A 55,791-nucleotide genomic window follows, 5' to 3' on the forward strand; every position below is an offset into this window, starting at 1 on the left:
GTGCCCTGGGTGAGCGCCGGGTTGGTGTTGGCCGGGGAGACCTCGACCAGCTTGGCGTCGTCGAAGACCTTCTGCATCGACTCGGCGACGGAGGAGTTCAGCGGGCCGACCACGCCGACGACGCTCTTGTCGGCGACGAGGGCGGTGGCGTTCTGCTGGCCGGCGGAGGGCTGGGCCTGGTCGTCCTTGGCGACGACCTTGAAGGTGACGCCGTCGACCGTCTTCTCCTTGTTGGCCGTTTTGGCCGCGAGGTCGACGGAGTTCTTGATGCCGAGGCCCAGCGCGGACAGGTCGCCGGTGAGCGGGGCGTCGACGCCGATGGTGACGGTGGTGCCGCCGCTGTCGGAGCCCTTGTCGCCGCCGCTGTCGCGCGAACCGCAGGCGGTGAGGGTGAGTGCACCGGCGGACAGCGCGGCGGTGATGGCGATGAGCGAACGTTGACGCACGTTCCAGTCCTTTCCCTGGGCGGCCCTCCCCCCTGGAAGAGGCCGAGTCGAGCGCTGGGGCCTAAGGGGTATTCAGGCGGCGCGGTGACTGGGCGTGACTCTAAGCGGGTGAAGGTAACGGGGAGGAGGGTCTGCAGCATGCTGTGACGCTCTTGTTATGACACGAGGTAATGCAGAGCGGTACTTGGCGGGTGGAACAGCGAATTTCAGGCCGATTCGCCCTGTCCGCATGTTGAGAACGCGCAGGATGCACCCTGGTGCGTTCAGGTGTCTCAGGCGTTTTGGTGATTACGGTGATTCGTTGCTACAGGCGACTTCCAGGGCTCGGGAGAGGTCGTGCGCATAACGGGGTCCCAGGATGAAACTCTGCTGTTGTATTGCACGCGTATTACGCAGAGTTACGTCGATGAAAGGAAGCCCGGCATTCTCCGGTACGGTCCCGCATTCCGCCACATGCATGGTGATCACGATCGTGCGGGCGGAGCCGGCTTCGGTCCGGAACGGGGCCCGGGGCACAGAGGTCAGGGAGGCGCCGGCGTACGGCTGGGAGACCCGGGTCACCGTGACCGGCGGGCCGGAGTCCACGCTGAGGAGGACCTCGAAGGCGAACGTGTGCGGCCGGGTGCCGGGTGGCACGCTGTGCTCGCCGAGATAGGTGACGTCGACGACCTGGGCGGGGAACGGCGGTCGGGAGACGGCCGGTTCACGCTCCTGGGGCCGGGTCGCGTAGAGCAGGGCGCAGAGGGTGAGCAGGCCGACGACGAGGAGGGCGGCCAGGGCGGCCCTGCGGCGGTCCGCGAGGAGGCGGCGCAGGCGGGGCGGGGGAGTGCCCGGGGCGGCCGGGGTGACGGCCGGGGGCTCCGCCGGGTGCGTGTCCCACGCGTGCGTGCCCTCGCCGGGCTCGATCGGGCCGATGCCGCTCACTGCCAGGGGCCTTCGCCCGGGCCGCCGGAGCGGTAGTAGTCGGTGCAGCCCGCGCGGGTCTCGCGGTCGATCAACGCGTCGGCGGCGTCGGCCCCGTGGCGCTTCTTCTCGGCCCGTGCCGCGTCCACGACCCTGCGCAGGATGTCGTACTGGCCGTTGGAGAGCCCCATCGACTGGTAGTCGCCGTAGGTGTGGCTGTCGAGGACCTCGCGGGACCAGTGGGCCACCACGCGCGTGCACAGGTCCTCGGGCGAGGTGGTGGACGGGGAGGCGGAGGGTGAGGCGGCGGGGGAAGAGGCGGCGGGCGCCGCGCTCGGGGTCGTGCCGCCGCAGGCGGTCGCCGGGAGGCAGGCGAGCAGCACCCATCCCGCCAGCCGTGCCGCCGCCCGCGCTCCGTGCGCGCCTCCCGTGGTCATGCCCCGACGCTAGGGCGCCGGGGCAGCGCGTGCAACGGGCCCTGCCGCACGGCGTGTTGGAAGCCGTCGGCCCGCCGGGGGAGGGTCGGCCACGCGGTGTGGTCGTCAGCCCGCCGTGGGGGCGTCCCGCAGCAGACAGGTGAGCCGGGCGGTGCACACCCGGCGCCCCTCCTCGTCGCTGATCACGATCTCGTACGTCGCCGTGGACCGCCCCTGGTGCACGGGCGTGGCCACGCCGGTGACCAGGCCGGAGCGGACGCCCCGGTGATGGGTGCAGTTCAGGTCGACCCCGACGGCGATCTTGGAGCTGCCGCCGTGCAGCATCGACCCGACCGAGCCGAGGGTCTCGGCCAGCACCGCGGAGGCACCGCCGTGCAGCAGGCCGTACGGCTGGGTGTTGCCCTCCACCGGCATGGTGCCGACGACCCGGTCCGCGGAGGCCTCGACGATCTCCACGCCCATGCGGGAGCCGAGGTGTCCGGCCGAGAACAGGGCCACGATGTCGATGCCGAGCGCGGCGTATTCCGCGATGACCTCCGGTGGGAACTTCACGTGCTGCTGCTCGCCCATGGGGCCGGGCTCCGTTCGTCGATCCGGGTCCAGTCACTGAGCAAACGCTCAGTCGGTCGACGATTGTTCCAGACGCACCACGACGGACTTGCTGGCCGGGGTGTTGCTCGTGTCGGCGGTGGCGTCCAGCGGCACCAGCACGTTCGTCTCCGGGTAATAGGCCGCCGCGCAGCCTCGGGTGGTCGGGTACAGCACGACGCGGAAACCCGGGGCCCGCCGCTCCACACCGTCGTCCCACTCGCCGACCAGGTCCACGTACGAGCCGTCCGCGATTCCCAACCCGCGCGCGTCCTCGGCGTTGACCAGGACGACCCGGCGGCCGTTCCTGATCCCCCGGTAGCGGTCGTCGAGGCCGTAGATCGTGGTGTTGTACTGGTCGTGCGAGCGCAGCGTCTGCAACAGCAGCCGGCCCTCGGGCAGCTTCGGGTACTCGACCGGCGCGGCGGTGAAGTTGGCCTTGCCGGTGGCGGTCGGGAAGCGGCGCTCGTCGCGCGGCGCGTGCGGGAGGGTGAAGCCGCCGGGGTGGGCCACGCGCGCGTTGAAGTCCTCGAAGCCGGGGATCACCCGGGCTATCCGGTCACGGATCGTCGCGTAGTCCCTCTCGAACTCCTCCCAGGGCACCTTGCTGTCCGCGCCGAGCACCCGGCGGGCCAGCCGGCTGACGATGGCCGGTTCGGACAGCAGGTGGTCGCTCGCGGGGGCCAGCCGCCCGCGCGAGGCGTGCACCATGCCCATGGAGTCCTCGACGGTGACGAACTGCTCGCCGCCGCCCTGGAGGTCGCGTTCGGTGCGTCCGAGCGTCGGCAGGATCAGCGCACGCGCGCCCGTGACGACGTGGGAGCGGTTCAGCTTGGTCGACACGTGCACCGTCAGCCGGGCGCGTCGCATGGCCGCCTCGGTGACGTCGGTGTCGGGGGAGGCAGCGACGAAGTTGCCGCCCATGGCGAAGAACAGCTTCGCCTCGCCGTCGCGCAGGGCGCGGATGGCGCGCACCACGTCGAAGCCGTGCCCGCGCGGGGGCGCGAAGCCGAACTCCTTCTCCAGGGCGTCCAGGAAGGCCGGGGCGGGCCGTTCGAAGATGCCCATGGTGCGGTCGCCCTGGACGTTGGAGTGGCCGCGCACCGGGCACACGCCCGCGCCGGGGCGGCCGATGTTGCCGCGCAGCAGGAGGAAGTTGACCACCTCGCGGATGGTCGGCACGGAGTGCTTGTGCTGGGTGAGGCCCATCGCCCAGCAGACGATGGTGCGCCGCGAGGCGAGCACCATGCCGAGGGTCTCCTCGATCTGCGCGCGCGTGAGGCCGGTCGCGGCGAGCGTCTCGTCCCAGTCGGCGGCGCGGGCGGCCTCGGCGAACTCCTCGAAGCCGTGGGTGTGCTCGGCGATGAACGCCTCGTCGAGGGCGCCCTCCGTCTCCAGGACCAGCTTGTTGAGGAGCCGGAAGAGGGCCTGGTCGCCGCCGATGCGGATCTGGAGGAACAGGTCGGTGAGGGCGGCGCCCTTGAGCATGCCCTGCGGGGTCTGCGGGTTCTTGAACCGCTCCAGGCCCGCCTCGGGCAGCGGGTTGACGCTGATGATCCGTGCGCCGCCGGCCTTCGCCTTCTCCAGGGCGGAGAGCATCCGGGGGTGGTTGGTGCCCGGGTTCTGGCCGGCGACGATGATCAGATCGGCCTGGTACAGGTCCTCCAGCAGGACGCTGCCCTTGCCGATGCCGATGGTCTCCGACAGGGCCGAGCCGGAGGACTCGTGGCACATGTTGGAGCAGTCCGGCAGGTTGTTCGTGCCGAGTTCGCGCGCGAAGAGCTGGTAGAGGAACGCGGCCTCGTTGCTGGTGCGGCCCGAGGTGTAGAAGACGGCCTCGTCGGGGGAGGCGAGCGCGGCCGTCTCCTCGGCGATGATGTCGAAGGCGCGCTCCCAGGTGACCGGCTCGTAGTGTGTGCCGCCCTCGGGGAGGTACATGGGGTGGGTGAGCCGTCCCTGCTGGCCGAGCCAGTAGCCGCTGCGCGTGGCGAGGTCGGCGACGGGGTGGGCGGCGAAGAACTCCGGGGTGACCCGGCGCAGGGTCGCCTCCTCCGCGACCGCCTTCGCGCCGTTCTCGCAGAACTCGGCGGCGTGCCGGTGCTCCGGCTCGGGCCAGGCACAGCCGGGGCAGTCGAAGCCGTTCTTCTGGTTGACGCGCAGCAGCGTCAACGCGGTGCGCCTGACCCCCATCTGCTGCTGGGCGATCCGCAGGGAGTGTCCGACGGCCGGCAGACCCGCCGCCGCGTGCTTCGGCTCGGCGACCTCCGGCACGTCCTGGACCGGATCCGCCTCGGGCGGCTTGGTGGCCATCGCACCCTCCCCTTCGTGTGCTGCTGTGTGCGCCGGTGCCGTGGGCGACACGCGTGCGCATCCTCGCACGGGGCCCCGGCGGTCACGGCGGCCGGGCGGGCGAGGACCGCCTTCATGGTTGCGCATAGGGCAATGGTTGCGGAAGGGGCAACACGGTCGGGAGGGTGTGACGGCGCGGTCACGGCGCGTCGGTGCGCGCGGACCGCGGGCGGATCCGAGTGTCAGTGGGGCGTGGCAGGATCGGGGGCGTGGCAGAGACAGCATCGAAGAAGACCGAGACCCCCGACGCCGGCGGCCGCCCGCGCCTGATGCTCATGGACGGGCACTCGCTGGCCTACCGCGCGTTCTTCGCGCTGCCCGCGGAGAACTTCACCACCGCGACCGGCCAGCCGACGAACGCGATCTACGGCTTCGCGTCGATGCTGGCCAACACCCTGCGTGACGAGGCGCCCACGCACTTCGCGGTCGCCTTCGACGTCTCCCGCAAGACCTGGCGCTCGGAGGAGTTCACCGAGTACAAGGCGAACCGCTCGAAGACCCCGGACGAGTTCAAGGGCCAGGTCGAGCTGATCGGCGAGCTGCTCGACGCGATGCACGTCGCGCGGTTCGCCGTCGACGGCTTCGAGGCCGACGACGTCATCGCCACCCTCGCCACCCAGGCCGAGGCCGAGGGCTTCGAGGTGCTGATCGTCACCGGCGACCGCGACTCCTTCCAGCTGGTCACCGAGCACACCACCGTGCTGTACCCGACGAAGGGCGTCTCCGAGCTGACCCGGTTCACCCCGGAGAAGGTCGTCGAGAAGTACGGGCTGACGCCCGCCCAGTACCCCGACTTCGCGGCGCTGCGCGGCGACCCGTCCGACAACCTCCCGGGCATCCCCGGCGTCGGCGAGAAGACCGCCGCGAAGTGGATCAACCAGTTCGGCTCGTTCGCGGATCTCGTCGAGCGCGTCGAGGAGGTCAAGGGCAAGGCCGGGCAGAACCTCCGCGACCACCTGGAGGCGGTCAAGCTCAACCGCCGCCTCACCGAGATGGTCCGCACGGTCGAGCTGCCGAAGGCGGTCACCGACCTGGAGCGCGCCCCGTACGACCGCACGGCCGTCGCCATGGTCCTGGACACCCTGGAGATCAGGAACCCCTCCCTGCGCGAGCGGCTCCTCGCCGTCGACCCGGGGAGCGCCGAGGCCGAGGCGACCCCCGTCGTCACCGCCGGCGTGGAACTCGACGGCACCGTGCTGGACACCGGCGAACTGGCCGGCTGGCTGGCCGGCCACACCGGGCAGCCCCTCGGCGTCGCCACCGTCGACACCTGGGCCCTGGGCGCCGGCTCGGTCGCCGAGATCGCGCTGGCCGCCGCCGACGGCCCCGCCGCCTGGTTCGACCCCTCCCGGCTCGACGAGGCCGACGAACGGGCCTGGGCGGCCTGGCTGGCCGACGCGGACCACCCCAAGGTCCTGCACAACGCCAAGGGCGCCATCCGGGTGTTCGCCGAGCACGGCTGGTCCGTCGACGGCGTCCGCATGGACACCGCCCTCGCCGCCTACCTGGTCAAGCCGGGCCGCCGCTCCTTCGACCTGGACGCGCTCTCCCTGGAATACCTCGGCCGTGAACTGGCCCCCGCCGCCGCGGCCGACGGCCAGCTCGCCTTCGGCGCGGACGACGGCGCCGAGGCCGAGGCCCTCATGGTGCAGGCCCGCGCGATCCTCGACCTCGGCGAGGCCTTCCGCGACAAGCTGGCGGAGGTCGGCGCGGCCGACCTGCTCCAGGACATGGAGCTGCCCACCTCCACCCTCCTCGCCCGCATGGAGCGGCACGGCATCGCCGCCGACCGCGCCCATCTCGAGGCCATGGAGCAGATGTTCGCCGGCGCCGTCCAGCAGGCCGTGAAGGAGGCACACGCGGCCGCGGGCCACGAGTTCAACCTGGGCTCGCCCAAGCAGCTCCAGGAGGTCCTCTTCGGCGAACTGGCGCTGCCCAAGACCAAGAAGACCAAGACCGGCTACACCACGGACGCCGACGCCCTGGCCTGGCTCGCCGGCCAGACGGACAACGAACTGCCGGTCATCATGCTCCGCCACCGTGAGCAGGCGAAGCTCCGCGTCACCGTCGAGGGCCTGATCAAGACGATCGCCGCCGACGGCCGCATCCACACCACGTTCAACCAGACGGTCGCCGCGACCGGCCGGCTGTCCTCCACGGACCCCAACCTCCAGAACATCCCGGTCCGCACCGACGAGGGCCGCGCGATCCGCCGCGGCTTCGTCGTCGGCGAGGGCTTCGAGTCCCTGATGACCGCCGACTACAGCCAGATCGAACTGCGTGTGATGGCCCACCTCTCCGAGGACGAGGGCCTCATCCGGGCGTTCACCTCCGGCGAGGACCTGCACACCACGGCCGCCTCCCAGGTCTTCGCCGTCGAACCGGGCGCGGTCGACGCGGAGATGCGCCGCAAGATCAAGGCGATGTCGTACGGCCTCGCCTACGGCCTGTCCGCGTTCGGCCTGTCCCAGCAGCTCAACATCGAGGCGGGCGAGGCCCGCGCCCTGATGGACGCCTACTTCGAGCGCTTCGGCGGCGTCCGCGACTATCTGCGCCGCGCCGTCGACGAGGCCCGGGCGACCGGCTACACGGCGACCCTCTTCGGCCGCCGCCGCTACCTCCCCGACCTCAACAGCGACAACCGCCAGCGTCGCGAGGCGGCCGAGCGGATGGCCCTCAACGCGCCCATCCAGGGCACCGCGGCCGACATCGTCAAGATCGCCATGCTCAAGGTGGACGGCGCCCTGCGCGCCGCGGACCTCACCTCCCGCATGCTGCTCCAGGTCCACGACGAAATCGTCCTGGAGATCGCCCCGGGCGAGCGCGCGGCCGTGGAGGAGATCGTCCGCCGCGAGATGACGGGCGCGGTCCGGCTCAGGGCCCCGCTGGACGTCTCGGTGGGCGCGGGCTCCGACTGGGAGTCGGCGGCGCACTAGGGGGTCCGAACAGGTTCGAAACACCCTCCTGGCCCCCGGCGGGGGAGCGGGCCCTTGCCTGTCGGTCTTCCGTGGTGCGGGTCGGGGGGCCGTGCCTGTCCGTCTTCCGTGGGGTGCGGGTGAAGGGGCCGTGCCTGTCGGTCTTCCGTGGTGCGGGTCGGGGGGCCGTGCCTGTCCGTCTTCCGTGGGGTGCGGGTGAAGGGGCCGTGCCTGTCGGTCTTCCGTGGTGCGGGTCGGGGGGCCGTGCCTGTCCGTCTTCGGCGGTGCGGGTGAAGGGGCCGTGCCTCTCCGTCTCTCGCGGTGCGGGTCAGGGGGCCCTGCTCGCGCGGGCAGGGCCCCTCTTCGGCGCCCCTCGCTTTGTGCCGCGGGGGCGGGCCGCCGCCACCGCGCGTTACCGGTGGTGCCCGCCACCCGTCACCCCCGGTACATCCCCCGAAGGGCCCTCACCCACGTGGCCGCCGAGAACACGCCCCGCACCGTCTCCGACCGCCACGATGCCGCCATGGGTATACGAACGCACCACCGCCGGACGGCCCCCACCGAGGGCCCGGCGACCGCAGACACGCAGGGTGACCGTGACCCGGCCCCTCCCCGGCGTCGGCCCCCCGCCCTGGCGCCCGGTGCCTCCACCGCCCGCGTCCCCGGCCACCGACGGGGCATCGGCGCCCCCGCCACCCCGCGCCTGTGGGCCGAGCAGATGCGTGCCTACCTCTCCCTCGCGCTGGCCACCCTCGGCCGTGCGCACCGGCGAAAGCCCGTCCGCCGTATCAGCGTCTTCGTCGCGACGCCGCCGTGCCTCAGCGCACGCCCTGACGGCTCCGCCCCCCGCTGACCTCCGCCGGCCCGCCCGCCGCACCCCCGGCGACCGGACGCCACACCCGCACGCCGACGGCGTACAGCAGCAGTCCCAGCAGCAGGCCGGCGCCCGCCCCGAAGCAGACCGTCGGGACCAGCTCCCACGGTTTCGCGCCGTGCGACTCCCAGGACGTCCACCACCGCGACACCCGCTGCACGGCCCCGGCCAGGGCGCACCCGCCGACCACCGCCGCCGCCGTCCACCGGTCCCGCGCGGACAGCGACGGCACCCCTGCCGGCCTGTCCGCCGGCGCCCGGCGCAGCGCGTGCACCACGAACGCGGCGATCACCACGGCCGCCACGGCCGAACCCCCGTACTGGAGGTACCAGTACAGCGGCGAACCGGCCACCGTCTCGCCCAGCACCGGGAACAGCCGCATGCCCCAGCGGTCGGGATGCGTGAACGCGTCCCACACCACGTGCGTCGACGCGCCGAGCACCCCGGAGACGTACCACCACGCCGCGGTGGCGGCCCGCACGCGCGCGCGTGGCGCACCGCACCGGGTCAGCGCGGCCGTCCGCGCCTGCCGCCCCGACGGCAGCAGCGCCACCAGCGGCTCACGCAGCAGCAGCCAGAGCCCCACCAGCGCCCAGGCGATGACCACGTCGACGGTGAACACACCGGGGAACGAGTGCGTGACGCTGCCGAACTCCATCGCCCCGGGCCGGACGCTTGCCGCGTAGTAGGTCAGATCGGGCGCGAACGAACCGGCGACGAGAACGGCCGGCACCAGCCGTCCACGGCCGGTGCCGTCGGCGCGCACCCCGGGCAGCACCGCCGCCGCATGACTCAGAGTGAACGGCAACGCGGCTCCCGGGGGCGGGGGGTGGGGGGCGGACCGGCACGGTCGCGGAGGACGTCCAGTATGCGGCAGTGGTTTCCGGGCGAACGGAACCCGGCCGGCCGGTGAAATGGGGGTGCGAACGGGTGCCGGTGCAAAAGAAGTTGTCGTAGGGTCGCTGGGGTTGCCGTGCCGCCGCGGGCAGTCGAACAAAAGAACAGACTCAGACGGGCGCTCCGGGTGCAACCCTCGGGGCGGTCCGATCGTCACAACAGCCGCAGGGGTCGCCACAGCCAACACGGGCTCGTGGCGCAGTCAGGGACACGGACGCCGGGCGTCCACGGGAGGGGTTCGCTTCATGTCGTCGGCGCATTTCGGCAGGAGGCTGCGCAAGGGAGCGGTCAACACGACCGTGGCCGCACTGGCGGTCGCGGCCCTGGCCGCGTCCCAGGCACCGGACGTCACGGCCGGCGGTGTGAGTGGGGGCGGCAGCGGACAGGCCGCCGCCGACAGTCCGTTGGCCGCTGACGCGAGCACCGACGGCAGCGCCACCGGCAACTCGCCGTACTACACGGACCTGCCGCCGCTGAACAGCCCGAACCCCGCGCCCAGCTCCAGCGTCACGGGCCCGGTCGCCACCGGCACCTCCGAGGCGGGCATCCCCGCGACCGTCCTGGACGCCTACAAGAAGGCCGAGGCCGAACTCGCGCAGTCCAAGCCGGGCTGCAACATGCCATGGCAACTCCTCGCCGCCATCGGCAAGGTCGAGTCCGGGCAGGCCCGCGGCGGCAACGTCACCGCCGACGGCACCACCGTCACCCCGATCCTCGGCCCCGTACTCGACGGCAACGGCTTCGCCCACATCAGCGACACCGACAACGGCGCCTACGACGGCGACAGCACCTACGACCGTGCCGTGGGCCCCATGCAGTTCATCCCCTCCACCTGGGCCTGGGCGGGCCGCGACGGCAACGGCGACGGCAAGAAGGACCCCAACAACATCTACGACGCCGCGCTCGCCGCCGGCCACTACCTGTGCCGCAACAACTGGGACATGTCCACCACCTCGGGCATGCGCAGCGCGATCCTCAGCTACAACAACTCGACGGACTACTACAACACCGTCATGTCGTGGCTGGAGTACTACCGCAAGGGCACCCACTCCATCCCCGACGGCACCGGCTCCGTGCCCTCCCACCGCAACGACGACGAGCCGAGCACGCCGCCCACCCCGTCGACGCCCGGCACCCCCTCGCCGCCGAGCACACCCGGCACCCCCTCGACGCCCGGCACCCCGGCGCCCACCCCGACCGACACGGTCGACCACCTGGAGAACGCGGGCAGCACGACCAAGCTCACCGCGATGGCGGGCGACGCCTTCACCACCAAGGTCAGCACCCGCGCGGAGACCGCGGCCGGCAAGGCCGTCGCCAAGGTCAGGGTCCGCTTCACCATCGTCGGGGACACCGACCTCGCCTTCACCGGCGGCGAGAGCGTCGCCACGGTCGCCACCGACAGCAGGGGCGTCGCCGTCGCGCCCGCGCTCCAGGCGGGCGAGAAGACCGGCACGTTCACCGTCCGCGCCACCGTCGTGGGTCGCACGATCACCGCCTTCGACTACAAGGCCACCGTCACCGCGCGCGCCGCCGACGCCCTCGCCCGCACCACCGACACCGCGCTGACCACGGTCGCCGGCGGCGAGTTCGCCGACCAGGTCGCGGTGAAGGCCACCTACAAGGGCGCCGCCGCCGACAAGGTCGCCGCGACCGCCACCCTGATCACCTCGGCCGACGACCCGACCGCCAACGACAAGGGCCCCTACTTCAAGGACGCCTCCGGCAACCCCGTCCGTACCCTCACGGACCTGCGGACCGACGCGGACGGCGTGTTGCAGCTGCCGAAGCTGTACGCCGACGACACCGCCGGGACCTACCTGCTGCGCATCACCACCACCGGCGGAGCGACCCTCACGGTCGAACTGACCGTCACGGCCGCCGCGTCCCCCACTCCGGACCCGACGCCCGGCGAGTCGTCGAGCACGAGCCCGTCCCCGAGCGCCACCGCCACCTCGAGCGCGAGCGCGAGCGCCACCGCCTCGGCGAGCGCGTCGGCGTCTGCGTCGGCGTCTGCGTCGGAATCGACGTCGGCCTCGGGGTCGTAGCGCTCACGCACCCGCTCCCGTACGGCCACTGCGGCGCCCCTCCCGGCGGAGGGGCGCCGCAGTGCTGTCCGACCTGTTCTCATCTCACCCGCCGGTTGCTACGGTGCCGCAGCTGACGCCCAGTCAGCTCCAGTGGTCGGCAGACCGTACTCGCCGGGAGGTCCGCATGCGCGCCCTGATCGCCGCCGCGACCGGTCTCGCCGTCGCGCTCGCCCTCGTCCTCACCGTCTCCGCGATCGGCACACCCACCGGCAGGACCTCACCGAAACCCCTGCTGACGACCGTGCCCGCCCACCCGTGACCGCCCCGCAGGGAGGCCGAGATGCGCCGCAAGACAAGCCTGGTCCTGCTCGCCCTCGCCGTGTTCTGCGCGGCACTCGCCCCGCTCGTCCGCTGGTACGCCTTCCCGCGCCTGGCCAAGATCCCGGCGAACGAATACCAGACGATGGTCCTGGAGGCGAAGAACGCCACCCTCCTCGACTACGGCACCATGACCGCCCGCACGGTCCCCCGGGTGACGATCGTGCAGACCCTCAAAGGTGACGTGGCGGCCTCCGAGAAGATCGAGAGGACCGCCGGCCGGGACGTCGTCGTCTGGGACGGCCTGTCCTACATCCAGGGTCCCGACGGCAAGATGGTCTCCGAGGTCCCCGAGCGCTACATCTTCGACGCCCGCACCCAGGAGCCCGTCCACGCTCCCGGCGAGTCCGTCGACGGCGACCCGGTCCGCCGCGAGGGCATCGAGTTCAAGTGGCCCTTCCTGACCGAGAAACGCGACTACGAGTACTTCGACGCCCAGACCCGCACCAGCAACCCCATCCACTACCAGGGCACCCGGGACTTCCGCGGGGTGAAGGTCTACTACTTCGAGCAGACCATCCCCTGGACCAAGGTCTCCCTGCCGAAGACGATGCCCGTCGCCGGCATCACCCCCGAGACCGTCGCCAGGACCGGCACCACCCGCTGGTACACGACGGTCCGCAGGTTCTGGGTGGAACCGCTCACCGGCGCACCCGTCTACGGCGAGGAGATCCACAAGGAGGAACTGCGCGGCGGCACCCTCCTCGGCGGCCGGGCCGAGGTCACCGCGTTCGCGGGCCACGTCAAGATGCGCGAGGACTACACCGAGCACACCGTCGCCCTCGTCAAGCACAACCGCACCCTGGTCCTGCTCATGACGTCCTCCGTGCCCTGGGGCTGCCTCGTCCTCGGCGCCCTGCTGCTCGCCCTGGCCCTCTGGCTGGAGGCCCGCGGCCGCCGCCCGGCGGCCCCGCCGGACGCGAGGACGGCCGACCGGGAGCCGGTGACCGTCTGAGCGTCACCGGCCCCGCTCACCGCCTGAGCCGCGCGGTGGTGTGCCGCGTCGGCTCGGCCGTGGCCGGATCCTCCGGCCACGGATGCTTCGGATACCGGCCCCGCAACTCCGCCCGCACCCCCCGGTACCCGTCCTTCCAGAAGGACGCGAGATCGGCGGTGACGGCGGCCGGCCGCCCGGCGGGCGAGAGCAGATGCACCAGCAGCGGCACCCCGGCGATCCGGGGGGACTCCTGAAGCCCGAACATCTCCTGCACCTTCACCGCGAGCACCGGCCGCGCCGGATCCGCGTAGTCGATCCGGATCCCCGACCCGCTCGGCACGGTGATCCGCTGCGGCGCCAGCTCGTCCAGCCGCGCCGCCTCCCCGGACGCCCAGGGCAGCAGCCGCCCGAGCGCCTCCCCGGCGTCGATCCGCCCCAGGTCCGCCCGCCGCCGGGCCCGGCCCAGCTCGGGTTCCAGCCATTCGTCCACGCGCGCGTGCAGCGCCTCGTCCGACACCTCGGGCCATGGCTCCCCCCGGTGCAGCCGCAGGAACGCCAGCCGCTGCCGCAGCGTCCGCGCCTCCGCCGACCACCGCAACAGGCCCAGGCCCTCCTGCCGAAGCCCCTCCAGCAGGGCCTCCCGGACGAGAGCGGCGTCCGCGTCCCGCAGCGGACGCATCGTCAATTCCACCGCCCCGAGCCGCTCGACCCGCCGCGCCACGACGTCCCCGTCCGCCCAGCGCACCTCGTCCCGCTCCTGAAGCAAGGCACCGGCGGCCGCGCGCGCCACGTCCTCGTCCACCACCGCGGCGAGCTGCACGCGCGCGTGCCCCTTCCCCAACGGCCGGTCGGCGACGGCGACGGCGAGCCAGGGAGCGGACCGCAGGGACGAGCCGTCACCGAGCCCGGCACGGGTCCCGGAGACCATGAGGTACGAGCCACCGTCGGCCTTGGCGACCCGCTCGGGAAAGGCGAGGGCGGCGACGAGCCCGGCGGCACGATCGTCGGAGACGCCCGCTCCGGCCTCGCGCCCGCCGTCCGGCGCGGAGCCATGAGCGGGCGGCCGGGACACGTCGGCCAGAACGCCCCGCAGCCGCCGGACCTCCGCACGCCACCTTCCGGCATAGGCGTCACCCCCACGCCGGACACGGCGCAGGGCGGCGCCCAGATCGTCCCCGTACTCCCGCGGAGCCTCCTCGCTCAGCAGGGCGACCACCTCCGCGGCGCGCTCCGCCCCCACCGACGAGGCGCCGTCCAGCAGGGCCCGCCCCAGCCGCGGGTGCAGCCCCAGCCGGGCCAGCCGCCTCCCGTCGTCCGTGACCCGACCGGCGGAGTCGACCGCCCGCACAGCCGTCAGCAGACCGCGCGCCGCCGCCATCGCCCCGCCCGGCGGCGGGTCCAGCAACGCCAGCCCCGACGCCTCGGGATCGCCCCAGCAGGCCGCCTGGAGGGCGAACGCGGTGAGGTCGGCCACCTTGATCTCCGGCGCCGGGAAACGCGGCAGACGAGCGTCCTCCGCCTCCGTCCAGCAGCGGTACACCACCCCCGGCGCCTCCCGCCCGGCCCGCCCCGCCCGCTGGCGCGCCGCCGCCCGCGAGGCCCGTACCGTCGCCAGCGCGCTCAGCCCGCGCGCATGGTCCACCCGCGGCTCCCGCGCCAGCCCCGAGTCGACGACCACCCGCACCCCGGGAACCGTCAGCGAGGACTCCGCCACCGAGGTCGCCAGCACCACCCGGCGCCGCTCACCCGGCGCCAGCACCGCGTCCTGCACGGCGGCGGACGCCCGCCCGTGCACCTGGAGCACGTCCACCCCGTCCAGGCCCCCGAGCTGCCCGGCGACCCGCGCGATCTCCCCGACACCCGGCAGGAAGCACAGCACGTCCCCGGGCCGCTCGGCCAGCGCCCGCCGCACCACCGACGCCACGTGCGCCAGGAGCGCCGGATCCACCCGCATGCCGTGCGGCGGCCGTACCGGACGGGCCGGGGGAGCCCAGACCACCTCCACCGCGTGCGCGGAGCCGTGCGCCTCCACCACCGGCGCCCCGCCCAGCAACCGCGCCCACCCCTCGGTGTCGGTCGTCGCGGACGCGGCCACCAGCCGCAGCTCGGGCCGCAGCGTCTGCCGTACGTCCCACAGGAAGGCGGCCGAGGTGTCCGCGTCCAGATGCCGTTCGTGGCACTCGTCGAGCACGACGACGTCCACGCCGGCCAGCTCCTGGTCGCGCTGGAGCCGCTGCAACAGGACGCCCGTCGTGACGACCTCCACGCGCGTGTGCCGCCCCACGACCCGCTCCCCGCGGACCGTGAACCCGACGCTCCCGCCGGGCTTCTCGCCCAGCAGCCACGCCATCCGCCGGGCCGCCGCCCGCGCCGCGATCCGCCGCGGCTCGGCCACCACCACCCGCCGCGCCGGCCCCTCGCCCAGCAGCCCGGCCAGCGCCGGCGGGACGAGCGTCGTCTTGCCGGTACCGGGCGGCGCGGCCAGGACGGCGGTGCCGTGCCCGTCCAGGGCCTCGGTCAGGGCGGGCAGGGCGGCGCGCACGGGCAGCGCGGCCAGGGCGTCGTCACGGAGGATCACGCCCCCAGTGTCGTACGCCGGCTCAGTCCCGTGCGCAGACGAAGATCGCCGTGCCCGGGATCAGGTTGCCGCGCAGCGGGGACCAGCCGCCCCACTCGGAGGTGTTCCACACCGGCCACTCCGGCTCCGCAACGTCGACCAGGCGGAAACCCGCCGCGGCGATGTCACGGACCCGGTCGCCGAACGTGCGGTGGTGCTCGACGTAGACCGCCTGACCCCGCTCGTCCACCTCGACGTACGGCGTCCGGTCGAAATACGAGGCCGAGACGGTCAGCCCCTCCGGGCCCGGCTCGTCCGGGAACGCCCAGCGGATCGGGTGGGTCACCGAGAACACGAACCGCCCGCCCGGCCGCAGCACCCGGCGGACCTCCCGCAGCACCAGCACCGGATCGGCCACGAAGGGCAGCGCCCCGTACGCCGAGCAGGCCAGGTCGAAGGAGCCGTCGGAGAAGGGCAGCGCCCCGGCGTCCGCGCACACCAGCGGGAACGCCCCGCCGATCCGCAGCGCGTGCTGGAGCTGGCGGTGGGAGAGGTCCAGGGCGACCGGACGCGCCCCGTGGGCGGCCAGCCAGCGCGAGCACTGGGCCGCGCCGGCGCCGATCTCCAGGACGTCCTTGCCCTTGAGGTCCTCGGCCGGGCCGAGCAGCTCGGCCTCCACCTCGTCCAGGCCCTCGGGGCCCCAGACGAAGCGGTCGTCGCCGAGGAACGTGCCGTGCTCGATCTGGTACTCGTCCGCGTTGCGGTCCCACCAGCCGCGGTTGGCCCGGGAACTCTCCGTGACGTCTGCGTCGCGCCTGGTGGCCTCCGGCTCGATGGCCGGGTCGGACAGGGGCGCGGACGATGCGGGCTCTTGGATGATCGGCTCCCTCGTCGTACTCTTCCGTGCAACCCGCCCGACGGTGCCACTCGACGTGTTCCGGAGTGTCACCGGAGGGGCTTCCTGCGGCCCGCGTGACCTCAGGAGAAAGGTTGTGTGCCGGTTATGCGGCGTTCTGCCCCGGGTGTGCGCCTTCGCGCATTGACCCTGCCCGGCTGCCCCCGTATGCTACAAGTTGCGCTGCGGGCCTGCGCACCTCAGACGGAGCAGGCTGCGCTCGCATCTGTTGTATGTCCCCTCGGTTGTCGAGGCGCATCACCGGTTCGGCCGGTGGGGCGCTTCTTGAGCTGTCCGGCTTCATCAGAGCGATACGGGCTCCCGGCGTAGCAGTACCTACGACTTTCTGTCCGTAACCGGAGCCCTTTCCCACATGACGAGCAGCACCGAGACCACCGCCACCACCCCGCAGGTTGCGGTCAACGACATCGGTAACGAGGAAGCCTTCCTCGCCGCGATCGACGAGACGATCAAGTACTTCAACGACGGCGACATCGTCGACGGCGTCATCGTGAAGGTCGACCGGGACGAGGTCCTGCTCGACATCGGTTACAAGACCGAAGGTGTCATCCCGAGCCGCGAGCTCTCGATCAAGCACGATGTCGACCCCAACGAGGTCGTCGCCGTCGGCGACGAGATCGAGGCCCTGGTCCTCCAGAAGGAGGACAAGGAAGGCCGCCTGATCCTCTCGAAGAAGCGCGCCCAGTACGAGCGTGCCTGGGGCACCATCGAGAAGATCAAGGAAGAGGACGGCATCGTCACCGGTACCGTCATCGAGGTCGTCAAGGGTGGTCTCATCCTCGACATCGGCCTCCGCGGCTTCCTCCCGGCCTCCCTGGTCGAGATGCGCCGCGTCCGCGACCTCCAGCCCTACGTGGGCAAGGAGCTCGAGGCGAAGATCATCGAGCTGGACAAGAACCGCAACAACGTGGTCCTGTCCCGCCGTGCCTGGCTGGAGCAGACCCAGTCCGAGGTCCGCCAGACGTTCCTCACGACCCTGCAGAAGGGTCAGGTCCGCTCCGGTGTGGTCTCCTCGATCGTCAACTTCGGTGCCTTCGTGGACCTGGGTGGCGTCGACGGTCTGGTCCACGTCTCCGAGCTGTCCTGGAAGCACATCGACCACCCCTCCGAGGTCGTCGAGGTCGGCCAGGAGGTCACGGTCGAGGTCCTCGACGTCGACATGGACCGCGAGCGCGTCTCCCTGTCGCTGAAGGCGACCCAGGAAGACCCGTGGCAGCAGTTCGCCCGCACCCACCAGATCGGCCAGGTCGTGCCCGGCAAGGTCACGAAGCTGGTTCCGTTCGGTGCGTTCGTCCGCGTGGACGAGGGCATCGAGGGTCTGGTCCACATCTCCGAGCTGGCCGAGCGCCACGTGGAGATCCCGGAGCAGGTCGTCCAGGTCAACGACGAGATCTTCGTCAAGGTCATCGACATCGACCTCGAGCGTCGTCGCATCAGCCTCTCGCTGAAGCAGGCCAACGAGTCCTTCGGTGCCGACCCGGCCTCGGTCGAGTTCGACCCGACCCTGTACGGCATGGCCGCGTCCTACGACGACCAGGGCAACTACATCTACCCCGAGGGCTTCGACCCCGAGACCAACGACTGGCTCGAGGGCTACGAGACCCAGCGGGAGACGTGGGAGCAGCAGTACGCCGAGGCGCAGACCCGCTTCGAGCAGCACCAGAAGCAGGTCATCAAGTCCCGCGAGGCCGACGAGGCCGCTGCCGCCGAGGGCGGCGAGGCCGCGGCTCCGACCGCGACCGGTGGCTCGTACTCCTCCGAGGGCGCGGACACCTCCGGTGCCCTGGCCTCGGACGAGGCGCTGGCCGCTCTGCGCGAGAAGCTGGCCGGCGGCCAGAGCTGATCGCTCACCGAGCAGCAGCTGCACTGAGCAGTAGCTCCTGACTGAGGGGCCGCACCTTTCGAGGTGCGGCCCCTCGGCTTTTTCCGCCTCCCCGCCGAGCAAGCACCCGCGCGGCGGGAATGCCCACGCCCGTAGGCGCGTTGACATGGAGGAACACGAGGAGGAGCGGTCCAGGTGCTTGATCCGCAGGGTTTGTACGCATGGGAGCCGAAGGGGCTGGCCGTGGTCGACATGGCGCTCGCCCAGGAGTCGGCCGGACTTGTCATGCTCTACCACTTCGACGGATACATCGACGCGGGCGAGACCGGCGAGCAGATCGTCGACCGGGTCCTCGACTCGCTGCCCCACCAGCTCGTCGCCCGCTTCGACCACGACCGGCTGGTGGACTACCGCGCCCGTCGGCCGCTGCTGACCTTCAAGCGCGACCGCTGGACGGAGTACGAGGAACCCGCCATCGAGGTGCGGCTCGTCCAGGACACCACCGGCGCACCCTTCCTGCTCCTGTCCGGCCCCGAGCCGGACGTCGAGTGGGAGCGCTTCGCCGCCGCGGTGAAGCAGATCGTCGAGCGCCTCGGCGTACGCCTGTCGGTGAACTTCCACGGCATCCCCATGGGCGTCCCGCACACCCGCCCGGTCGGTCTGACCCCGCACGGCAGCCGCACGGACCTGGTCCCCGGCCACCGCAGCCCCTTCGACGAGGCCCAGGTCCCCGGCAGCGCCGAGGCGCTCGTCGAGTACCGCCTCATGGAGGCCGGTCACGACGTCCTCGGCGTCGCCGCGCACGTCCCGCACTACATCGCCCGCTCCGCCTACCCCGACGCGGCGCTCACCGTCCTCGAGGCGATCACCGCGGCGACCGGACTGGTCCTGCCGGGCATCGCCCACAGCCTCCGCACGGACGCCCACCGCACCCAGACCGAGATCGAGCGCCAGATCCGCGAGGGCGACGAGGAGCTCACCTCCCTCGTCCAGGGCCTGGAGCACCAGTACGACGCCGCCGCCGGCGCAGAGACCCGGGGCAACATGCTCGCCGAACCGGCCGACATCCCCTCGGCGGACGAGATCGGCCTGGAGTTCGAACGCTTCCTGGCGGAACGCGAAGGCGACAACTGAGCGCTGGCGCCGAGGGGCCAGTGGCAGGGGGGCCAGCGGCAGGGGGCCAGCGGCACCGGGCCCGGCGGCACAGCCGGTACGGCTACGGGGCCTGCGGGGACGGCGGTCCCCGGCAGGCCCTAAGCTTCGCCTCATGCTGAAGGTGGGCCTGACCGGCGGGATCGGCGCCGGCAAGAGCGAGGTGTCGCGGCTGCTCGTCCGGTGCGGAGCCGTGCTGATCGACGCCGACCGCATCGCACGCGAGGTCGTCGCGCCCGGAACACCCGGGCTGGCGGCGGTCGTCGACGCCTTCGGCGAGGACGTGCTGACCGCGGACGGCAGCCTGGACCGGCCCCGGCTCGGCTCGATCGTCTTCGCCGACCCCGAGAAGCTGGCCGTCCTGAACTCGATCGTGCACCCCCTGGTCGGCGCCCGCTCCCGCGCACTGGAGAGCGCCGCCCCCGAGGACGCCGTCGTCGTCCACGACGTCCCCCTCCTCACCGAGAACGGCCTCGCCGCGCTCTACGACCTCGTGATCGTCGTCGACGCGGACACCGACACCCAGCTCGACCGGCTGGTCCGGCTGCGTGGCATGACCGAGGAGGACGCCCGCGCCCGGATGGCCGCCCAGGCCACCCGCGAGCAACGCCGGAAGATCGCCGACATCGTCATCGACAACGACGTACCGCTGCCGGAGTTGGAGCGGCGCGTGCAGGACGTGTGGGCCGAGCTGACGCGCAGGGCGCGGCAGTCCACGGAATAGGGGCGCTCGTTCCGCGCGTTGAACCCTGCCAGCAAGGGAAGGATTTTTCCGTGCCCGATACCAGCGGTTCGACCGGACGTACTCCGGAGACGCACGTCATCGACTTCCGTGCCGCGGAGCAACTGCTCGCCGCACGGGACCCGCGGGGCGCGGTGAAACTGCTCGACAGTGTCATAGCCGCACACCCCGAGAACACGGCCGCCCGCCTGCTGCGCGCCCGCGCCTTCTTCGCCGCCGCCCAACTCAGGCCCGCGGAGCTGGAGTTCACCGTCGTACTGGAGCGGGAGCCGGACAACGCGTACGCGCACTTCGCGCTCGCCCGCACCTACGAGCGGCAGGGCCGCGCAGACCAGGCGAAGCGCCACTTCCGGCTGGCGGCCGCGCTGGACCCCAACCCGCAGTACCTCAAGGCGGCCCGCTTCGAGACCTGACCGGGCCGGGCGGTCACGGGTGACGCTGGTCCGGCGGCCGGTAGGGCGGGATGTCGCGGCCGGGCTGGTAGTGCGGGCCCTGCCGCAGGTGCCGGACGATCATTGCCAGATCCACGCCGACCACCACCGAGAGCACTCCGCAGGCGGCCGCCCAGCCGGGACGCCCCGCGAGGGAGAACGCGGCCGTCCCGAAGACCGCCCACACCAGTCCCCACACGCTCAGCCAGGCACGCATCCGCAGTGCACTGCGCGCTGTCGTCGGCTCACTGCCTGTACGCATCGGGTCACCACTCCTCCTCTGCAACGTACTCTTCCGTCCCCGCGTTCTCCAGGGAGACGGAGGGCGCAAGAGGGCGCCGCGGGGCGACGGAGGGCGCCGCGGGGCGACGGAGAGTGGCTGAGAACGGCCGGCTCCCGTGACACGAACGGGTGAACGTGTGCGAGAGGGGAACGGCTGAGCGGAAGCGGGCCGTTGGACGGGCATGCGACTTGAGATGCGACACGGATACGCGGGCACGGGCCCAGGAGCGATCACCCCGGACGGCTGCGCGGTCGAGTTCTACTCACGGCTGCCGGTGCGGGACGAGCCGGACGTCATCGCCGCGGCGGTCCCCGCCGGCGCGCACATCCTCGAACTCGGCAGCGGGGTCGGCCGCGTCACCCACGCCCTCGTGGACCGCGGGTTCACCGTCACCGCGGTGGACGAGTCCCCCGAGATGCTGGAGCGGGTCCGGGGCGCACGCACCTTATGCGCCTCCATCGAAGACCTCGACCTCGACGAGACCTTCGACGTGGTGCTGCTCGCCTCCTTCCTCGTCCACAGCGGCGACCTGGAGGTCCGCCGGAGCATGCTCCGCGTCTGCGCACAGCATCTGGCCGCCGGAGGGTGCGTCCTGATCCAGCGCGAGGGCGCCGACTACCACACCGACGTGCCCCGCCAGCGCGTCGACCCGGCCGGCTTCACCGTGCGCGTGCTCTCCTCGGAGCCGATCGGCGACGGCGTCCGCTCCGTCCACGCGGAGTTCGAGTTCCCGGACGCGACCTGGACCCAGACCTTCCTCTCCCGACCCCTCACCGAGAAACAGTTCGAGGAGGCGCTGGCGGAGGCGGGCCTGACGGTCGACCGGTATCTGACGGAGGACGGGATCTGGGCGAGAGCGGTGCCCTCGCACCGATGACGTCCGGGGCCTCGCCCTCCCGGCCCGGCGGCGGCGCGTACGGTGGAGCCATGGGTGCGGCACACCGCTCCGGTCCCACCGGTCCCACCAGTCTCGCCGATCTCGACCGGCGGCTCGTGGCATGCCGGGCGTGCCCTCGGCTGGTGGAGTGGCGGGAGGAGGTGGCCGCCGTCAAGCGGGCGGCGTTCGCCGACTGGACGTACTGGGGCCGCCCGGTGCCCGGCTTCGGTCCGCCGGACGCCCGCCTGCTGATCGTGGGGCTCGCCCCGGCGGCGCACGGCGGCAACCGCACGGGCCGTATGTTCACCGGCGACCGCTCCGGAGACGTCCTGTACCGGGCGCTGTACGAGCTGGGGCTCGCCTCGCAGCCCACCTCCGTCGCCGCGGACGACGGGCTGCGGGTGTACGGGGTGCGGGTGACCGCGCCGGTGCACTGTGCGCCGCCCGCGAACAGGCCCACGCCCGAGGAGCGGGACACCTGTCGGTCCTGGCTCGTCCGGGAACTGCGGCTGCTGCGGCCGACGCTGCGCGCGGTCGTCGTCCTCGGTGCGTACGGCTGGCAGGCCGCACTGCCCGCGTTCGCCGAGGCGGGCTGGGCGGTACCCCGTCCCCGGCCGGTGTTCGGGCACGGGGCACGGGTGACGCTGGCGGGGACGGAGGGACCACTGGAGCTGTTCGGCTGCTTCCACGTCAGCCAGCGCAACACCTTCACCGGCCGGCTCACCCCCGAGATGCTCAGGGACGTCCTGCGCACGGCGGCGGAGGCGGCGGGACTGCCCGGGTAGCGGCCCCGGTGGGGTGGCGGACGGCGGCGCGGGTGTCGAGCGGGGCGCCGGCGGCGGCGTTCCGGGCGCCGCCGGCCGCGCCGGTCATCACGCCCGTCCCTCCCGCCGGGTGTCCGACCCCGGGAGCCCGGGGGAGAGGTCCCCGAAGAGGTGCCGCACGCTGGAGCGGTGGTTGGCCTGGACGTGTCGCAGGGCGTGGGCGCGGGCCCGGTCGGGGTCGCCGGAGGCGATGGCGTCGTACAACTCGCGGTGTTCGGCGAGGAGCTGGGGCCACTCCTCGTTCTGCCGGGTGAGCCAGCGCATCCGGCCGTCGACGGGTTCCATGACCGAGATCAGCAGGCTGTTCCCGGCCATCGCGAGGATGCCGTCGTGGAAGCGGGTGTTGACGTCCGTGATCGTCTCGGCGTCCCCGGCGGCGGTGGCGGCGGCCGCCTGGTCGAGGAGAGCGCGCAGCTCGGCCAGGGCGTCCGGGGTGGCGCGGGCGGCGGCCAGTCCGGCCGCGTACACCTCCAGCGCCTCGCGCAGTTCGAAGAGTTCCTCGACGTCCTCGGGGGTGAGACGGCGGACGACGGTGCGGCGCGCCGACTCGAAGAGGACGAAGCCCTCGGCGACCAGGGACCGGATGGCCTCCCGGACCGGCACCCGTGAGACGCCGAACCGTTCGGCCAGTTCGCGCTCGACGAGCCGGTCGCCGGGACGCAGGCGGCCCGCGATGATGTCCTGCCGCAGGGTGGCCAGGACGCGTTCGCGCACCGCTCCGAGGGGTTCGATCTTCGCCGAGGGGCTCATGAGGCCATCTTCGCCGACCCCGGGGTGCTTTTACGGAGCCGTAACGGGACGGACATCGGTCGCAACGCTTGACGGGAGCACCATGGCCGCAGTTTGGTATACCAAACGAGGATTCCGCATCCGGCGATCCACCTCCTGGAGGCCCCCGTGTCCCTCGCCGACAGCGCCGAAGCCACCGGCGCACCCGCGTTCGTCCCCGACCCCCGGCTCACCAACGAAGACCTCGCCCCCGCCGAGAAGCGGAACTGGAAGGTCTTCGACCTCTTCGCCATGTGGATGTCCGACGTCCACAATCTCGGCAACTACACCTTCGCCGCCGGTCTGCTGGTCCTCGGCATGAACGTCTGGCAGGTCTTCACCTCCCTCCTCGTCGGCTTCGTGCTCATCTACATCGGCATGAACTGGATGGGCAGGATCGGCCAGCGCCACGGCGTGCCCTTCCCCGTCGTCAGCCGGATCAGCTTCGGCGTCTGGGGCGCCAACATCCCCGCCCTCATCCGGGCCGTGATCGCCATCATGTGGTACGGCATCCAGACCTATCTGGCGTCCGTCGCGGTCAACGTGATGCTGCTGGCGGCCTGGCCGGGCCTGGAGTCCTGGACCCACCACTCCTTCCTCGGCCTCGACGCCCTCGGCTGGGTCTCCTTCGTCTCCCTCTGGCTGATCCAGGCCCTGATCATCAGTCAGGGCATGGAGTCCGTCCGCAAGTTCCAGGACTTCTGCGGCCCCGCCATCTGGCTCGTCATGATCGCGCTGGCGGTCTGGGTGCTGGCCAAGGCCGGCTGGACCATCTCGCTCACCACCACCCCGCACCCCGTCTCCGTGGGCGAGCAGTGGCGGCAGTGGTTCGGCGCGATCGGCCTGATCCTCGCCACCTACGGCACGCTGATGCTCAACTTCTGCGACTTCTCGCGCTTCGCCCCCGACTACCGCACGGTCCGGCGCGGCAACTTCTGGGGTCTGCCCGTCAACTCGACGGCGTTCGTGGTGGTGTCGGTCATCGTCACGGCCGGCTCGCTGGAGGTGTTCGGCGAAGCCATCACCGACCCGGCCGAACTGGTCGCCAAGGTCGGCAACACCTGGGTGCTCGTCCTGGCCGCGCTGACCTTCGCCGTCGCCACCATGGGCGTCAACATCGTCGCCAACTTCGTCTCCCCGGCGTACGACCTCGCCAACGTCTGGCCCCAGAAGATCAGCTTCAAGGTCGGCGGCATGATCAGCACGGTCGCCGCGCTCGTCGTCACCCCCTGGAACCTCTTCTCCAACCCGACCGTCGTCAACTACTTCCTCGGCGGCCTCGGCGCCTTCCTCGGCCCGCTGTTCGGCGTGATCATGGTCGACTACCACCTGGTCAAGCGCGGCCGCGTCGACGTGAACGAACTGTTCGACGCCACCCCCGGCTCCCGCTACTACTACCGCAAGGGCGTCAACCCCAAGGCGCTGTGGGCGTTCCTGCCCTCCGCCGCGGTCGCCGCGGTCCTCGCCCTGGTGAAGACCTTCAGCGACGTCGCCCCCTACTCCTGGTTCATCGGCACGGCCCTCGCGGCCGGCCTCTACGTCCTGCTGACCCGCACCGAGCGGGCGGCCGCCCCCGAACAGCCCACGGAGGTCTGAGAAGCGTGCGCACCGTACGGATCGTCGTCACCAACTGCAACACCACGCAGGAGATGACCGAGGAGATCGTGCGAGGTGCCCGGGCCGCGGCAGGCCCGGGCACCGCCGTGCTCGGCCTCACTCCCGCATGGGGACCGGAGTCGGCGGAGGGCTGGCTGGACAGCTACCTCTCGGCGGCCGCCGTCATCGACCGCCTGCGCACCTACCACGGCCCGCCGTACGACGCCGTCGTCATGGCCGGCTTCGGCGAACACGGCCGCGAAGGCGTCAGGGAGCTGGTCGACGTCCCCGTCGTCGACATCACCGAGGCCGCCGCCCACCTGGCCTGCCTCCTGGGCCGCCGCTACGGCGTCGTCACCACCCTGGAACGCTCCTGCGGCCAGATCGAGGACAGCCTGGAACTCGCCGGCGTCGGCCGCAACTGCGCCGCCGTCGTCGGCACCGGCCTCGGCGTCCTCGACCTCGGCGACCGGGAACGCACCGAGGCGGCGTTCCTCACGGCGGCCGAACAGGCCCGCGACGCGGGCGCGGAGGTCCTGGTCCTGGGCTGCGCCGGCATGACGGGCCTCCAGACGACGGTGGCCGAGAAACTGGGCGTGCCCGTCGTGGACGGCGTGGGAGCCGCGGTGAAGCTGGCGGAGTCCCTGGTGCACCTGGGCCTGACGACGAGCCGGGCGGGGAGCTTCGCACGACCGGTGCCGAAGAGACGGGTGTGGGGGAAGCCCTGAGCCCGCGCCCGCGGCCCCGCTCCCGCATTCCCGCCCCTTCCCCACGAGAAGTGCCCTTCCGGGCGTTGCGTTCATAAAGAAGGCGGGATCGGGCCCAGCCGTCACCTTGCCGCAACGCAACCGCCCCCCGATCCCCCGAACCACCCCCTACCGTGGACACCACAGCCCACCGCTGACCGCCCCGGCCGTCGTCGCCCGAAGGCACACCCGCCCTCGATACGACAGGAGCCCCGTGTCCCCGCGTTCCGCCGTTGCCGTTCGCACAGTCCTGCCGCCCTGGCTCGCCCACGCCCTGCGCACCCAGCGCGGACCCGTCCCCTGGAGCGCGGTCACCCGCGGCGCGCTCGCCGCCGGGCCGCTGCTGCTGACCGCCGTCCTCACCGACCGCGTGTCCCTCGGCGTCGTCGCCGCCATCGCCGCGATGCTCGCCGGGATCAACGACCGGCCCGGCAGCAGGCGCGCCGCCGTCAAGCGGCTCGGCGCGCCCGCCCTCGCGGGAGCAGCCGGCATGCTCGTCGGGACCTACGTCGGCGACCAGGTCGGCGCCGTCGCGCTGACGGCCGGACTGACCGGCCTCGGCCTGCTCGCCGGAGGGATGAGCGCCATCGGACCCGTCGCCTCCGGCGCCGGGACACAGCTGCTGGTGGCGGCGGCCATCGGCGCCGGGATGCCGGTGCCGGAAGCGGGCTGGGCGCGCGCCCTCGCCTTCCTCGCCGGCGCCGGCTGGCTGCTCGCCCTACGGCTCGCGCTGCCCACCCCCGGCGCCCTGACCGGCGACTTCCGCTTCGACGGGGAGCGCGCCGCCGTCTCCGAGGTGTACGACGCCGTCGCCGACCTCCTCGACGCCGCCGGCACCCCCCACGCCACCGGCCGCCGTGCCGCCCTCACCGCCGCCCTCGACCACGCCCAGGACGCCCTCACCGGCCCCCGCCTGCGCCGCTTCGCCAGCTCCGCCGCCGAACGCCGACTGCACGCCCAGTACGCCGCCGCACTGCCCCTCGCCGAGGCCGCGACCGCCCTCGCCTGGGCCGGGGAACCCGTCTCCGCCCGGGCCGCCGAAGGCCTCCGGCGGCTCGCCGCCGCCGTACGCGACACCACCCCCACCGGGCCGCTGCCCGCCCCCTCCCGGTCCGCGCCCGCGCTGCGCGCCCTCGACGACGCACTGCTGCACGCCGCCGAGGCCTTCGACCAGGGCGGCGGAGGCGACCTGCACACCCGCCGGCGCAGCCCCCGCGCCCTGCTGCGCACCGCGTTCGGGGCGGGCGGGCGCGAGTACGGCCTGCGGGTCGCCCTCTGCTTCGGCGCCAGCGCGGCCATCGCCCAGGCCCTGCACCACTCCCACTGGTACGGGCAGCACACCCACTGGTACTGGCTGCCCGCCACCGCCGTCTTCCTCGTCAAGCCCGACCTCGGACCGCTGGTGTCCCGGGTGCTGTGCCGGGCCGCCGGGACCGTGCTCGGCGCCCTGCTGTTCGCCGCCTTCGCCGCCGTGCTGCCACGGCCGGAGGGACTCGTCGCGCTGGTCGCCGTCTGCGGGGCGCTGATCCCCGTCTCCACCCGGCACTTCGCCGCGCAGACCGCCGTCGTCACCGTGCTCGTGCTGTCCCTGGTGATGGTCGGCGGCGAGCCGCAGGCCTCCGTCAGCCGCATCGCCGAGACCCTGCTGGCCTGCGCGATCGTCATCGTCGTCGGACACGTCCCGATGCCGGGGGAGCGCGGCGGTCGGGTACGCGCCCGGCTCACCGCGGCCACCGGCGCCGCGCACGCCTACCTCAGCCACGTCCTCGACGGCCCCGACGACCGCGCCGTCCGCTGGACCCTGCGCCGCGAGGCCTACCGCACCCTCGCCGAGGCCCGCACCGCCATCGCCCACGCCGCCCACGAACTGCCCGCCCTCGCCCGGCACACCGAGGGCACCGACGAGGTCGCCGCCCTCCTCGAACGGCTCGTCGACACCACCACCGCCTGCGCCGTCCACCTCGACGACACCGGCCGGCTCGGCCCCGGGCACCGGGCCCTGCTCGCCGAACTCCTCGGCGAACTCGCCGCACGCCGCGACCGCCTGGGCCTGACGAGCCCGGCACCCGAAGTGCCGCTCGCGGTCTGACGGCTTCGCTCCGCGCGCCACGGCCCCGCAACCACCGGCGGGCACCCCTGTCCGCCCTCACGGCGGGTACGACTTCTGATACACACCGTGCCGGAGATGTCCGGAACGTGACCGGATCCTCACGGTCCGCGCCGAACCCGTGTCAACTACGTCTCAGTAACGCAACCGAGCGAGCTTCCCGGCCTCCGGAGGGCGTTAACTCCTACGAGTACAACGCTTTCTGGAGGTGCGAGATGGTGAACGGGCGAACCGTGCTCGAGCGCTTTCCCGCAGGCGGGCCGCGCGGATCGTGGCCCGCGGAGGAGTTCGCGCACGCCCGCCGCATGGAGGGACTGGCCGCCGAGGTCGTCATGGACCTCGCGACCGACACCTTCCTGGTGATCGTCCGGGGCGGCGACGCCACGGACTGACCTGGTGGGGTCGTGCTGCCGCTCGGTGCGGCTCGGTGCCGCTCGGCCCGGCACCGGCCACGACATCCGGGAACCGACCAGCCCCGACGACATCCTCTACCTCGCGGGTCCCGCGGCGGCCAGTGTCACCGGCACCGCCCTCGCGGTGGACGGCGGTACGCAGGGACTGCGGCTGCGCCCGATGCGAGGTGCCGTATCCGAGGTGCCGTATCCGAGGTGCCGTAGGGGAGGACCCGTGCACCGACAGGGCTCAGGCGCTGATCGGGCGGGACCAGGTGGGTGTCGTGCCCGTGAGGCGGCACAGGGCCAGGTAGAGCGGGATCGGCGGAGTGTACGGAAGGGTGCCGTCCGGTCGGTGGATGAGGTCCGGGGCGGGCAGTGACTCCGGGACGATCGCACCGGGTGTGTACCGCGCCGGGGCGGGCCACTCCAGGGCGTAGTCGGAGTCCGACGGGACGAGCCACCACCAGTGCGCCTCGTCGGCGTAGACACAGCCCACGCGGGGCAGCCGGGGCATGAGCAGCGGGCCGATACCGACCGGTACGACCACGGCGTCACACCCCAGCGGGGAGATCATGCCGTCCGGCATGGCCAGCCGCCGGGGCGGCTCCGGGACGGGGCCCAGATCGCGCCGCAGCCGGACGAGGGTGTCGAGGGAGCGCACCGACCTGCGGCCGGGCGCGCCGCTCATGCCCTCCCCCGCTCTCGGCTTCTCTCGAACCGGGCGAGCCCCGTGCCGCCCCCGACGCCGGGGAACGGACGCGGGACGGAGACCTCGCCGACGGGAGTGACCGGAGCGGGGGAGTGGCCGGTGGCCTGGTGGGGCGTGGTGCGGGGGTCCGCGCCGCGCTCGTCCACGCGGAGGGCGTCGGCCGCGCCGTGATCCGGGGCGCGGTGGGCGGCTGCGGTGCCGTGATCCGGTGCGCGGTGGGCCGGTGCGCGGTGATCAAGCGTGCGGTGCTCTGTCGCGCGGTGGTCGGGCGTGCGGTGCTCTGTCGCGCGGTGGTCGGGCGTGCGGTGCTCTGTCGCGCGGTGGTCGGGCGTGCGGTGCTCTGTCGCCCGGTGGTCGGTTGAGCGGTGCTCGGGCGTGCGGTGCTCAGACGCGCGGTGGTTCAGCGGGTTGTGACCGTGGATGTGGCCGACGGCGGTGTGCCCCATGGGTGCGTGCCCGAAGACGGCCTGGTCCAGGGCGCGGTGACTCGGTCCCTGGTCCTCCAGGACGCAGAGGTCGGACACCCGCTGTTCCGGGATGCGGCGCTCCGGGCCGAAGGGGCCGGCCGGGCGCTGCTCCGGGACGTGGTGCTCCTTGGCCGGGAGCCTGCCCGAGGTCCCGCTGAGGGGCTTCGGCATGCCGGAGGGGGCCCGACGCATCAGCTCGGCCGCGTACGCCTCCGCCGCACCGCGTGACGGCGTCCGCCGGGAATCGGCCGGCCGGGAATCGGTGGGCCGGGAATCGGTGGGCCGGGAATCGGCCGGCTCTGAAGATGGCTCGGAATCGGTCCGGCCGAGGTGCGGCCGGCCAGGCTGTGTCCCACCGGGGCGAATCTGTTCGCCGTGGGTCTGCTCGCCGTGGGTCCGCTCGTCGTAGGTCTGCTCGCCGTAGGTCCGCTCGCCCTGGACCCGGTCGCGGTGCATCTGCTCCACCGCCTCGTCCTCGTCCCCGGGGCCGTCGGCCGGGCCGGGCTTGGGACGGGCGCCCCAGCCGAGGTCGTCGCGCGGTTCGGCGTACTCCTCGACGGAGGCGTCGGCGCCGACGGGCGGCTGGACGGCCGCCTCCGGTCCGTCCGCGCCGCGCGGCAGGTCGGCCCAGACCAGCAGGCCGGAGCCGTGCTCCTGGGCGCCCCACGCATGACAGAGGGCCTCGACGAGGAGCAATCCCCTCCCGTGCTCCTCCTCGGGACGCTGCGGCGAAGGATGCGGATTCTCGGCGGTACAGCCCTGATCGCGCACTGCTATGCGCAGGACGTCGTCACCGTCGAGCAGCTCGCACACGACGACATCGCTGGCGGTGTGCACGATCGCATTGGTGACCAGCTCGGATATGACGAGAGCCGCGGTGTCGCAGGTGTCCTCGCACACCGACCAGCCGGTCAGCCGGGCCCGTGCCAGGCGTCTGGCCTGGGCGGGGGAACCCGGATGGGCGGCCAGCTCGAATCGGAACCGGCGCTCGGCAGCGGCCTGTTCGGGGCCTGCTCCCGGGGCGGCACCGAGACCCTGGGGGCGGCCTGCGGCGGCGTCTGTTCCTAAAGGCGCGGACGGAATCACGCTTGCCACTATCGCCGCGCCGTGAACACTTGGCAAGTGTCACTCTGAAAAATGCAGAGTGCTGTGTGACGCGGTGGAGGGCCGTGGCACACTGCTCGCAACAGCATGTTGAGCGGCGCCAGTTGAGACACCGGAGATCCGTACGGAGTCGTACAGATCCTTCGAACAGTCTTCGAATGGCGCCGTAAGGCTGTCAGGATTCGTTCCGTCAACCGGCCGGTCGGGGCTGCTCAGCGCGACCGAGGCGACCGGGCGGCCGGGGCTCTTCGTGGAGGTGGAGCGTGAGCGAACCGCGGTCCGCGCCGACCGTCGGACAGGTCGTCCTCGGCCGGCGCCTGCTGGACCTGCGGGAACGCGCGGGGCTCAAGCGCGAGGAGGCCGCCCGCATCCTGCGGGTCGCCCCCGCCACCGTCCGCCGGATGGAGATGGCCGAGGTCGGCCTCAAGATCCCTTACCTCCAACTGCTGCTGAAGGCCTACGGCGTCACCGACGCGGAGGCCGAGGGGTTCGTGCAGCTGGCCGAGGAGGCCAACAAGCCGGGCTGGTGGCAGCGCTTCCACGACGTCCTGCCCGGCTGGTTCTCGATGCACGTCAGCCTGGAGGGCGCGGCTTCCCTGATCCGCCAGTACGAACCGCACTTCGTCCCCGGTCTGCTCCAGACCGAGGACTACGCGCGCGGGGTCCTGAAGTCCGGAGCCATCGGCCAGACCCGGCCGGAGGACATCCAGCGTCTCGTCGACCTGCGCATGCAACGCCAGGAACTGCTCACTCGTGACGACGCGCCCCGGTTGTGGGTCGTGATGGACGAGACGGTGCTGCGCCGCCCGGTGGGCGGACCGGAGGTGATGCGCGCGCAGATCGACAAACTGCTCGAGGCGACGAAGCTGCCCCATGTGACGCTGCAGGTGGCCCCGTTCTCCAACGGGCCGCACCCCGGCACCTACGGGCCCTTCGTGCTCTTCCGATTCGCCATGCCGGAGCTTCCGGACATGGTCTACAGCGAGTACTTGACCGGCGCGGTCTACCTCGACGCGCGCACCGAGGTGGCGACCCATCTCGAGGTCATGGACCGCATGGCGGCGCAGGCCGCTACTGCACATCGCACGAAGGAGATCCTCCGGGATTTCCGCAAGGAGCTGTGAATGGATCGCATCAAGCCGCGCAAACGGGTCTACAACGGCATGCCCGCGCGGGACTTGGGCAGCGAAGGCTGGCACAAGCCCTGGAGCGGCGGGAACGGCGGCAACTGCCTGGAGGCGATGAAGCTCGCCGACGGCCGGATAGCTGTCCGTCAGTCGACCGACCCGGACGGTCCGGCGCTGATCTACACCACCGACGAGATGACGGCCTTCATCGAGGGGGCCAAGGCGGGGGATGCCGACTTCCTACTGTCCTGACCTGATCGCCATCGATCGCTTCCTATCACGTTTCGTCACACCGTTGGTTTCTGTCGCTCTACTTCCTTGATTTGGCACTGACTTGATTATTCGTTGCGTCTTATGGAGCGTTTCATGACCGGGCAGGAATCCGCCCCCGCTGTCGAGATCGACACCAGCAAGCCGCATCCCGCACGGATGTACGACTGGTACCTCGGGGGCAAGGACAACTACCCCGTCGACGAGGCCATGGGCCGCCAGATGCTCGCGCTCGACCCGCGCGTGCCGGTCATGGCACGAGTCAACCGCGCCTTCATGCACCGCGCCACGCGCTGGCTGGCCCGCAACGGCATCCGCCAGTTCCTGGACATCGGCACCGGCATTCCCACCGAGCCCAATCTGCACCAGGTCGCCCAGGAGATCGCACCGGACGCCCGCGTGGTCTACTGCGACAACGACCCCATCGTGCTCGCCCACGCGGCGGCACTGCTGCGCAGCACGCCCGGCGGGGCCACCGAGTATCTCCAGGCGGACGTCCGCGACCCGGCCGCCATCATCGAGGGGGCCGGGAAGACCCTCGACCTCACCCGGCCCGTGGCTCTGTCGCTCGTCGCGCTGCTGCACTTCGTCCCCGACGCCGACGGCGCGCACGAACTCGTCGCCCGGCTGCTCGCCGAACTCCCCTCGGGCAGCTACCTGATGATGACCCATGCCACCGCCGACTTCACCCCGGAGGAGTCCGCGGCGGCCACGGAGAAACTCAAGGCCGCGGGCGTCACCCTGGCCCTGCGCTCCCGCGAGGAGTTCGGCCGCTTCTTCGACGGCCTCGACCTCGTCGACCCGGGCCTGGCCGTCGTACCCGACTGGCACCCCGAACTCGGCGAGCCGGTCCCGGGCCAGGAGGACGGCGTCATCCCGGGCTACGGGGCGGTGGCACGCAAGCCCTAACCCGGCCCAAGGACCCCCGGCGCGTCTCACGACGGGGGCCCTGGGCACGTCTCCCGCGGAGTGCGGCGGTGCCGGTCTGTCGCGGAGCGCGGCGGTGCCGGTCTGCTGCGGAGCGCGGGGGTGCCGTCACACGCTCATGGGCCGGTCGTACGGCGATATGGGCGCCGGCAGGCGCGAGCCGCCCGAGAGCCGACGGTCCACCGCCGCCGCCACCGCACGCCCCTCCGCGATCGCCCACACGATCAGCGACTGGCCGCGTGCCGCGTCCCCGGCGGCGAACACGCCGGGGACGTTCGTCGCGAAGTCACCGTCCCGCGCGATGGTGCCGCGCGGCTCCAGCGTCAGCCCCAGCTGGTCCACCAGCCCGTCCGCACGGTCGGGCCCGGAGAACCCCAGCGCCAGCAGTACCAGGTCCACCGGCAGCTCCCGCTCGCTGCCCGCCACCGCTCGGCGCCGCGCGTCCACCTCGACCAGATGCAACGACCGCACCCGCCCGTCCTCGTCCCCGGTGAAGCGGAGCGTGGACGCGGCGAACAGGCGCGCGTCCGCGTCGGCCGCCGGCGCACTGCGCAGATCGCGCGCCTCCTCGTGCGCGGCCGACAGCCGGTAGATCTTCGGGTACGTCGGCCAGGGATCCGTGTCCTCGTCGCGGTCCGCGCCGGGCTGGGCATAGATGTCCAGCTGGGTCACCGAGGCCGCGCCCTCGCGGATCGCCGTCCCCAGGCAGTCCGCGCCGGTGTCCCCGCCACCGACGATCACCACATGACGTCCGGCCGCCGACATCGGCGAGACCTCGAGATCGCCCTCGCACACCCGGTTGGCCAGCGGAAGATACTCCATCGCCTGATGTATCCCAGCCAACCCTCGTCCCGGCACCGGGAGTTCCCGCCAGGCCGTCGCCCCCGTGGCGATCACCACGGCGTCGTAGCGCGCCCGCAACTCCGCCGCGCCCACGTCCCGGCCCACCGCCGTCCCCGTACGGAACCGCGTCCCCTCGGCGATCATCTGCTCGATGCGCCGGTCCAGATGGTGCTTCTCCATCTTGAACGCGGGGATGCCGTACCGCAGGAGACCGCCGATCCGGTCGTCCCTCTCGTACACCGCGACCGTGTGCCCGGCCCGGGTGAGCTGTTGCGCGGCGGCCAGCCCCGTCGGTCCGGAACCGATCACCGCCACCGTCTTCCCCGAGAGCCGGTCCGGCGGGCTCGGCGGCGCGAACCCCTCGGCCCAGGCCCGGTCGGCGATCGCCACCTCGACGTTCTTGATCGTCACGGCGGGCTGGTTGATGGCGAGGACGCACCCCGCCTCGCACGGCGCCGGACACAACCGTCCGGTGAACTCGGGGAAGTTGTTCGTCGCGTGCAGCCGGTCGCTCGCCGCCCGCCAGTCCTCTCGCGACACCAGGTCGTTCCACTCCGGGATCAGGTTGCCGAGCGGACACGCGTCGTGACAGAACGGCACCCCGCAGTCCATACAGCGGTCGGCCTGCTTGCTGACGATGGGCAGGAGCGCGCCGGGGACGTACACCTCGTCCCAGTCCCGGACCCGCTCCTCGACCGGCCGACGGGGCCAGTCCTGGCGGGGGGTGGTCATGAATCCCTTGGGATCGGCCATGGGCGTCTTCCTTGCGTACGCGTGGACAGGCCGAGCGTCAACGGGCGGCACTCTCCGGCCACGATACGTCCGGTCCGTCCGCCCTGCAGAGAGGCGGACGCAGCCCCGTCGGAGAAAGGGCCCCGGTCAGAGAAACTGCCCCCGGTCAGAGAAGCTGTCTCCGGTCAGAGAAGCTGCCCCCGACCGGAGAAAGGGCCCCGACCAGAGATAGGGCCCCGACCAGAGAGGGACGGGACGGTTCAGACCAGGGACATCGCGTACACGATCGCCGCCGCCGCCGAGGTGGCCGCCCGCACATGGTTCCAGCGCGTCCACTGCCGCACATACGTCGGCCAGTACGCCGCCGCTTCCGGCGCTCCCTGCTCCAGCTTCCTCAGCGCCTCGTTGCGCGGCACGTTCGCCATGACGGTCACCCCGAAGGCACCGACCAGATACAGCCCGCTGCCCAGCAGCAACGGCAACGTCCCCTCGTCCGGCCACAGCAGGAACGTCACCATGGCGATCCCCGCACACAGCCCCGCCGCCCCCAGGAACAGCACCAGGAACAGCGGCGTCGTCGCCGAGGAGTTGATCGCGTTCATCGCGGCGACCCCCTGCGCGGCCGGCAGCTTGGCCAGCCCCCGCATCACCAGCACCGAGAACGCGCAGAACACCCCCGCCATCACGCCCGTGGTGACGGCCCCGAGCAGCGCGAGCATCGGATACGGCCCGTCGATCACTGTCACCCTTAACTCCCCCTGTCGATCGAAGATCCTGCCTGCCCCGGCACTGTCACCTCAAGGGAAATCCCGGGGGGGGCTCCCCCCCCGCCCCCTCCCCCTCCCCACCCTCCCCCTCCCGCCATTCCCGCAGCCGAGCCTCCACCCGCGCGCCGATCCGCCGTCTCGCCTCGTTGCGCGGTACGCCGTTCATCAGCAGTTCGTCGTACGGCGTCTCCAGATGCCGTACTGAGGCCGCGACCGCCGAGATCACCGCGCCCTCGGTCAACGCCCGCCCGGCGGCGCTACGGCCCACCCGCCCGCTGCCCCGCACCGAGGCGTGGGCCGCGATCTCCCCGGCCCGCGCCACCGGGCAGCCGGGCAGCAGGCGAAGGATCTCCGCCGTGAACGCCTCCGTGAACCGTGCGTCCGCCGCCGCCCGCCGCCGCGCGTCCCGCAGCCGGCGCCGCCGGCGGGCCTCGGCGTCGGCCAGGCACCGCTGCTCGGCCCGGGCGAGCCCCGCCTCCTCGACCAGGACCCCCTGCCGCTCGTAGCGCCCCTTGCGCCGGTTGAACCGCACGACCACCGCCGACAGCCCGCTCTCCTCCCGCGACCTGCGCGTCAGCGCCGTGTCCCCGCGCGGCAGGAACACCAGATGCCCCAGGTCGGCGCAGTCCAGACAGCGGGACCCGTCCTCCTCCAGCACCAGCATCGGCTGCGGCCCCCGGCGACAGGCCGCGCAGTACTTCCGGCGAAGCGGCTGGACGACGAGAAGGCCGGTGCGGGAGGAAGGAGTTGCCAGTGCTGCCATGCAGGCTTCCTTCCCGCTGGTGGGCGCGGTAGCACCCGGCCGGCGCCCCGGCTCGTGCCCGCCCGCCGTGATCTGCCGCGGCACGGCGACCACGACGCGTCGTGACCGGTGCCTGACGCATCATGGGCCGTGTGCGACTCGAAGCGATCACCTGGGAACGGCTCGGCGACCTCCTCGCCGAGCGGCTGCTCGACCTGAAGCCGGCGGACGGCAGCCCCTGGCCCCGTGTCGCCTTCGACGGCGCCCCGGCGGCCTGCCCCGGAGACCTCGCCGCCCGCGTCGCCGAGGCGCTGCGGATACGCGGTCGCGCCTCCCGTGTCGTGGACGCCCACGGTTTTCTGCGTCCTGCCTCCCTCCGCCTGGAGTACGGCCGGCACGACGTCGAGGCCTACTACGACGGCTGGTTCGACACCGGCACCCTCTGGCGCGAGGTGTTCGGCCCCCTGGAGCCCGGAGGCGACGGACGGATCCTGCCCGACTTCTGGGACCCGGCCACGGACCGCGCCACCCGCAGTTCCTACGTCGACCTCCCGCCCGGCGGTTTTCTCCTGCTGCACGGTCCCCTCCTCCTACGACACTGGTTCCCCTTCGACTTCACCGTCCATGTCCAACTCTCCCCGGCCGCCCTGCGCCGGCGCACCCCGGATGCGGACCGGTGGACACTCCCCGCCTTCGACACCTACGCCACCGAGACCGACCCCACCGCCACGGCCGACGTCCTCGTCCGTGCGGACGATCCGCGCCATCCGGCGTGGGGCGGGTGAGCCGAGGCACAACCGCGCGGCCGGGGGAGATGCGGGCGCCCGCGGGCACGGCGAGAATGGAGGGGCGCCGGGACCAGCGGTGCCCCCCGCGCCGCGCCGGCCGTCCGGTACCGGGAGGTACCCATGACCACAGCCGGAGACATCATGCACCGGGGCGCCCGCTGGATCCCCGCCCATGAAACCCTCGACCGCGCCGCACAGCTGATGCGCGAACTCAATGTCGGAGCCCTGCCCATAGGCGACGACGAGGACCGGCTCTGCGGCATCCTCACCGACCGCGACATCGTCGTCGGTTGCGTGGCCATGGGCCGCGACCCGGCGAAGGTCACCGCCGGAGAGATGGCCCGGGGCACCCCGCGCTGGATCGACGCGAACGCCGACATCGGTGACGTGCTCGGCGAGATGCAGGACCACCAGATCCGCAGGCTCCCCGTCATCGAGAACAAGCGACTGGTCGGCATGATCAGCGAGGCCGACCTCGCCCGTCATCTGAGCGAGGGCCAGATCGCCTCCTGGGTCGGGAGCGTCTACGCCAGGACCGGTCCCTGAACCGCACCGGGGCGGGTGCGCTCAGAGCCAGCCGTTGCGCCGGAAGCCCCGGTACAGCACCAGGCAGGCCACGGATATCACGCCGATGACCAGCGGATAACCGAACCTCCAGTGCAGCTCCGGCATGTGGTCGAAGTTCATGCCGTACACCCCGCAGACCATCGTGGGGACCGCGATCACCGCGGCCCAGGCGGTGATCTTGCGCATGTCCTCGTTCTGCGCGACCGTGACCTGCGCCAGATGTGCCTGGAGGATCGAGTTCAGCAGTTCGTCGAACGAGGCGATCTGCTCCGTGGCCCGCAGCAGATGGTCCGAGACGTCCCGGAAGTACGCCTGTATCTCCGGGTCGATCACTCGCACCGGGCGGTCGGCGAGGTCCAGCAGCGGGCGCTTCAGCGGGACGACCGCCCGCTTCAGCTCCAGGAGTTCCCGCTTGAGCTGGTAGATGCGCCCCGGGTCGGCCCGTGCCCCGTTCTCCGCGAAGACGTCCGCCTCGACCTGGTCGATGTCCGCCTGCACCGCGTCCGTGACGTTCAGATAGTCGTCCACGACATGGTCCGCGATCGCGTGCAGCACCGCCGACGGGCCCTTGGCGAGCTGTCCCGGATCGGACTCCAGCTCCTCGCGCAGCGGACCCAGCGAGCCGTGCCGCCCGTGCCGGACCGTGACGACGAAGTCCTGGCCGACGAACACCATGATCTCGCCGGTGTTCACCACCTCGCTCGTCGCGGTGAGCTCCTCGTGTTCGACGTAGCAGACCGTCTTGAACACCGCGAACAGCGTCTCGCCGTACCGCTCGACCTTGGGGCGCTGATGGGCCTCGACGGCGTCCTCCACGGCCAGCGGATGCAGGTCGAAGAGCTCGGCGATGCCCGCGAACTCGGCGTTCGTCGGTTCGTGCAGCCCCAGCCAGACGAAGCCCTGGCCGCTCTTGCGGACCCGCTCGACCGTTTCGACCAGGTTCTCGCGGACAGGGGCGCGCACACCCTCCTGGTAGGTCACGCAGTTCACCACCGAGGAGCCCAGCGGGGAGCGCGCGTGGTGACTGAGATCGACCCGGGCACGACTCCGGGCCAACCGCGCCACTCCGCGCAGGCCTCCGACCCGGCCGAGGCCGGTGACCTTCCGCAGATTCCCTGCCATGGTCATCTGGATCTCCTTGCGTGGCTCTCCTCGCGCCGCACTCCCGCGCCCTGGTCGGCCAGTCTGCCAGGCTCGCGCAGGCCGTGGGTAAGCCTGTGGAAAGGGCTGGTTCCGGTTTGTTCCCGCCTGTGGACAAGGAGGCTGCGGCCACGACCGATACGGATTCATGGCCGCGTCGACCGCCTCCGCGAAGCGGGAGAACTGGGATGATCGGCGCATGACGCGAACCGACGGGTACCTTCTCGACAACCGGCAGTCCGAGGCGGCGGAGCGCTTCGACGCCTTCGCCACCCTTTTCGACCCCACGACGTTCCGCCACCTCGAAGGGCTGGGCGTCGGCCCCGGCTGGCGCTGCTGGGAGGTCGGGGCCGGCGGGACGTCGGTGGTGGCGTGGCTGGCGAAGAAGGTCGGTCCCACCGGCAAGGTCGTCGCTACCGACATCGACACCTCCCGGCTCGCCGCCGCGGCCCGCCCCCCGGTCGAGGTGCGCGTGCACGACGTCGGTGTCGAGGAACCCCCCGCCGAGGGCTTCGACCTGGTGCACGCCCGGCTCGTCCTGGTCCATGTCCCGGACCGTGAAAGGGCGTTGCGTTCCATGGTGAAGGCCCTGCGCCCCGGCGGACGCCTCCTCGTCGAGGACGGCGACCCCGCCCTCCAGCCCCTGCTCTGCCCCGACGAGCACGGCCCCGAACAGCAGCTCGCCAACCGGCTGCGCCACGGCTTCCGCACCCTGCTCGCCGACCGCGGCGCCGACCTCTCCTACGGCCGTAAGCTCCCGCGTCTGCTGCGCGAGGCCGGGCTTCAGCGCGTCGAGGCCGACGCCTACTTCCCGGTCACCTCACCCGCCTGTGCCGCCCTGGAGTCGGCGACGGTCCGCCAGATCCGCGACAGACTCCTCGGCGCCGGTCTCGCGACCGCGGAGGAGATCGACCGCCACCTGGCCAACGTCGCCTCCGGCACCATGGACCTGGCCACGGCACCGATGATCTCCGCCTGGGGACGCAAGGCGTAGACCCCGACGGGACCGCCCCGCTGCCGCGGCCTCAGCCGGTGACCCGGGTCCCGTTCCTCACCGCCGGTGTCGTCCCGTCGCCGGGTGTGGGCGGCCGGGCGCCCACCCTTTCCACCGCGCGGGCTCCCGCCCGGCACCCCTCGGCCGCCGCGGCCGAAGGCCCTTCGCCCCGCAGGAGGGCGGCGAGGAAGGCGCCCGTGAAGGCATCGCCCGCGCCCGTGGTGTCCCGGGGCGTCGCGGGGACGGCCGGGACGGCGGCGACGACCGCGCCGCCGCGCGCGATGAGCGCTCCGTCGCCCCCCTGCTTGGCCACCACGAGCGGGACCCGGCGGCTCAGCTCGGCCGCCGCCTCCGCCCCGTCCGGCGACCCGGTCAGCAGACACGACTCGTCACGGCTGGGCAGGAGTACGTCGACTCCCTCGACGAGCGCGAGGAATCGCTCGGCGCCCAGCTCCGCGAGGAAGCCCGAGGACGCCGGATCGAGGCTCGTCGGCACCCCGCGCGCCCGCGCCGACGCCAACGCCGTACGCACCAGGGCCCGCCCGGACGCGGAGAACAGCAGATAGCCCGACAGATGAAGGCGGCCCACACCGTCCAGCAGCGCGTCCGACCAGTCGCCGGGCTCCAGCCGCAGCGCGGCCCCGCTGTCGGTGAGGAAGGTTCGCTCGGCCGCGGCCTGCGCGTCCACCAGACAGATCACCGTCCCGGTCGGTGCGTCCGGATCGACCACGAGCCGGGGCCGTACCCCGCACGCGATCAGCTCCCGTTCGTGCCAGACCGCCGACTCCGCGCCCACCCGGCCGAGCAGCCGCACGTCCGCACACCCCAGGTGCGCCGCCCAGCACGCCACATTGGCGCCCGCGCCGCCCGGCAGGGTACGGATCACGGCGGCCGTGTCCGTGCCCGACGCCAGTGGCCCCCGATGCCGTGCGACGACGTCCGTCACCACGTCCCCGACGACCAGCAGCGCCCCGCCCGACGGGTTCCCGCCCCCGGCAGGAACCGGAGCCGGGACCGCCGCCGTGCCCGGCCCGCCGCGCGGGCGCTCCGGTCCGCCCCCGGCGTGGCGGCCTCGCGGGCGTCCGGTCATCCCTCGGCCCAGGCCGCCGCGATCCTGGCCGCCAGACGGACGTTGCCGCGCACCGCCGCCAGGTTGGCGCTCAGCGAGGCCCCGTCCGTGTGCCGGACCAGGTGGTCGAGGAGGAACGGGGTGACGCCCTGGCCGGTGACGCCGGCCTCCTCGCACGCCCGCAGCGCGTCCGCGAGCACGCGTGCGTGCACCTCGGGATCCAGCTGCTCCTCCTCGGGCACCGGGTTGGCGACGATCAGCGCCGACTCCGGCCCGCCGACCGTGTCCTGGGCCCGCATCACCTCGGCCACCTGTGCGGGGGTCTCCAGCGTCCAGTCCACCGGATGCCCCGAGTCGGACAGGTAGAAGCCCGGGAAGCGGTCCGTGCCGTATCCGGCGACGGCCACGCCCAGGGTCTCCAGACGCTGCAAGGTCGCCGGGACGTCCAGGATCGACTTCACACCCGCGCAGACCACCGTGATCCTGGTCCGCGCGAGGAGCCCCAGGTCGGCCGACTCGTCCTGGGTCACCGTCCACTCCCGGTGCACCCCGCCGAGCCCGCCCGTGGCGAACACCCGGACCCCCGCCAGCGCCGCCAGCAGCGCCGTCGCCGAGACCGTGGTCGCCCCGCTCGCCCCCGAGGCCACCGCGAGCGGCAGGTCCCGGTGGCCCAGCTTGCGGATGCCGTCCTCGTTGGCGACCCGTTCCAGCTGCTCCTTGTCGAGACCGACATGGGGCCGCCCGTCCAGCACGGCGATCGTCGCCGGAACGGCGCCCTCCGCGCGGACGACGGCCTCCAGCTCCCGCGCCACCTGCAGGTTGCGCGGGCGCGGCAGCCCATGAGCGATGATCGTGGACTCCAGAGCCACCACGGGTCGACGCGCGTCAACCGCCTCCCGCACCTCTTCCGACACCACCAGCACCATGCGCCTGTCTCCTGTCCTCGGGCCTTGCCTCATCTCTGGCGGGTGGCGCACCCGGCCAAACCCCGGCCGCCTGTGGGGGACGCCACCGGCCCGCGACGCATGGCCGACTGCCACCCGTAGGAGAGAAGCTCGTCGGCGAGGAGCCCGGCGGCCCGGAGGACCCTCAGAACAACGGCTCGGGCAGTACCCCTTCCAGCGCGAGCAGCTTCCGCTTCGTCTCCAGACCACCCCCGAACCCGCCGATGCCGCCGTCGCTCTCGACGACCCGATGACAGGGCACGACGACTGGCAGCGGATTGGCACCCATCGCCGTCCCCACCGCCTGCGCCGCCGCCGGCTGCCCCACTCGCCGTGCCAGATCGCCGTAGCCGACGACAGCGCCGTACGGCACCTCGGAGGCGAGCTCGCGCAGGACCTGGCGGTGGAAGCCCGAGATCAGCGACCAGTCCAGAGGGAGATCGAAGGTGCGCCGCTCCCCTGCGAAGTAGGCGTCGACCTGGCGTATCGCCTCGGCCAGCAGCGGAGAGCCCGGCGCCTCGACGGGCTCCGTGCCCAGCCGGCCCGCGAGCCGGGCGAGTGCCCGGTCCCGGACCGCGTCGGTGGCGTGGAACACGACGTTGACCAGGCCCACGCGGGTCGCCGCCAGCAGCAACGGACCGATGCCGGTGCCGACCACCGCCCAGACGACCTGCTGCCCGTCCCGCCCACGACTGTCCATGCGCCCCACCGTACGGCCTGCCACTGACAACGCCACCGACCACGGTGCTGACGAGCGCGGTCAGTACCGGTACAGGGCCCTGCGCACCACGTCGGGCTTGTTCGTGATCACACCGTCGACCCCGTAGCGGGCGACGGTCCTCGCCCGGGCGGCGTCGTCGACCGTCCAGACGAAGACCTTCATGGGCTTGCCGTGCGGTCCCTTCAGCGCGTGCACGGCGTCGACGTAGCTCCGCGACAGACCGCTGTACGAGGGGTTGATCAGGTCGGCGAAGACCGCGTACCGCGCCAGGTCCGCCTCGGCCGGCTTGCCCAGCAGACCGGTCCGCACCGCCGGCTTCAGGTCGTGCACCGTGCGCAGACTGTCCGCGCTGAAGCTCTGCACGATCAGCCGTCCGCCCACATGCCGCTCGTCGAGCCAGCCCTCGTTGCTCAGCAGCTTCAGCGTCTGCTGCTCGATGCCCGGGTACAGCTCGGGGTTCTTGATCTCCAGGAGCAGCTTCTGGTGGTTGTGCTCCACGCGCTGCATGTACTGCTGCAGTGTGGGCACGCGCGTGCCCGTGTACGTCGCGCCGAACCAGCTCCCCGCGTCCAGCCGGGCGATCTCGGCCGCCGTGAAGTCTTTCACCTTCCAGGGTGCACGGTCGGGAAAGACCTCCTCCACGTCCGTGGTACGGCGCAGGCTGTCGTCGTGGATCACCACGAGCTCGCCGTCCTTGGTGCGCTGGACGTCGTTCTCCACCCAGACGATGCCCAGGGCGGCGGCCTCGTCGACGGCGCCCAGGGTGTTCTCCGGGGCGAGTGCCGACGCGCCCCGGTGGGCGACGACCACGGCGTGGGTGGGAATGCCCGCCCGGGCGTCGTGGACCGGGAGCAGAAGGGCGGTGGTACCCAGGAGCGCGGTGGTCGTGACGGCTACGGTGCGCGCATGCATGCGTACTCCTCGCTTCGATGCTCACGTACAGGTCAACTCTGACAGCACGGAGTCGACGGCGTGGCGGGTGCGGGATGACCGGGGGATGAAAGGAGAGGTGACAAAGGCCGCTCACCGCTGCTGCACAGCTGCGGCAAGGACGTGTTTCTTTGCCGGAAAATCGTTCGACCATTCCGGTGGGGGTCATACTCTCTTCAGCCTTGGCCGCCCGCGCGCGGTCCTGGGAGGGGCGCGTAAAGGAAAAAAGCAAGCAACAGGGCGGAAGGGCAAACCGCGCATGCACGGCACGGTCGACGGATTCAGCTACGGAATCGTCACCCCGCTGGTGGCCTACCTGATGGCCTGCCTCGGCGGTGCGCTCGGCCTGCGCTGCACCACCAGAGCCCTGCTCGTCGCCCATTCGTGGCGCCCCGGATGGCTGGCCCTCGGCTCCGCCGCGATCGGCTCGGGCATCTGGACCATGCACTTCATCGCGATGATGGGTTTCACGATCAGGGGCGCCCCGATCCATTACGACAAGGTGACCACCTACGCCAGTCTCGGCGTCGCCGTCGTCATGGTGGGCGTGGGGGTCTTCATCGTCGGTTACCGGGGCGCGAGCGGAACCGCCCTGTTCACCGGGGGCACCATCACCGGGCTGGGCATCGCGTCGATGCACTACCTGGGCATGGCCGGGATGCGGTTCAACGGCAAGCTGGAGTACAACACGGTCACCGTCGGCTTCTCCGTCGCGATAGCCATGGCCGCGGCCACCGCCGCGCTGTGGTCGGCCGGTCAGGTCAGGGGCTTCCTGTGGAGCGTGGGCGCCAGCCTCGTCATGGGGCTCGCCGTCACCGGCATGCACTACACGGGCATGGCCGCGCTGAGCGTCCACCTGCACGCGACCGGCGGCCCGGCCGACGGCGACTCGCCCGCGACCCTCCTCGCGCCGATGCTGATCGGCCCCCTCGCCTTCCTGGTGCTCGCCGGTGTCGTCGTGATGTTCGACCCGCTGATGGTGGGCAAGCCCCGCTGGACCCCCGTCGAACACAAGCCCGGCGTCCCGGCGCACCCGAGCGTGCAGCACTCCGCCTGCCGCCCGGTGCTGCGGCCCCGCCGCAAGGTCACCCACCGCGAGTCCCGCACGCCGCAGAACCGCTGACCCGCCCCCGGACCGGGGCCCGCCCGCACGAAACCGCTGATCCGGCCCGGTTGTCAGTGGCGGGTCGTACGGTGGATGGCATGCGGCCCGTCTCTCACATCGAACGCACGGTGGCGCCCTTCGAGGTCGTCAGCCCCTACCAGCCCAGCGGCGACCAGCCGACGGCCATCGCCGAGCTCGCCCGGCGCGTCGAAGCCGGCGAGAAAGACGTCGTCCTCCTCGGCGCGACCGGCACCGGCAAGTCCGCCACCACCGCGTGGATGATCGAGAAGCTCCAGCGGCCCACTCTGGTGATGGCGCCCAACAAGACCCTGGCCGCCCAGCTGGCGAACGAATTCCGCGAACTCCTCCCGAACAACGCGGTCGAATACTTCGTCTCGTATTACGACTACTACCAGCCCGAGGCGTATGTACCGCAGTCGGACACCTACATCGAGAAGGACTCCTCGATCAACGAGGAGGTGGAGCGGCTGCGCCACTCCGCGACCAACTCGCTGCTCACCCGGCGGGACGTCGTCGTGGTCGCCTCGGTATCCTGCATCTACGGCCTCGGCACCCCGCAGGAGTACGTGGACCGGATGGTCCCGCTGAAGGTCGGCGAGGAGATCGACCGCGACGAGCTGCTGCGCCGCTTCGTGGACATCCAGTACACGCGCAACGACCTGGCGTTCACCCGCGGCACCTTCCGGGTGCGCGGCGACACCATCGAGATCTTCCCGGTCTACGAGGAGCTCGCCGTCCGCATCGAGATGTTCGGCGACGAGATCGAGGCCCTGTCCACGCTGCACCCCCTCACCGGCGAGATCATCAGCGAGGACGAGCAGCTGTACGTCTTCCCCGCCTCCCACTACGTCGCCGGCCCCGAGCGCATGGAGCGGGCCGTCAACGACATCGAGAAGGAGCTGGGGGAGCGCCTGGCCGAGCTGGAGAAGCAGGGCAAACTCCTGGAGGCCCAGCGGCTGCGGATGCGCACCACCTACGACATCGAGATGCTCCGCCAGATCGGCTCGTGCTCCGGCGTGGAGAACTACTCGATGCACTTCGACGGCCGTGAGCCCGGTTCCCCGCCGAACACCCTGCTCGACTACTTCCCGGACGACTTCCTGCTCGTCATCGACGAGTCGCACGTCACCGTGCCGCAGATCGGCGCGATGTACGAGGGCGACGCCTCCCGCAAGCGCACGCTCGTCGACCACGGCTTCCGGCTGCCCTCCGCCCTCGACAACCGTCCCCTGAAGTGGGAGGAGTTCCAGGGCCGCATCGGGCAGACGGTGTATCTGTCGGCGACGCCCGGCAAGTACGAGCTCTCCCGGGGGGACGGCGTCGTCGAACAGATCATCCGTCCCACCGGCCTCGTCGACCCCGAGGTGGTCGTCAAGCCCACCGAGGGCCAGGTCGACGACCTGGTGCACGAGATCCGGACCCGCGTGGAGAAGGACGAGCGCGTCCTGGTCACCACGCTCACCAAGAAGATGGCCGAGGACCTCACGGAGTACTTCCTGGAACTCGGCATCCACGTGCGCTATCTGCACAGCGACGTCGACACCCTGCGCCGCATCGAGCTGCTGCGCGAGCTGCGCGCCGGCGAGTTCGACGTCCTGGTCGGCATCAACCTCCTGCGGGAGGGGCTCGACCTGCCCGAGGTCTCCCTGGTGGCGATCCTCGACGCCGACAAGGAGGGCTTCCTGCGCTCCGGCACCTCGCTGATCCAGACCATCGGCCGCGCGGCGCGCAATGTCTCCGGCCAGGTGCACATGTACGCCGACAAGATCACGCCCGGCATGGAGCGGGCCATCGACGAGACCAACCGGCGCCGCGAGAAGCAGATCGCCTACAACAAGGCGAACGGCATCGACCCGCAGCCGCTCCGCAAGAAGATCAACGACATCGTCGCGCAGATCGCCCGCGAGGAGGTCGACACCGAGCAGCTGCTCGGCACGGGCTACCGGGCGAAGAAGGACGGACGCGGCACCAAGGCCCCCGTGCCCTCCCTCGGCGACAAGGCGGCCCGGGCGGCCGCGGGAGCCCCGTCCAGGTCCGCCAAGGGCAAGGCCAAGGCCAAGGAGACGGTCCCCACCGACCGTCCGGCAGCCGAACTCGCCGCACAGATCGAGGAGATGACGGAGCGTATGCGGGCCGCCGCCGCGGACCTGCAGTTCGAGGTGGCCGCCCGGATCCGTGACGAGGTGTCCGAGATGAAGAAGGAGCTGCGTCAGATGAGGGAGGCGGGTCTGGCCTGACGGACCCGTGCGGTCGCCGTGGCCGGGCCGCGACGCGCAGTGTTGCAAGACCGACACAAAGTGCGTGCCCGGGTACGGCACTGTCAGTGCCTGTGCGTAGGGTTTTCGCAACCGTGGACTCCGCGGCAACAGGGGACAGTTCGAGAGGGGAATCAGCCCGTGACCGTCAACATGACCAAGGGCCAGGCCATCAGTCTGCAGAAGAACGACGGGGGCAGCCTGACCGCGGTCCGCATGGGTCTCGGTTGGCAGGCGGCCCCGCGGCGTGGCCTGTTCGGCTCCCGCACCCGGGAGATCGACCTGGACGCCTCCGCCGTGCTGTTCGCGGACAAGCAGCCGGTCGACGTCGTGTTCTTCCGTCACCTGGTGAGCGACGACGGCTCCGTCCGGCACACCGGTGACAACCTCGTCGGCGGTGTCGGCCAGGGCGGCGACGACGAGGCGATCCTCGTCGACCTCGCGCGCGTCCCGGTCCACATCGACCAGATCGTCTTCACCGTGAACTCCTTCACCGGCCAGACCTTCCAGGAGGTGCAGAACGCCTTCTGCCGACTGGTCGACGAGACCAACGGCCAGGAGCTGGCGCGCTACACGCTGGCGGGCGGCGGCGCCTACACGGCCCAGATCATGGCCAAGGTGCACCGCTCGGGCGCGGGCTGGACGATGACGGCCCTCGGCACCCCGGCCAACGGCCGCACCTTCCAGGACCTGATGCCCGCCCTCGTGCCGCTCCTGTAACAGGGCCGGGCCGGTCGACACGACAACACCACACGCGACACAGGGGGACAGGCGATGACGGCCGAGCTGGTGCGGGGGCAGAACCACCCGCTCTCCACGGTTCGCCTCGAGATCAGGATCTCGGCCGGCACGCCGGTCGTGGCCGCGGCCACGCTCAGCGACGAGAACGGCAGGGCGCAGGGCGTCGAATGGGTGGCTCACCCGGGCTCCCCCACCCTGCCCGGCCTGGAGGTCCCCCGGCAGGCGGCCGCCGATCACCGCCTCGCCGTGGACCTGGACGCCATGCCGGCGAGCGTGCACCGGGTCAACGTCCTGCTCTCCCTGCCCACGGGCGACGGGTCGGGGCCGGCCAGCTTCGGCGCCGTGCCGCCCCCCGCCGTCCGGGTCACCGGCCTCGACGGCACCGAGGTCGCCGGGTACACCGTCAGCGGTCTGAGCGCCGAGTCGGCGGTCGTCGCCCTGGAGCTCTACCGGCGCCAGGGCGCCTGGAAGGTGCGGGCCGTCGGCCAGGGGTACGCGGGTGGCCTCGCCGAACTCCTCACCGACCAGGGCCTGCCGCAGGCACAGCAGCTCGCGGCCGGTATCAACGAGGCGGTGGCCCAGGGGCTGGCCCGCTCGGTCCCGGCACCGCCCCCGCGCACCCCGGACACCGACCGCTCCCGGCAGGCGGCCGCGTCCGCCCTCGGACCGGACCAGAGCGGCTCCGGGTACGGCACTCAGGGCGCGGCCGGCGCGCCGACGGGTTCCGTGCCGACGGGCGCGCCGTCGGCCCCCGTTGCCACGGGTGCGGCACCGGCGGGCCCCACCCCTGACCAGCCGGTCCCACCGACCCCGCCCGCCTCCGGCGGCCCCGTCGACTACGTCCACCCCGGTCGGCGGAACACCGCCCCGCCGCCGCCCCCGCCCACCGCGCCCCCGGCCGCGCCGGGGCAGCCCGCCCCGCCCGTCGCGGGCGACGCGACCGGCTGGTCGATGGAGGAGCGGCTCTACAACCAGGTCTGGGGCATGTTCGAGGACCTGGCCCGCACCACGTCCGCGTACCGCAGTGCCGTCGACTTCGCCGACACCCGGATGGAGACGGAGCTGGACCGGGTCCTGTCCGACCCGCGAAGCAGGATCGGCGGCCAGGGGGACGCGGCCCGTGAGGCGGCCCAGGCCCGGCACGTCCAGCTCGTCGACCAGGCCCGGCAGGCCCTGGAGCGGGACCTCGTCCAGCTCTGCGCCGAGTCCGACGTCGTCGAACCGGCGCTGCCCCCGGCCTACGCCCGCTGGGACAGCCCGGCCTGGCACGCCTACAGAGTGCCGATGGAGATGCCCATGGCGCTGCGCCTGGGCGACCTCCATCTGCCCGAGAGCGAGCCCCTGCGCATCCCGATGCTGGTGCGCCTCCCGCTGGAGCGCGGGCTGTGGATCGACAGCGGCGGCCCGGGATCGGCCGAGGGGCCGTTCGTCGACTCCCACGAGCTGCGGCATCTCGCCCTGGTGTCGGCCGTGGCGCACATCGCCCGGCTGCTGGCGGTGTATCCGGCAGGCGAGTTCACCGTGCACGTCATCGACCCGGCAGGCTCCGGTGCGCAGGCCCTCGCACCCCTCGTCGGGGCCGGGGTGCTCGCGGCTCCGCCGGCGGCCGGGGCGGCGGGGGTGGCGGATGTCCTGGGCCGGCTGACCCAGCGCGTCGACCTGGTGCAGATGGCGGTGCGCGGCGGTGCCGCCGACTCCCTCCCGCCCGGCTTCGACACCTCCCAGCAGCTCCTCGTCGTCAACGACTTCCCGCACGGCTTCGACGACCGCGCCGTCAACCAGCTCCGCTACCTCGCCGACGAGGGTCCCGCCGTCGGCGTCCATCTGATGCTGGTGGCCGATCGGGAGGACGCCTCCGGTTACGGTCCGTTGCTGGATCCGCTGTGGCGGGGGCTGCTCCGGCTGACCGCGGTGCCCGACGACCACCTCGCGGACCCATGGGTCGGGCACGCCTGGACCTATGAGCCGGCGCTCGTGCCGCCCGGCAGCGCGGTGCTCCAGCAGGTGCTGGCCCAGGTGGCGACCGCGCGCACCAAGTACACGTAAAGCCGCCCTGAGCAGCCAACTTGGTCTTTCTTTTACTAAGTGCTTTACCTTTCCTTGGTGATTGGGGTACTGTCTTCCGTACGGAGGGGAGTACTCCCTTGCTGCGGCGCACCCGTCAATACGGATCGAAGTGGATCCCGGGACGCCGGCCCGTCCCGCCGGGACCGGGTGGAAGAGACCTCCGGCAGCGCGACGACGCTGATTACCTGCCGTTACGTACTGCCGGAGGCGCAGTGGATGTTTCCCTGAACCTGTGGGTTCTCACCATCGTGGGTCTGGCCGCCCTGATCGCGGTCGACTTCTTCATCGGACGTAAACCGCACGACGTGTCGATCAAGGAAGCCGGCATCTGGACCGTCGTCTGGATCGCCCTGGCGGGGCTCTTCGGCCTCGGCCTCCTCGTCTTCGGCGGCGGCCGGCCCGCCGGAGAGTTCTTCGCCGGCTTCATCACCGAGAAGTCGCTCAGCGTCGACAACCTCTTCGTCTTCGTCCTGATCATGGCGAAGTTCGCCGTCCCGTCGCAGTACCAGCAGCGGGTCCTGCTGGTCGGCGTGCTCATAGCCCTGGTGCTGCGGGCCCTCTTCATCGCCGCCGGCGCCGCGATCCTCGCCAGCTTCGCCTGGGTGTTCTACCTCTTCGGCGCCTTCCTCATCTGGACCGCCTGGAAGCTCATCCAGGAGGCCCGGGCCGACGAGGAGGACGAGGAGTTCGAGGAGAACAAGCTGCTCAAGGCGGCCGAGCGCAGGTTCGGCGTCGCCGACCGCTACCACGGCACCAAGCTGTGGATCGAGCAGAACGGCAAGCGGGTCATGACCCCGATGCTCGTCGTGATGCTCGCGATCGGCACCACCGACGTCCTCTTCGCGCTCGACTCGATCCCCGCGATCTTCGGCCTCACGCAGGACCCGTACATCGTCTTCACGGCCAACGCCTTCGCGCTGATGGGCCTGAGGCAGCTGTACTTCCTCATCGGCGGTCTGCTGAAGAAGCTGGTCCACCTCAGCTACGGCCTGTCGGTCATCCTGGGCTTCATCGGCGTCAAGCTGGTGCTCCACGCGCTGCACGAGTCCGGCGTCCACGTCCCCGAGATCAGCATCCCGGTCTCGCTCGGCGTCATCTGCGGCGTCCTGGTCGTCACCACGATCACCAGCCTGCGCGCCTCGAAGAAGCAGGCAGCGGCCGAGGCGGCGCGGCCGGAGAGCGAAGGCGCTCCGAAGGACAGCATCCAGGCCTGACCACCGACGACGTGGGAACAACCAGCCCGGCCGGCGGGGCGCGCGTTCGAGTGACGCGGGGGCCGCGCCGGCCGTACAAGCCGGCATGCGAAGCCCCCACAGGGCTGCGACGATCGCTGCATGATCGCTCGGCTCAGGAAGCCCATCACCCGGTGGACGACCCTCGTGCCGGTGCTGGCCGTCGTGCTCCTGGTCCTGACCTGGGGCCGCGACCTGCCTGTCGCGGTCGTCGTTCTCGTCACCGCCGTCCTCGCCGCATCCGTCCTGGCCGCCGTGCACCATGCCGAGGTCGTCGCCCACCGGGTCGGCGAACCCTTCGGCTCCCTGGTCCTGGCGATCGCCGTGACGGTCATCGAGGTCGCCCTGATCGTGACCCTGATGGTGGACGGCGGGGACAAGTCCGCGACCCTCGCACGGGACACGGTCTTCGCCGCCGTGATGATCACCTGCAACGGCGTGGTCGGCATCTGCCTCCTCGTCGCCTCGCTGCGGCACGGCACAGCCGTGTTCAACCCGGAGGGCACGGGCGCCGCCCTGGCCACCGTGGCGACGCTCGCCACCCTCAGCCTGGTGCTGCCGACCTTCACCACCAGCAAACCGGGACCGGAGTTCTCCTCCGTCCAGCTCACCTTCGCCGCGCTGTCCTCGCTGACCCTCTACGCCCTGTTCGTGGCGACCCAGACCGTCCGGCACCGCGACTACTTCCTGCCGGTCACCCGCCAGGGAGAGGTGATCACCGCCGACGACCACGCCGGCGTCCCGTCCTCACGGGCCGCGCTGAGCAGCCTCGGGCTCCTCGGTCTGGCCCTGGTCGGAGTGGTGGGCCTGGCGAAGGGTGTCTCGCCCACGATCGAGTCCGGGGTGGAGGCGGCCGGACTGCGCCAAGCGGTCGTCGGTGTGGTGATCGCCCTGCTCGTGCTGCTCCCCGAGACCATCGCCGCCCTGCGCTCCGCCAGCCGCGACCGGGTGCAGACCAGCCTCAACCTGGCGCTCGGCTCCGCCATGGCCAGCATCGGCCTGACGATCCCGGCGGTCGCCCTCGCCTCCGTCTGGCTCTCCGGCCCCCTCGTCCTGGGCCTGGGCGCCACCTACATGGTGCTGCTCGCGCTGACCGTCGTCGTCAGCTCCCTGACCGTGGTGCCGGGACGCGCCACCCCGCTCCAGGGCGGTGTCCATCTCGTCCTGTTCCTGGCCTACCTGGAACTGGCGGTCAACCCCTGACGGGCACGCATCACTCCAGGACCGGCTGCACGGCAGTCAGCCGCACCGGCCGGGTCTCCGGCAGCAGCGCGAAACAGCCCAGACTGAGCAGCGCGATCACCGTGAGATAGACGCCCACTCCCCACGGGACCCGCCCCGAGTCCTCCGCCAGTGCCGTCGCCACGATCGGCGTGAGCGCACCCCCGAGGACACCGCCGAGGTTGTAGCCGACCGCCGCGCCCGTGCAGCGCACCCTCGGCTCGTACAACTCGGGCAGATAGGCGGCGATCACCCCGAACATCGTGACGAACGCGAGGAGCGCCCCGAGGAACCCGAGGAACATCGCCAGGGGAGCGCCGGTCGCCAGCAGCGCCACCATCGGCAGCATCCACAGCGCCGCCGCCGCACAGCCCGCGAGACACAGGGGCCGGCGTCCGAACCGGTCGCCCAGCATCGCCGCCACCGGCGTCAGCGCGCCCTTCACCACCACCGCGCCCATGATGCAGGTGAGCATCACGGTGCGGCTCACCCCGAGCCGCTCGGTGGCGTACGCGAGCGACCAGGTGGTCACGGCGTAGAAGATCGCGTACCCGACGGCCAGCCCGCCGGCGGTCAGCAGGACCAGCCGCCAGTGGTCGCGCACGACCTCCGCGAGCGGCACGCGCGCGTGGTCGCCGAGTTCCAGGAACCGCGGGCTCTCCGGGAGCGACGACCTCAGCCACAGCCCGAGCACGGCCGGCACCCCGGCCGCCCAGAACGGCACCCGCCAGCCCCACGACTCGAACTGCGCCTCCGTCAGTGTCGCCGACAGCGCCAGCACCGCGCCGTTGGCCAGCAGGAACCCGATCGCGGGTCCGACCTGGGGGAAGCTCGACCACAGCCCGCGCCGCTCGGCGGGCGCGTGCTCCGCCGTGAGCAGCACCGCGCCACCCCACTCCCCGCCGACCCCCAGCCCCTGCAGGAACCGCAGCACCACCAGCAGCACGGGCGCGGCCACCCCGATGCCGCCGTACGTCGGCAGGCAGCCCACCGCGACGGTGGACGCCCCGGTCAGCAGCAAGGAGGCGACGAGGACCGGCCGGCGGCCCCGGCGGTCCCCGATGTGCCCGAAGAGCACCGAGCCGAGCGGCCTCGCCAGGAAGCCCACGCCGAACGTCGCGAACGCGGCCAGGGTTCCGGCCAGCGGCGAGAACGTCGGGAAGAACAACGGCCCGAGAACCAGCGCGGCCGCGGTGCCGTAGACGAAGAAGTCGTAGAACTCGACGGCCGTCCCCGCGAGCGAGGCGGCGGCGAGCCGTGGCATGGAGGGCGCCCTTACGGTGCGTACATCGTGCATACGGCGTCAACTACCCATGGTGACGACCGGTTACGGGGGCGCACGGGCGTGACCGGAGGGGCGGCGGGGGACCGAGGCGGCTCCCCGGTGCGCCGTCCCCCCGTGATAGACCGGGTCCGAGCGGCGGTTCCCGACGGACCGCCCCGAACGGACCGGAGGAACCGTGCCGCACACCCTGGCCACCGCCCCGATCATGATCCTGAACGGCCCCAACCTGAACCTCCTGGGTCAGCGCCAGCCGGAGATCTACGGGTCCGACACGCTCGCCGACGTGGAGGCGCTGTGCGTGAAGGCGGCGGCGGCCCACGGCGGCACGGTGGACTTCCGCCAGTCCAACCACGAGGGACAACTCGTCGACTGGATCCACGAGGCGCGCCTGCACCACGCGGGCATCGTGATCAACCCGGGGGCCTACTCGCACACGTCCGTGGCGATCCTGGACGCGCTCAACACCTGCGACGGCCTGCCGGTGCTGGAGGTCCACATCTCCAACATCCACCGGCGCGAGGCTTTCCGGCACCACTCGTACGTCTCGCTGCGCGCCGACGGGGTCATCGCGGGGTGCGGGGTGCAGGGATACGTGTTCGGGGTCGAGCGGGTCGCCGCCCTGGCCGGGACGGGGAAGGCCGACACGTAGGCACCGGCCTCCGGGTAAGGACCGCTCTCCCGGGAGCACGCCCCTTACCTACCTCCGGATCACAGCCGGCCGGCCTCCACGATCCGCCGCAGGAAGCGCCGGGTGCGCTCCTGCTGCGGGTCGCCGAAGATCCGCTCGGCCGGGCCGCGCTCCAGCACGACCCCTCCGTCCAGGAAACAGACCTGGTCGGCGACCTCGCGGGCGAAGCCCATCTCGTGCGTGGCCAGCACCATGGTCATGCCGTCGCCCTTCAGGTCACGGACGACGTTCAGCACCTCGCCGACCAGTTCCGGGTCGAGGGCGGCGGTGATCTCGTCGAGCAGCAGCAGCCGGGGACGTACGGCGAGGGCGCGTGCGATCGCCACACGCTGCTGCTGGCCGCCGCTGAGCCGGTCGGGGTACTCACCGGCCCTGGCGCCCAGTCCGAGCCGCTCCAGCAGCTCCCTGGCGCGTTCCTCGGCCTCCGCGCGCGTCACGCCGTGCACCCGGCGTGGGGCCAGCGTGATGTTCTCCAGCACGGTCATGTGCGGGAACAGGTTGTACGACTGGAAGACCACGCCGATACGGCGCCGTACCGCGTCCTGGTCGGTGCGCGGGTCGGTGATCTCCTCGCCGTCCAGCCAGATCGCGCCGTCGTCGATGTCCTCCAGGAGGTTGGCGCACCGCAGCAGCGTGGACTTGCCGGAGCCGGAAGCGCCGATCAGGGCGGTCACGGTGTGCGGGGCGACCTCCAGGTCGACGTCCCGCAGGACGACCGAGCCGCCGAAGGTCTTGCGGACGGACTCCATCCGCAGCACCGGGGCGTCGCTCATGTCGTTCCTCCCTGGGCCCGCCGGCCGTCCATCCGGGCCGTCACCCAGTCCGTGAAGCGGGTCATCGGAATGGTCAGCGCGACGAAGACCAGCCCCGCCACGATGTAGGGCGTGTAGTTGAGGCTGCGGCCCACGATGATGTCCGCCGCGCGTACGGCGTCGATGGCGCCGCCGATCGACACCAGACCGGTGTCCTTCTGCAGGGACACCAGGTCGTTCAGCAGCGGCGGCACCTGGCGGCGCACCGCCTGGGGCAGCACGACATAGCGCAGGGCCTGACGGTTGGACAGGCCGAGGGAGCGGGCCGCCGCGCGCTGCGAGGGGTGCACCGACTCGATGCCGGCGCGGAACACCTCGGCGACGTACGCCGAGTACGTCAGTGTCAGCGCCGTGCCGCCGAGCAGCACCGGGTCGACCGTCACGCCCTGGAGCCGCAGCGCGGGGACGCCGAGGACCACGATCATCAGGTTGATGATCAGCGGCAGTCCGCGGAAGAAGTCCGTGTACGCGGCGGCCAGCACCCGCAGCGGGAAGAACACCGGACCGCGCAGGGTGCGGGCCACGGCGATGAGCATGCCGAGGACGAGGACGGCGGCACCGCACACGAACAGCAGCCGGACGTTCAGCCAGAGGCCCTCCAGGACCTTGGGGAAGGCCTCGCGCGCGTACTGCCCGCTGAAGAAGGTCTCCTTGGTGCGGGGCCAGCCGGGGGCGCCGACGACGATCAGATACAGGACGACGGCGGTGACCAGGGTCGACACGGCGGCGACGGCCGTGGCGCGACGGGCCCGCGTGCGCCGGTAGCGCTCGCGGTCCAGCCGTCGCTGCGACGGGACGTAGGTGTCGCCGCCGCCGGACATGTCCCCCTGGTCGTCCGACCCCTCCTGGCCGGACTCCTCCTTCGTGACCGTCACTTGAGCACCGGGGCGTCGACGGCGTCGGAGAGCCACTGCTGCTCGATCTTCGCCAGGGTGCCGTCCTTGCGGAGGGCGTCCACGGCGTCGGTCACGCACGAGGTGAGGGCGCTGCCCTTGTCGAGGACGAGCCCGAACTGCTCGGGCGTACCGCCCTGGTTCTCGAACTGGCCGACGATCTCGGCGTTCGTCACCTCGGCGGAGGTGATGTAGAACGCGGTGGGCAGGTCGACCACGATCGCGTCCACCTGGCCGTTCTTCAGGGCGGACTTGGCCTGGTCGTTCTTGGCGTAGACGGCGGCCTCCCGACTCGGCTTCACCACGTCGTCGATGTAGTCGAGGCTGGTGGTGCCGACCTGGGCGCCCAGTTTGAGGCCCTTCAGGTCCGCGATGCCCGTCGCCTTCGCGGCCTTGCTGCCCTTCAGCGCGATGACGGCCTGACGGACGTCGTAGTAGCCGGAGGAGAAGTCCACGGCCTTCTTGCGCTCGGCGCTGATGGACACCTGGTTGATGTCGAAGTCGAAGGTCTTCTCGCCCGGTGCGAAAGCCTTGTTGAACGGCACGCTCTGCCAGACGACGGCGCTCTTGCCGTACCCGAGCCGCTGCGCCACGGCGTACGCCACCGCCGACTCGAAGCCTTCGCCGTTGGCCGGCTTGTCGTCCTTGAACCAGGGCTCG

General features: G+C 72.1%; 51 protein-coding genes and 2 pseudogenes (2 of these 53 cut by a window edge). 29 read left to right on the plus strand and 24 right to left on the minus strand.

Annotated features, from left to right (window positions below; translation table 11 throughout):
• From AQJ58_RS05895 to AQJ58_RS05915, 5 genes are all read right to left on the minus strand, one after another.
• Positions 1-446: the beginning of a branched-chain amino acid ABC transporter substrate-binding protein gene (locus AQJ58_RS05895; RefSeq protein ID WP_067245410.1), read on the minus strand. The gene continues 784 nt to the left of window position 1, outside the view; 446 of the gene's 1,230 nt are visible here — the first part of the coding sequence; it begins with the start codon at positions 444-446; its stop codon lies off the left edge, out of view.
• A gap of 288 nt (positions 447-734) precedes the next feature.
• Entirely contained in the window at positions 735-1,370 is a 636-nt protein-coding gene (locus AQJ58_RS05900) for a Tat pathway signal sequence domain protein (RefSeq protein WP_067245412.1), read from the minus strand.
• A complete protein-coding gene (locus tag AQJ58_RS05905) occupies positions 1,367-1,786 on the minus strand; it encodes a hypothetical protein (protein ID WP_067245414.1) in 420 nt (139 codons plus the stop codon). Before AQJ58_RS05905 ends, AQJ58_RS05900 begins: the two co-directional genes overlap by 4 nt.
• A gap of 105 nt (positions 1,787-1,891) precedes the next feature.
• Positions 1,892-2,356: a PaaI family thioesterase gene (locus tag AQJ58_RS05910; RefSeq protein ID WP_067245415.1), complete on the minus strand. Its 465-nt coding sequence runs from the start codon at positions 2,354-2,356 to the stop codon at positions 1,892-1,894.
• A 48-nt stretch (positions 2,357-2,404) separates the two neighbouring features.
• Positions 2,405-4,684, minus strand: a complete 2,280-nt coding sequence (locus AQJ58_RS05915) for an FdhF/YdeP family oxidoreductase (protein ID WP_067245417.1) — start codon at positions 4,682-4,684, stop codon at positions 2,405-2,407.
• 248 nt (positions 4,685-4,932) lie between these two features.
• Here AQJ58_RS05915 and polA point away from each other — a divergent pair, with 248 nt between their 5' ends.
• Together polA and AQJ58_RS42320 are read left to right on the plus strand one after the other, a co-directional pair.
• Complete coding sequence (polA, locus tag AQJ58_RS05920) at positions 4,933-7,659, plus strand: DNA polymerase I (RefSeq protein ID WP_067245419.1); 2,727 nt, start codon at positions 4,933-4,935, stop codon at positions 7,657-7,659.
• 502 nt (positions 7,660-8,161) lie between these two features.
• On the plus strand, positions 8,162-8,491 hold the full coding sequence (locus AQJ58_RS42320; protein ID WP_159056217.1) for a hypothetical protein: 330 nt from the start codon (positions 8,162-8,164) through the stop codon (positions 8,489-8,491).
• Here AQJ58_RS42320 and AQJ58_RS05930 read toward each other — a convergent pair.
• Positions 8,457-9,320: a DUF4184 family protein gene (locus AQJ58_RS05930; protein ID WP_067245422.1), complete on the minus strand. Its 864-nt coding sequence runs from the start codon at positions 9,318-9,320 to the stop codon at positions 8,457-8,459. The two genes, AQJ58_RS42320 and AQJ58_RS05930, sit on opposite strands and share 35 nt — an antisense overlap.
• Positions 9,321-9,654: 334 nt before the next feature.
• Here AQJ58_RS05930 and AQJ58_RS05935 point away from each other — a divergent pair, with 334 nt between their 5' ends.
• The 3 genes from AQJ58_RS05935 (at position 9,655) to AQJ58_RS05940 (ending at position 12,772) form a co-directional block, all read left to right on the plus strand.
• The gene (locus AQJ58_RS05935; protein WP_067245424.1) at positions 9,655-11,457 is read left to right on the plus strand and encodes a lytic transglycosylase domain-containing protein; all 1,803 of its coding nucleotides are present in this window, start codon (positions 9,655-9,657) and stop codon (positions 11,455-11,457) included.
• Between the two features lie 166 nt (positions 11,458-11,623).
• Positions 11,624-11,758: an SPW_0924 family protein gene (locus AQJ58_RS42325; protein WP_107121964.1), complete on the plus strand. Its 135-nt coding sequence runs from the start codon at positions 11,624-11,626 to the stop codon at positions 11,756-11,758.
• A 21-nt stretch (positions 11,759-11,779) separates the two neighbouring features.
• Positions 11,780-12,772: a cell envelope lipid trafficking protein PgfA gene (locus AQJ58_RS05940; RefSeq protein ID WP_067245426.1), complete on the plus strand. Its 993-nt coding sequence runs from the start codon at positions 11,780-11,782 to the stop codon at positions 12,770-12,772.
• Positions 12,773-12,788: 16 nt separating this feature from the next.
• On the opposite strand, the gene hrpB is transcribed toward AQJ58_RS05940, so the two are convergent.
• Positions 12,789-15,329 (minus strand): ATP-dependent helicase HrpB, encoded by a 2,541-nt coding sequence (hrpB, locus tag AQJ58_RS05945; protein ID WP_067245848.1) that lies wholly within the window; start codon positions 15,327-15,329, stop codon positions 12,789-12,791.
• Between the two features lie 25 nt (positions 15,330-15,354).
• On the minus strand, positions 15,355-16,260 hold the full coding sequence (locus AQJ58_RS05950) for a class I SAM-dependent methyltransferase (protein ID WP_420712132.1): 906 nt from the start codon (positions 16,258-16,260) through the stop codon (positions 15,355-15,357).
• Positions 16,261-16,579: 319 nt separating this feature from the next.
• On the opposite strand from AQJ58_RS05950, the gene rpsA reads away from it, so the two are divergent.
• The 4 genes from rpsA (at position 16,580) to AQJ58_RS05970 (ending at position 20,356) form a co-directional block, all read left to right on the plus strand.
• A complete protein-coding gene (rpsA, locus tag AQJ58_RS05955) occupies positions 16,580-18,070 on the plus strand; it encodes a 30S ribosomal protein S1 (protein WP_067245429.1) in 1,491 nt (496 codons plus the stop codon).
• Positions 18,071-18,244: 174 nt separating this feature from the next.
• The gene (locus tag AQJ58_RS05960; protein ID WP_067245434.1) at positions 18,245-19,183 is read left to right on the plus strand and encodes a PAC2 family protein; all 939 of its coding nucleotides are present in this window, start codon (positions 18,245-18,247) and stop codon (positions 19,181-19,183) included.
• A 133-nt stretch (positions 19,184-19,316) separates the two neighbouring features.
• Complete coding sequence (gene coaE / locus AQJ58_RS05965) at positions 19,317-19,925, plus strand: dephospho-CoA kinase (protein WP_067245435.1); 609 nt, start codon at positions 19,317-19,319, stop codon at positions 19,923-19,925.
• 50 nt (positions 19,926-19,975) lie between these two features.
• Entirely contained in the window at positions 19,976-20,356 is a 381-nt protein-coding gene (locus AQJ58_RS05970; protein ID WP_067245436.1) for a tetratricopeptide repeat protein, read from the plus strand.
• 13 nt (positions 20,357-20,369) lie between these two features.
• Here the strand turns inward: AQJ58_RS05970 and AQJ58_RS05975 are convergent, their stop codons facing one another.
• Positions 20,370-20,636 carry a DUF6343 family protein gene (locus AQJ58_RS05975; protein ID WP_067245437.1) on the minus strand — a complete coding sequence of 89 codons (267 nt, stop codon included), beginning with the start codon at positions 20,634-20,636 and terminating at the stop codon, positions 20,370-20,372.
• Between the two features lie 214 nt (positions 20,637-20,850).
• Here AQJ58_RS05975 and AQJ58_RS05980 point away from each other — a divergent pair, with 214 nt between their 5' ends.
• Positions 20,851-21,534 carry a class I SAM-dependent methyltransferase gene (locus tag AQJ58_RS05980; RefSeq protein WP_079078707.1) on the plus strand — a complete coding sequence of 228 codons (684 nt, stop codon included), beginning with the start codon at positions 20,851-20,853 and terminating at the stop codon, positions 21,532-21,534.
• 50 nt (positions 21,535-21,584) lie between these two features.
• Positions 21,585-22,319: a uracil-DNA glycosylase gene (locus AQJ58_RS05985; protein ID WP_067245852.1), complete on the plus strand. Its 735-nt coding sequence runs from the start codon at positions 21,585-21,587 to the stop codon at positions 22,317-22,319.
• 87 nt (positions 22,320-22,406) lie between these two features.
• Here the strand turns inward: AQJ58_RS05985 and AQJ58_RS05990 are convergent, their stop codons facing one another.
• Positions 22,407-23,108, minus strand: a complete 702-nt coding sequence (locus AQJ58_RS05990; protein WP_067245439.1) for a GntR family transcriptional regulator — start codon at positions 23,106-23,108, stop codon at positions 22,407-22,409.
• A gap of 147 nt (positions 23,109-23,255) precedes the next feature.
• Here AQJ58_RS05990 and AQJ58_RS05995 point away from each other — a divergent pair, with 147 nt between their 5' ends.
• The 5 genes and pseudogenes from AQJ58_RS05995 to AQJ58_RS44240 all read left to right on the plus strand — a co-directional run.
• Positions 23,256-24,722 (plus strand): NCS1 family nucleobase:cation symporter-1, encoded by a 1,467-nt coding sequence (locus tag AQJ58_RS05995; RefSeq protein WP_067245445.1) that lies wholly within the window; start codon positions 23,256-23,258, stop codon positions 24,720-24,722.
• Positions 24,723-24,727: 5 nt separating this feature from the next.
• Positions 24,728-25,450 (plus strand): aspartate/glutamate racemase family protein, encoded by a 723-nt coding sequence (locus tag AQJ58_RS06000; protein WP_267892046.1) that lies wholly within the window; start codon positions 24,728-24,730, stop codon positions 25,448-25,450.
• A gap of 232 nt (positions 25,451-25,682) precedes the next feature.
• A complete protein-coding gene (locus AQJ58_RS06005; RefSeq protein WP_067245447.1) occupies positions 25,683-27,557 on the plus strand; it encodes an FUSC family protein in 1,875 nt (624 codons plus the stop codon).
• A 233-nt stretch (positions 27,558-27,790) separates the two neighbouring features.
• Positions 27,791-27,967, plus strand: a complete 177-nt coding sequence (locus AQJ58_RS43745; RefSeq protein WP_199844529.1) for a hypothetical protein — start codon at positions 27,791-27,793, stop codon at positions 27,965-27,967.
• A 91-nt stretch (positions 27,968-28,058) separates the two neighbouring features.
• A pseudogene (locus AQJ58_RS44240) lies at positions 28,059-28,148 on the plus strand (short-chain dehydrogenase); the annotation flags it as partial.
• Between the two features lie 69 nt (positions 28,149-28,217).
• Here the strand turns inward: AQJ58_RS44240 and AQJ58_RS06010 are convergent.
• Both AQJ58_RS06010 and AQJ58_RS06015 read right to left on the minus strand, forming a co-directional pair.
• On the minus strand, positions 28,218-28,658 hold the full coding sequence (locus AQJ58_RS06010; RefSeq protein WP_067245448.1) for a hypothetical protein: 441 nt from the start codon (positions 28,656-28,658) through the stop codon (positions 28,218-28,220).
• Between the two features lie 932 nt (positions 28,659-29,590).
• Positions 29,591-30,241, minus strand: a pseudogene (locus tag AQJ58_RS06015) (ATP-binding protein); the annotation flags it as partial.
• A 272-nt stretch (positions 30,242-30,513) separates the two neighbouring features.
• On the opposite strand from AQJ58_RS06015, the gene AQJ58_RS06020 reads away from it, so the two are divergent.
• The 3 genes from AQJ58_RS06020 to AQJ58_RS06030 all read left to right on the plus strand — a co-directional run bounded on the left by AQJ58_RS06020 (position 30,514) and on the right by AQJ58_RS06030 (position 32,556).
• Positions 30,514-31,374, plus strand: coding sequence for a helix-turn-helix domain-containing protein (locus AQJ58_RS06020; protein WP_067245450.1), 861 nt, complete (start codon positions 30,514-30,516; stop codon positions 31,372-31,374).
• Entirely contained in the window at positions 31,375-31,629 is a 255-nt protein-coding gene (locus AQJ58_RS06025) for a DUF397 domain-containing protein (protein ID WP_055638138.1), read from the plus strand.
• 114 nt (positions 31,630-31,743) lie between these two features.
• A complete protein-coding gene (locus AQJ58_RS06030) occupies positions 31,744-32,556 on the plus strand; it encodes an SAM-dependent methyltransferase (protein WP_067245451.1) in 813 nt (270 codons plus the stop codon).
• Positions 32,557-32,682: 126 nt separating this feature from the next.
• Here the strand turns inward: AQJ58_RS06030 and AQJ58_RS06035 are convergent, their stop codons facing one another.
• The 3 genes from AQJ58_RS06035 to AQJ58_RS06045 form a co-directional block, all read right to left on the minus strand.
• Entirely contained in the window at positions 32,683-34,170 is a 1,488-nt protein-coding gene (locus AQJ58_RS06035; protein WP_067245453.1) for a glutamate synthase subunit beta, read from the minus strand.
• 239 nt (positions 34,171-34,409) lie between these two features.
• On the minus strand, positions 34,410-34,889 hold the full coding sequence (locus AQJ58_RS06040) for an anthrone oxygenase family protein (protein ID WP_067245455.1): 480 nt from the start codon (positions 34,887-34,889) through the stop codon (positions 34,410-34,412).
• A gap of 52 nt (positions 34,890-34,941) precedes the next feature.
• Positions 34,942-35,679: a DUF2293 domain-containing protein gene (locus AQJ58_RS06045; RefSeq protein WP_079078708.1), complete on the minus strand. Its 738-nt coding sequence runs from the start codon at positions 35,677-35,679 to the stop codon at positions 34,942-34,944.
• Between the two features lie 122 nt (positions 35,680-35,801).
• Between AQJ58_RS06045 and AQJ58_RS06050 the strand changes: the two genes are divergently transcribed.
• Positions 35,802-36,443: a nucleoside/nucleotide kinase family protein gene (locus tag AQJ58_RS06050; protein WP_067245463.1), complete on the plus strand. Its 642-nt coding sequence runs from the start codon at positions 35,802-35,804 to the stop codon at positions 36,441-36,443.
• A gap of 123 nt (positions 36,444-36,566) precedes the next feature.
• On the plus strand, positions 36,567-36,992 hold the full coding sequence (locus tag AQJ58_RS06055) for a CBS domain-containing protein (protein ID WP_067245465.1): 426 nt from the start codon (positions 36,567-36,569) through the stop codon (positions 36,990-36,992).
• A gap of 21 nt (positions 36,993-37,013) precedes the next feature.
• Here AQJ58_RS06055 and AQJ58_RS06060 read toward each other — a convergent pair whose 3' ends face one another.
• Entirely contained in the window at positions 37,014-38,141 is a 1,128-nt protein-coding gene (locus AQJ58_RS06060) for a magnesium and cobalt transport protein CorA (protein ID WP_067245468.1), read from the minus strand.
• 211 nt (positions 38,142-38,352) lie between these two features.
• Here AQJ58_RS06060 and AQJ58_RS06065 point away from each other — a divergent pair, with 211 nt between their 5' ends.
• Complete coding sequence (locus AQJ58_RS06065) at positions 38,353-39,147, plus strand: methyltransferase (RefSeq protein ID WP_067245857.1); 795 nt, start codon at positions 38,353-38,355, stop codon at positions 39,145-39,147.
• Between the two features lie 31 nt (positions 39,148-39,178).
• Here AQJ58_RS06065 and AQJ58_RS06070 read toward each other — a convergent pair whose 3' ends face one another.
• The 4 genes from AQJ58_RS06070 to AQJ58_RS06085 form a co-directional block, all read right to left on the minus strand.
• Complete coding sequence (locus AQJ58_RS06070) at positions 39,179-40,237, minus strand: carbohydrate kinase family protein (protein ID WP_079078709.1); 1,059 nt, start codon at positions 40,235-40,237, stop codon at positions 39,179-39,181.
• Positions 40,234-41,142: a pseudouridine-5'-phosphate glycosidase gene (locus tag AQJ58_RS06075; RefSeq protein ID WP_067245474.1), complete on the minus strand. Its 909-nt coding sequence runs from the start codon at positions 41,140-41,142 to the stop codon at positions 40,234-40,236. Before AQJ58_RS06075 ends, AQJ58_RS06070 begins: the two co-directional genes overlap by 4 nt.
• 163 nt (positions 41,143-41,305) lie before the next feature.
• Positions 41,306-41,860, minus strand: a complete 555-nt coding sequence (locus AQJ58_RS06080; protein ID WP_067245476.1) for a methylated-DNA--[protein]-cysteine S-methyltransferase — start codon at positions 41,858-41,860, stop codon at positions 41,306-41,308.
• A gap of 60 nt (positions 41,861-41,920) precedes the next feature.
• Positions 41,921-42,793 (minus strand): glycerophosphodiester phosphodiesterase, encoded by an 873-nt coding sequence (locus AQJ58_RS06085; RefSeq protein ID WP_067245478.1) that lies wholly within the window; start codon positions 42,791-42,793, stop codon positions 41,921-41,923.
• 277 nt (positions 42,794-43,070) lie between these two features.
• Between AQJ58_RS06085 and AQJ58_RS06090 the strand changes: the two genes are divergently transcribed.
• The 6 genes from AQJ58_RS06090 to AQJ58_RS06115 all read left to right on the plus strand — a co-directional run bounded on the left by AQJ58_RS06090 (position 43,071) and on the right by AQJ58_RS06115 (position 51,435).
• A complete protein-coding gene (locus tag AQJ58_RS06090) occupies positions 43,071-43,934 on the plus strand; it encodes an MHYT domain-containing protein (RefSeq protein WP_067245483.1) in 864 nt (287 codons plus the stop codon).
• Between the two features lie 80 nt (positions 43,935-44,014).
• Positions 44,015-46,174, plus strand: coding sequence for an excinuclease ABC subunit UvrB (gene uvrB, locus AQJ58_RS06095; protein WP_067245489.1), 2,160 nt, complete (start codon positions 44,015-44,017; stop codon positions 46,172-46,174).
• 159 nt (positions 46,175-46,333) lie between these two features.
• Positions 46,334-46,912, plus strand: coding sequence for a TerD family protein (locus AQJ58_RS06100; protein WP_067245491.1), 579 nt, complete (start codon positions 46,334-46,336; stop codon positions 46,910-46,912).
• Between the two features lie 54 nt (positions 46,913-46,966).
• Positions 46,967-48,979, plus strand: a complete 2,013-nt coding sequence (locus AQJ58_RS06105; protein WP_067245493.1) for a TerD family protein — start codon at positions 46,967-46,969, stop codon at positions 48,977-48,979.
• A 233-nt stretch (positions 48,980-49,212) separates the two neighbouring features.
• Positions 49,213-50,214, plus strand: a complete 1,002-nt coding sequence (locus tag AQJ58_RS06110) for a TerC family protein (RefSeq protein ID WP_107121965.1) — start codon at positions 49,213-49,215, stop codon at positions 50,212-50,214.
• Between the two features lie 120 nt (positions 50,215-50,334).
• Complete coding sequence (locus AQJ58_RS06115; protein ID WP_067245496.1) at positions 50,335-51,435, plus strand: calcium:cation antiporter; 1,101 nt, start codon at positions 50,335-50,337, stop codon at positions 51,433-51,435.
• Positions 51,436-51,445: 10 nt separating this feature from the next.
• Here the strand turns inward: AQJ58_RS06115 and AQJ58_RS06120 are convergent, their stop codons facing one another.
• Positions 51,446-52,717, minus strand: coding sequence for an MFS transporter (locus AQJ58_RS06120; protein ID WP_067245498.1), 1,272 nt, complete (start codon positions 52,715-52,717; stop codon positions 51,446-51,448).
• A 196-nt stretch (positions 52,718-52,913) separates the two neighbouring features.
• On the opposite strand from AQJ58_RS06120, the gene aroQ reads away from it, so the two are divergent.
• The gene (aroQ, locus tag AQJ58_RS06125) at positions 52,914-53,387 is read left to right on the plus strand and encodes a type II 3-dehydroquinate dehydratase (RefSeq protein WP_067245502.1); all 474 of its coding nucleotides are present in this window, start codon (positions 52,914-52,916) and stop codon (positions 53,385-53,387) included.
• Between the two features lie 59 nt (positions 53,388-53,446).
• Here aroQ and AQJ58_RS06130 read toward each other — a convergent pair whose 3' ends face one another.
• The 3 genes in view from AQJ58_RS06130 to AQJ58_RS06140 are tightly spaced (each overlapping or abutting the next) and all read right to left on the minus strand, a layout consistent with a single transcriptional unit that may run on beyond the window.
• Complete coding sequence (locus AQJ58_RS06130; protein WP_324613736.1) at positions 53,447-54,199, minus strand: amino acid ABC transporter ATP-binding protein; 753 nt, start codon at positions 54,197-54,199, stop codon at positions 53,447-53,449.
• Positions 54,196-55,113: an amino acid ABC transporter permease gene (locus AQJ58_RS06135; RefSeq protein WP_067245505.1), complete on the minus strand. Its 918-nt coding sequence runs from the start codon at positions 55,111-55,113 to the stop codon at positions 54,196-54,198. The genes AQJ58_RS06130 and AQJ58_RS06135 overlap by 4 nt, the downstream gene beginning before the upstream one ends.
• Positions 55,110-55,791: the 3' portion of an ABC transporter substrate-binding protein gene (locus tag AQJ58_RS06140; RefSeq protein ID WP_067245506.1), read on the minus strand. The gene runs 203 nt beyond the window's last position; 682 of the gene's 885 nt are visible here — the last part of the coding sequence; its start codon lies beyond the right edge, outside the window; its stop codon occupies positions 55,110-55,112. The genes AQJ58_RS06135 and AQJ58_RS06140 overlap by 4 nt, the downstream gene beginning before the upstream one ends.

Origin of the sequence: Streptomyces sp. DSM 15324 (genome assembly GCF_001514285.1) — a bacterium.
Classification (GTDB): Bacteria; Actinomycetota; Actinomycetes; order Streptomycetales; family Streptomycetaceae; genus Streptomyces.

What these genes read in the sequence shown, in the direction of transcription:
- AQJ58_RS06080 (WP_067245476.1), bottom strand. Translation starts at nt 41,860, where the DNA reads ATGGACAGTCGTGGGCGGGACGGGCAGCAGGTCGTCTGGGCGGTGGTC.
- AQJ58_RS06105 (WP_067245493.1), top strand. Translation starts at nt 46,967, where the DNA reads ATGACGGCCGAGCTGGTGCGGGGGCAGAACCACCCGCTCTCCACGGTT.
- AQJ58_RS05905 (WP_067245414.1), bottom strand. Translation starts at nt 1,786, where the DNA reads ATGACCACGGGAGGCGCGCACGGAGCGCGGGCGGCGGCACGGCTGGCG.
- AQJ58_RS05975 (WP_067245437.1), bottom strand. Translation starts at nt 20,636, where the DNA reads ATGCGTACAGGCAGTGAGCCGACGACAGCGCGCAGTGCACTGCGGATG.
- AQJ58_RS05985 (WP_067245852.1), top strand. Translation starts at nt 21,585, where the DNA reads ATGGGTGCGGCACACCGCTCCGGTCCCACCGGTCCCACCAGTCTCGCC.
- AQJ58_RS06055 (WP_067245465.1), top strand. Translation starts at nt 36,567, where the DNA reads ATGACCACAGCCGGAGACATCATGCACCGGGGCGCCCGCTGGATCCCC.
- coaE (WP_067245435.1), top strand. Translation starts at nt 19,317, where the DNA reads ATGCTGAAGGTGGGCCTGACCGGCGGGATCGGCGCCGGCAAGAGCGAG.
- AQJ58_RS06115 (WP_067245496.1), top strand. Translation starts at nt 50,335, where the DNA reads ATGATCGCTCGGCTCAGGAAGCCCATCACCCGGTGGACGACCCTCGTG.
- AQJ58_RS06120 (WP_067245498.1), bottom strand. Translation starts at nt 52,717, where the DNA reads ATGCCACGGCTCGCCGCCGCCTCGCTCGCGGGGACGGCCGTCGAGTTC.
- AQJ58_RS43745 (WP_199844529.1), top strand. Translation starts at nt 27,791, where the DNA reads ATGGTGAACGGGCGAACCGTGCTCGAGCGCTTTCCCGCAGGCGGGCCG.
- AQJ58_RS06130 (WP_324613736.1), bottom strand. Translation starts at nt 54,199, where the DNA reads ATGAGCGACGCCCCGGTGCTGCGGATGGAGTCCGTCCGCAAGACCTTC.
- AQJ58_RS06035 (WP_067245453.1), bottom strand. Translation starts at nt 34,170, where the DNA reads ATGGCCGATCCCAAGGGATTCATGACCACCCCCCGCCAGGACTGGCCC.
- AQJ58_RS06075 (WP_067245474.1), bottom strand. Translation starts at nt 41,142, where the DNA reads ATGGTGCTGGTGGTGTCGGAAGAGGTGCGGGAGGCGGTTGACGCGCGT.
- AQJ58_RS05990 (WP_067245439.1), bottom strand. Translation starts at nt 23,108, where the DNA reads ATGAGCCCCTCGGCGAAGATCGAACCCCTCGGAGCGGTGCGCGAACGC.
- AQJ58_RS06085 (WP_067245478.1), bottom strand. Translation starts at nt 42,793, where the DNA reads ATGCATGCGCGCACCGTAGCCGTCACGACCACCGCGCTCCTGGGTACC.
- AQJ58_RS06030 (WP_067245451.1), top strand. Translation starts at nt 31,744, where the DNA reads ATGACCGGGCAGGAATCCGCCCCCGCTGTCGAGATCGACACCAGCAAG.
- AQJ58_RS05980 (WP_079078707.1), top strand. Translation starts at nt 20,851, where the DNA reads ATGCGACACGGATACGCGGGCACGGGCCCAGGAGCGATCACCCCGGAC.
- AQJ58_RS05935 (WP_067245424.1), top strand. Translation starts at nt 9,655, where the DNA reads ATGTCGTCGGCGCATTTCGGCAGGAGGCTGCGCAAGGGAGCGGTCAAC.
- AQJ58_RS05940 (WP_067245426.1), top strand. Translation starts at nt 11,780, where the DNA reads ATGCGCCGCAAGACAAGCCTGGTCCTGCTCGCCCTCGCCGTGTTCTGC.
- AQJ58_RS42325 (WP_107121964.1), top strand. Translation starts at nt 11,624, where the DNA reads ATGCGCGCCCTGATCGCCGCCGCGACCGGTCTCGCCGTCGCGCTCGCC.
- AQJ58_RS06025 (WP_055638138.1), top strand. Translation starts at nt 31,375, where the DNA reads ATGGATCGCATCAAGCCGCGCAAACGGGTCTACAACGGCATGCCCGCG.
- AQJ58_RS06060 (WP_067245468.1), bottom strand. Translation starts at nt 38,141, where the DNA reads ATGACCATGGCAGGGAATCTGCGGAAGGTCACCGGCCTCGGCCGGGTC.
- AQJ58_RS05915 (WP_067245417.1), bottom strand. Translation starts at nt 4,684, where the DNA reads ATGGCCACCAAGCCGCCCGAGGCGGATCCGGTCCAGGACGTGCCGGAG.
- AQJ58_RS06010 (WP_067245448.1), bottom strand. Translation starts at nt 28,658, where the DNA reads ATGAGCGGCGCGCCCGGCCGCAGGTCGGTGCGCTCCCTCGACACCCTC.
- AQJ58_RS05910 (WP_067245415.1), bottom strand. Translation starts at nt 2,356, where the DNA reads ATGGGCGAGCAGCAGCACGTGAAGTTCCCACCGGAGGTCATCGCGGAA.
- AQJ58_RS42320 (WP_159056217.1), top strand. Translation starts at nt 8,162, where the DNA reads ATGGGTATACGAACGCACCACCGCCGGACGGCCCCCACCGAGGGCCCG.
- AQJ58_RS06045 (WP_079078708.1), bottom strand. Translation starts at nt 35,679, where the DNA reads ATGGCAGCACTGGCAACTCCTTCCTCCCGCACCGGCCTTCTCGTCGTC.
- rpsA (WP_067245429.1), top strand. Translation starts at nt 16,580, where the DNA reads ATGACGAGCAGCACCGAGACCACCGCCACCACCCCGCAGGTTGCGGTC.
- uvrB (WP_067245489.1), top strand. Translation starts at nt 44,015, where the DNA reads ATGCGGCCCGTCTCTCACATCGAACGCACGGTGGCGCCCTTCGAGGTC.
- AQJ58_RS06090 (WP_067245483.1), top strand. Translation starts at nt 43,071, where the DNA reads ATGCACGGCACGGTCGACGGATTCAGCTACGGAATCGTCACCCCGCTG.
- AQJ58_RS06070 (WP_079078709.1), bottom strand. Translation starts at nt 40,237, where the DNA reads ATGACCGGACGCCCGCGAGGCCGCCACGCCGGGGGCGGACCGGAGCGC.
- AQJ58_RS06065 (WP_067245857.1), top strand. Translation starts at nt 38,353, where the DNA reads ATGACGCGAACCGACGGGTACCTTCTCGACAACCGGCAGTCCGAGGCG.
- AQJ58_RS06050 (WP_067245463.1), top strand. Translation starts at nt 35,802, where the DNA reads ATGGGCCGTGTGCGACTCGAAGCGATCACCTGGGAACGGCTCGGCGAC.